The sequence below is a fragment of the Mesorhizobium sp. M0184 genome (genome assembly GCF_040322215.1).
In the GTDB taxonomy this organism is placed as follows: domain Bacteria; phylum Pseudomonadota; class Alphaproteobacteria; order Rhizobiales; family Rhizobiaceae; genus Mesorhizobium.
In genome coordinates this window covers 57,370-111,584 of record NZ_JAMYSZ010000012.1, presented here as the reverse complement: position 1 = coordinate 111,584, position 54,215 = coordinate 57,370, and the positions used below count along the sequence as shown (strand labels likewise).

Genomic DNA, 54,215 nt, shown 5'->3' with positions numbered 1-54,215 from the left:
TTGCCGAGGCGGCAAGCCAGACGCTCAAATATCCAGCGACAAGGATCAACGGATGGGCAACGGGTTCCCCCTTGATCCTGGCGGTATCTGCGATCTCGCAATAGGTGCGGATCATCGGCGCCGCGGAGGGCAGCATGGTCGCGATGGCCATCAACAGCCACATCGCGGTGAGTGCACCGCCTTGCGCGCCTACGCTTGCGCGAAGCGGCGCTGGCGCAAGGCAAAGGGCGAAGAAACGCGCAAGGAAATCCGGCAGCGGCAGTTGCGGCAGGTTCCCCAGCATCGTGTCGCCGGGTGCATCGGCGCCCGGGAGCCGGCTCACCGCCCCCCGAACTGCCATTGCGCCGAGAAGGAGCCAGGCAAGGGCGATGCCCATGCCGGCAACAACGCTCACGGTCAGTCGAGGGCTGCGCGCAACGCTCGCCATCGCGCGGCCGGTGCCGTCGAGGTGGCTGAAATCGTCTTGTTGGCCGGTCATGGCAACCGAATGGGCCGAATCGCCGCGTTGATCAAGCCGCATCACCTGACCTATATGGACCAGCAGGTCGGACGGGCCTCACCTCGCAATCCGGAAGCCGAATTTGAACCATCGGGAAACAGCACGGATACTGGTCGCCGGCAGCGGCCCTGCGGGGCTGATCGCGGCGCTTGGCTTTGCCGAGGCGGGCTTTCCCGTGACGCTCGTCGGACCCGATGCAGCCGGCCCCGACGGCCGGACGACAGCCTTGATGAACCCTGCCCTGAAGATGTTCGAACGGCTAGGGATCTTCGACGGAATCAGGCCGCACGCAGCGCCGCTCAAGGTGATGCGTATCGTTGACGCAACCAAACGGCTGATCCGCAGCCCGACAGTGACCTTTCGCGCCAGCGAGATCAGCGAAGAGCAATTCGGGCTGAACTTGCCCAACAGCGTTCTCAACCGCACGCTAGCCGAGGCTGTCGCGCATTCGGGCATCGAATGGCGAAAGTCGATGGTGGAGGCATGGCGCCTCGATGCCGACCATGCCCATGCCGTTCTCGCCGACGGCAGCGAGGTTGAGGCATCGTTGGCAGTTGCCGCCGATGGCCGTCAGTCGCCGGCCCGCGAGGCAGCCGGCATCCGCACCTCGATCCGATCCTATCCGCAGGCGGCGTTGGTGCTCAATTTCGGTCACCGCAGCGACCATGCCTTCACCTCGACCGAATTCCACACCGAGACCGGTCCGTTCACACAGGTTCCCCTGCCCGGCAACCGGTCCAGCCTTGTCTGGGTGCTCGAACCTGATATCGCCAAGGACCTTGCAGCACTCGACGACGCCCAGCTTTCGACGCGGGTCGAACAGCGAATGCAATCGATCTTGGGCCGCGTGTCGGTTGAGCCCGGCCGGCAGATCTACCCACTTTCAGCGGTGAGCCCGTGGCGGTTTGCGCAGCGCCGCGTAGCCCTAGTCGGCGAAGCCGCCCACGTGTTTCCCCCAATCGGCGCGCAAGGCCTCAATCTCGGCATCAGGGACATCGACGACCTGATTGGTGCCGCAAGCAGAAACCGCTCGGACCCGGGCGCCGCCAAGGCGCTTGCAGCCTATGATTTCAAGCGGCGGCCGGACATTCTGGCGCGCAGCAGCGCGGTCAACCTGCTGAACATGTCGTTGCTTTCCGACATGCTGCCGGCCCAGCTGGCGCGCAGCGCTGGCCTGGGCGCGCTTGAGGGGTTTGCGCCGTTGCGGGCGTTTTTCATGCGCGAGGGTCTTCGACCCGGCAGCGGTTTTGCGGCGTTTTTTGGCGGATTGCGAAAACCGGCTGAGCGATAGCGATCTTGGCCACCGCCCTTGATCCGCATCTCGCGATGCTCAACCCGGCATCAAGGGGATCGGGATTGAATTGACGCGGCGTCTGCGCCAAATAATGACGATGTCGACCTTAAGGTCTGGGCCAGTCTTTGCCGGACCGGTGCGTAAGAATCTAAAGTCCTGGAGCGTTCCTTGCGTGTTCCAGGATGCGTGGCGTTCAAGAAGTTCAAGTGGTGAGTGCGATGAAGACAGCCAAATTCTCGATCGGACAGGTGGTTCGGCACCGGCTGTTTCCGTTCCGCGGCGTCATTTTCGACGTCGATCCCCAATTCGCCAATACTGACGAATGGTACGAGGCGATCCCCGCTGACGTGCGGCCGCGCAAGGACCAGCCTTTCTATCATCTGCTCGCCGAGAATTCCGAAACGGAATACATCGCCTATGTGTCCGAGCAGAATTTACTCGAGGACCGGTCGGGCGAACCGGTCCGGCATCCGCAGATTGGTGAAATGTTCGACAAGAAGCCGGACGGGCGCTACGAGCCGAAGCACCAATTGAGACATTGACTTAGTCGGAATCTGGCTGGGCTGGGACTGGCTTGAGACAAGTCTGGACCCGACAATCAGCCGATTCAATAAAAAAGCGGGGTATGAACCCCGCTTTTTGTTTTGTTCGAAACCCGTCGATTAGTTGGCGGCCTTCGCCTTTTCCTGCTCTTCCTTGAGCTTCTTGGCAAAATCCTGATTGTTCTTGGCGACGAACTCCTGGAGCTTCTTCTGTCGGTCCTCGATGTCCGACTGCTGCAGCGGCGGGCCGTCGAAGGCGCCGCTGAAGCCGGTCAGCGCGATCTTGATCGGGTTCGGCTGGTTCTGGAAATTGACCGAGGTCAGCGTCAGGTTCGAACCTTTCTTGAAGGACGCGACGAGCTGATCGGTCAGCGGCACTTCCGCCACGCAGCGATCCGGAAAACAGATCACATAGTCGAGCTTCTGCGCCTTGCCGCCGTCGATCTGGAGGCCGATGCCGGGAGGAACGAGACGGCCGGTCGGAACCGTCACCTGGAACACCTTGCGGTTCACCTTGCCCTTCAATTCGATCAGGCTGACGCCAGTGATGAGCTGGCCGTTGCCGGCGGTGGTGATGTTCTGGACATTGCAGATGTCGACGTCTTCCTGCTTGGTGCAGGCCTTGAACCAGCCTTGCGGAATCTGCTGTTGCTGCTGCGCGGAAGCAGCGGGAATCCCGGCGCCCAGAATGCCGACCACGCCAGCGGCCATGACCGACAGGCGGTACGCGTTGCTGTTCAGGCTCGTCATGTCGTGCATTCCTCTCAAATGATCCCGGAACCGGCTTTTTTCATGCCGTGTGGTCCAGCTACCTGTTGCCGAAATGAGGCAACAGAATGACTTCGGACGGCGTGTTACACTGCAAGCGGTGCCGAATCCAGCCCGGGTCTCGCGAATCTTGGCCGAGGGATAGGCTCAACGGGTTGGCCGGTGCACGACCGGCTCATGTATGCTGCGCATCGAATCGGGAAGGAGACGGTCATGGGCCGCGTTGTCGTTTGGCTGATCGCCGCAATCTTGTTTGTCAGCCTTTCCCTGCAGCCGGCCCTGTCGGAACCGGTCCACGCACTTGCCATGCAGGGCGAGCCGGCGCTGCCGGCCGACTATGATCATTTCAATTACGTCAATCCCGACGCGCCGAAAGGCGGCAGCATTACCTATTGCGTCGTCGGCAGCTTCGACAATCTCAATCCGTTCATCCTGAGAAGCCTGCGCACCACCGCGCGCGGAATGATGGATCAAGCCTTTGGCAATCTTGTCTTCGAGCCGTTGATGCAGCGCAACTACGACGAGGCCTTCAGTCTCTACGGCCTGCTCGCCGATACCGCCGACATGGATCCCGAGCGCAAGAGCATCGAATTCCACCTCGATCCCAACGCCAAATGGTCGGACGGCGAGCCGGTGACGCCGGAAGACGTGTTGTTTACCTATGACGTCTTCACCGAGAAGGGCCGCCCACCTTACAGCCAGCGAATGAAAGCGATTGCCAAGCTCGAAAAGACCGGCGACCGCAGTGTGCGCTTCACCTTCAACGACAAGGCCGACCGCGAATTTCCTTTGATCATTGCGCTGACGCCGATCATCCCGAAACACGCCTTCAACAAGGACACCTTCGACAGGACGACGCTAAAGCCGGTGATCGGCAGCGGGCCTTACACGGTGGCGCAAGTCGTGCCCGGTCAGCGCATCGTGTTCAAGCGCAATCCGGACTATTGGGGCAAGGACGTGCCGTCCAAGCGCGGCTTCGACAATTACGACCAGATCACCATCGAATATTTCCTCAACGCCAACGCCAAGCAGGAAGCGTTCAAGAAAGGCATCTGCGCCATCGACGACGACAGCGACCCGGTCAAACGCGAGCGCGATCTCGATTTTCCGGCCTTCCACAGGGGCGAGGTCATCGCCGAAACTTTCGATACCGGCATTCCGCCGGTGGTCAACGGTTTCCTGTTCAACACGCGGCTGCCGAAATTTTCCAATCCGGTCGTGCGGCGCGCGCTCGGCATGCTCTACGATTTCGAATGGGCCAACAAGAATCTGTTCGGCGGCAAATACACGCGCACGATGAGCTTTTGGCAGAATTCCGAACTGTCCGCGCTCGGCCACCCGGCCAGCGAAAAGGAAAAGGCCCTGCTGGCCCCCTACCCCGGCCGCGTGCCCGCAGATGTCATGGACGGCACCTACAGGCCGCCCGTTACCGACGGCTCCGGCCAGGACCGCAAGGTGCTGAAGGCGGCATTCGAGCTGCTGAAGAGCGCGGGCTATACGGTGCAGGACGGCGCGATGCTCGATCCCGAGGGAAAGCCGTTCGGTTTCGAGATCCTGACCGCCTCGCAGGACGAAGAGCGACTTGCCGCTATCTATCAGCGCACCCTTGAGAAGCTCGGCATCGATGTCGGCATCCGCAGCCTCGACGGTGATCAGATCCAGTCGCGCAAGCAGCGTTTCGATTTCGAGGTGCTGGTCGGCTCGACCGGTTTCAACAACTCGCTGTCGCCCGGTATCGAGCAAACCGGGCGCTGGGGATCCGCTGCCGCCAAGGCCGAAGGATCGTTCAACCTCGCCGGCGTCGCCGATCCGGCGGTGGATGCGGCGATCGAGGCGATGCTGAGAGCTCGTTCGAAGGAGGACTCCGTCGCTGCCGTCCGCGTTCTCGACCGGCTGCTGATCTCCGGCAACTACATGGTGCCGACGCAGCACAACAACCAGCAATGGCTCGCTTATTGGAACTATCTGGAACATCCGCAAAAGACGCCCATATACGGTTATCAGTTGCCGACCTGGTGGCGCAAACCGAAGTGACCTCTTCACAACAGGAGATCAAGATGAACGACGAGAACTCGATTACCGTCGATGTGGTCTCCGACGTCGTGTGCCCCTGGTGCTTTATCGGCCAGAAACGGCTCGACAAGGCGATTGCCGCCGTCGATATCGACGTTCACATACGCTGGCGGCCCTTCCAACTCGACCCAACAATCCCGCCCGAAGGCAAGAACCGCCGTGACTATATGGTGGCGAAATTCGGCAGCGAGCAACGCATCCGCGAAATCCATGCCCGGATCGAGCCGCTGGGCGAGGCTGAAGGCATTTCCTTCGCCTTCGACGCTATCAAGGTCGCGCCCAATACGCTGGATGCGCACCGTCTCATTCGCTGGGCCGGGACGGCCGGCGAGGCCATTCAGAACCGGCTGGTGCGCCGGCTGTTCCAGCTGAATTTCGAGGAAGGCGCCAATCTCGGCGATCATGCCGTGCTGATCGAAGCCGCCCGCGAGGCCGGCATGGATGCGTCCGTGGTCGAAACGCTTCTGCCGACCGACGCCGATGTCGAGGCGGTGCGCAGCGAAATCGCCACAGCTTCGCGCATGGGCATATCGGGTGTGCCGTGCTTTCTGCTTGAAGGCAAATATGCGGTGATGGGCGCCCAGGACGCCGATACGCTCGCCGATGCACTCCGCCAGGTCGCCGCGGCCAAGGCACGCGGCGAACTGGAAACAGCGAACTGAGTCGGACTACTTCACCGTCACCTTGGCCTTGCTGATGAAAAAGCCATGGCCATGCTTGCCGGTGCAGGTCAATCCCTTGGTGGATGACTGGCAGGAAAACGGGCCCTTACTCCAGCTGGCGCCGTACGCCAGCCTGGTGACGCCGCCGCAGCAGCCTTGCTCGCCCGGATTCTTGATCAGCGTCGCCGGACCTTTCGGGCCGAGGATGACGGTGACGTAGCTGGGCTCGACGCGCGAACAGCTCAGTTCCGGTCCGCCATCCTGTGGCTCGTAGGTGCTGGTGCCGCCGTTCGGCGTGTAGATGCAGCCAATATTGCCGGACGGCGTGTTGAACTCGATCTGTCCCTCGGCGTTTGCGGGAACGGTCTGGCTGCCGGCATATGTTTGCGGCAGCCAGAAAAATGTTGCGAGCGTCGCGACAAAAAATGTCCGTGCAAGCATGGCGAACTTCCCCCCGGTTCAAACCTGGATGCGTCCGGCAGGTTCAATCCGAAGCGCATGTTTGTCAAACGCGGTTTGTGCGCGCTCTTAAAAAGGCACGGGCTAATTGATATTGATCTTCATCCTGGACTGTGTCGGCAAAGTCATTGCTTGGCCGACTACGGGTCCTGACAAGGCGGCTTCAACCACGAATCATACGGTCACGTTCTGGCCGCCGACGAGGCCGGACTGGCCGTGAAGGCGATTCAGGCTGTGAAGATCGACCGCTGGACGGCGCTTCTATGTTCACAAAGCTGTGTGAAGACCTTCCCCAGGGGAAGGTCTCTACTTGCTCCGGCGCAGGCAAGTAACTATTTGAAATTGCGTTGGTATTCCGCCTCTCGAAGCATGACGACATAGCGCCGTGATCATTCATTCTGTTGCTCCACTGCAACGGCCGGCGAGCTAAGCCACCTGCGACTGGTGAAAAGCTAATGGAAAATGATCAATTGGTGTTACTGTCCGTAACAAAAGAAAAATCGTTTGGGCGGGATAGTGATTCGGGTCGATAGACCAACGCGACATTCAATATCGGAAAAATGGCTCCGCGGTGCCGCAAGGCAGTCGCCCCTGACGCCCGTATCGTCGATGCGCAGCTTCTGGGGACTGATGCGGGCCTACTGGTTCTCGGACAAGTGGGTCGAAGCCTGGACGCTCACCTTGGTAATAGGCTTGCTGACAGGGCTCTCCAGCAAAGCCGACGTCTGGTTTACCGTGGCGGCGGCTGAACTATATACCTCAATCGCTTTTTTTCACGACGCCGCGAATACCACGCCGCTCAAAACGTTGCTGACCAATGCCGGCCTGCTCGTGCTGCTGGTCGTGCTCAAGGACATGGGCATTACCAGTACATGCAAGTTTGTATCGGCGACATTGCATCGCAAATGGCGCGGCTGGCTAGATAGCCGCTTCAATGCGGCGCTACTCGACCCCAACCATTCACACTACCACGCCCAGCATGGCTCGTCCGGCACGGCAGCGCCCGACAACATCGACCAGCGCGTGCAGGAATCGATCAAGGACATGACAGGCGGCGCTATTGGGCTTGCCATGGGCGTATTCAGTGTCTTTACCTCGCTCTACTTTGTCGGTGGAGCTTTGTTGGCAAATTCTGTGGAGGTAAAAGGACTCGAGTTCCTCGGCAGCTACGGGAGTGTCGTGCTTGCTCTGCTGGCGGTCGCTCTCTACGTGCCGTTCAACACCTGGATCGCAGTCAAAATCGGCGGAATGCTGGAGTGGCTCAACATCAGGATGCAGAAGGCTGAAGGCAGCTATCGGGGCGAACTGATCACGTTATTGCGCCGCAGCTTTCATGTGGCGGCCTCGCAAGGCGAAGTCGTGCAGAAGACGATACATAGCCGGCTCTATCTCGACATCGATAGGACTTGGTCGAAGTTCAACATCGTCAACACCATCTATTCGGGATTCGAATCGGTCTATAACTTTGTCGGTGCCAAAATTGTCGCCTTCGGGCCTGGCCTTGTGCCGTTCATCCATAACGGCCTCGACCTCAAGGGTTACATAACAGGTTCCGAACAGGTCAACGCGCTGATCAGCAAATGTTCGTGGTTCATCCATGTCATGCCAAGTCTTGCCACGTTGCGCGCCAACAGCTTGCGCGTCATTGAATTGGCGCAGGCGATCGAAAACGTCCAGCACCCGCAGGAATTTTATCAGCAGACCGGCCGCTCCGATTTTCGCTACGACCGCCAAAACCCGGTTTTCGGCCTGACCATCCAGAAGCTCGAACTGGCGCATCAGGGCGAGGACGCAACGCCCTTCCTGAGTGCTGCAAATTTGCGCTTCCGGCGTGGCGAGTGGACTTTCCTCAAGGGCGAATCCGGCTGCGGCAAGACCTCGCTGATCAAGGCGATCAACGGGCTGTGGCCTTATGGCCGCGGTACCATCGTCTTCCCGGAAGGGGTCAGGAGTTTCTACGCCGCCCAGGAGGTGAAGCTGCAGCAGGTCTCGTTGAAGCAACTGGTCTGCCTGCCCGGTTCCGAGCATGATTACGCCGACCTGCAGGTCGCATCCGCCCTGCACAAGGCCGGCCTCGGCGATTTCATCGAGCATCTGGCCGATGAGAGCCGTGAAGGAAAGATCTGGGATCAGGTTCTTTCAGGTGGGCAGAAACAGAAGCTCGTCGTCGCCCGCATCGTGCTGCAGCAGCCGGGATTGCTGTTCCTCGACGAAGCCACCGGCGCGCTCGACCCCGATGGACGGATCGCCTTCCACCAGGCGATCAAGGACAATTGCCCTGATGCAACTGTGATCTCGATCATGCATGAGGCGACGCCGCCGAGATCGCTCGCGGGCACCGAATTCTACCACAGCGTGGTTGCGATTGCCGACGGCGTCGCCACCAAGAAGCCGCTGGTTCCGAGCTTGCCGGTAGAGCTCACCACCATCCTCACGCAGCCGACGCGGCCGGCCGAGGACAAGTGGCTGCGCTTTCCCCGCCGGCTGAAGCAGAGATAGCTGCGGCACCATTGCCGGCGTCCAGCCAGCCTGCCACGTAGCCCGATCACAGTCTCGCGATCCAGTCGGTTTGCCGCCGTTTTCACCCGCTCTCGCGATTGACTCGGCAAGGCGCGCTCCTATGTTGCGCCGGCTTGCAGAATCTCAACTCGAACCCGCGAGCAGAAAGGTCACCGCGCCATGCCTGGCGACAGTCACAGTCGAACGCAACCGCCGTCCGCTTGACGTGACCTGACAGGCTCACGTCCTGCCGGACGGCAAGGAGTGAGCCATGAACGAGTTTTCCCCTGTCGCGGGCGGCGATGCCATTGCCATCGCTCGCGTACTTGCCAACGAACACGTCGCCGACATCGTCGAGGCCTTGAATCAGGAGCCCCGCGAGACGGCATCGGAGCTGCTTTGCGAAGTGCCGTTCGGGCGGCTGGTCGAGATCTTCGACCAGCCTGAACTCGACGGCGCATCCGAACTGGTCGAGGCGCTGCCCCGCATCAAGGCAGGCAGACTGCTTGCCGCCATGTCGGTCGACCGCGCCGCCGACACACTGCGCGATCTGAACGAGCCGGCTCGTTCCGAACTGCTTGGTGGCCTGGCGCCACCGCTGCGCGCGACGCTGCTTGCCATTCTCGGCTATCCCGAGGGCAGCGCCGCCTCGCTCATGACGACCGAATATGTCAGCGTGCCGCCGGACTGGAGCGTGGCCCGCACGCTGGATTATATCCGCAAGGTGGAGCGGACGCGCGAAACCGTCTACGCGATCTACATCGTCGATCCGCAAACGCATGTCCTGTTGCGCTCGACCAGCCTGCGTCGACTGATCGCTGGCGGGCCCGACGAGCTGATCATGGCAATCGCGCCGGATCGTGCGCCTATCACCGTTTCACCGCTGACCGATAGTGAAAAGGTTGCTCAGCTGATCTCGAAATATGATCTGCTCGCCGTTCCGGTCGTGGACAACGGCAAACTGCTCGGCATCGTTACCATCGACGATATTATCGACACGATGATCGAGGAAACGACGGAGGATGTGCATCGTTTCGGCGGCATGGAGGCTCTCGACGAGCCCTATATGAAGATGGGCTTTCTGGCGATGATCCAGAAACGCGCCGGCTGGCTGTGCGCGCTGTTTATCAGCGAGATGCTGACCGCCAACGCGATGCAAAGTTACGAGGGCGAGCTGGAAAAGGCGATCGTGCTGACGCTATTTATTCCATTGATCATGAGCTCCGGCGGCAATTCCGGCTCGCAGGCGACCTCGCTCGTCATCCGGGCGCTGGCGCTGCGCGAGATCGGCCTTGGCGACTGGTGGCGGGTGGCATTGCGCGAGCTGCCCACCGGCCTGGTGCTTGGCTCGATTCTTGGCGTGGTCGGCGTCTGCCGCATCGCGCTCTGGCAGTATCTCGGCTTCTACGACTACGGCCCGCACTGGCCGCTGATCGCAATGACGATCGGCGCCACGCTGGTTGGCATCGTCACCTTCGGCTCGCTGTCTGGATCGATGCTGCCGTTCGCCCTGAAGCGCATGGGCTTCGACCCGGCCAGCGCATCGGCCCCGTTCGTCGCCACGCTGGTCGACGTCACCGGGCTGGTGATCTATTTTTCTGTGGCGCTGGTGATCCTGCGCGGAACGTTGCTGTAAGAAAACTCACGCACTTCCATCGCGGCAATTTCGTTGCCGCGATGGGTTGTCGTCGCGTCAGACGCGCTCACCATCTCTCACCCGGTAAGTCGGCTTGTACATGGTGACGAGTTCTTCCGCGGCGGTCGGATGCACCGCCATGGTGCGATCGAAATCATCCTTGGTCAGGCCGGCCTTCAGCGGTATGCCGAGAAGCTGCGCCATTTCGCCGGCATCCGGCCCGAGGATGTGGGCGCCGAGGACCTTTTTCGAGGCGCCGTCGACGACCAGCTTCATCAGCATCTTTTCGTCGCGGCCGGACAGTGTGTGCCGCATCGGCCGGAAGGTGGCGCGGTAGATTTCAACATCCGAAAAGCGCTTTGCCGCCTCATCCTCCGACAGGCCGACCGCACCGATCTCGGGCTGCGAAAAGACTGCGGTAGCGATCGTGTCATGGTCGGGCGCCGTCGGCTTGTCCTTGAAGGCGGTCTCGACGAAGCACATCGCCTCGTGGATTGCCACCGGCGTCAATTGCACGCGATGGGTGACGTCACCGATTGCCCAGATGTTGTCGATGTTCGTGCGGGAGTATTCGTCGACGTGGATTGCCCCGGTTTTGGTCATCTCGATGCCGACGCCTTCCAGGCCCATGTTCTCGGTATTGGGAATGCGGCCGATGGCGAGCATGACCTGGTCGACCGTCAGCACCGTGCCGCCGGTGACAAGCGCGTCGAGCCGGCCGTCAGGCCGCTTCCTGACCCACTCGGACACGGCGTGGCAGAGGATTTTTATCCCTTTCTTTTCCATCGTGTCGTGCAGCATGCGTCTGAGGTCCATGTCGAAACGGCTGAGGATCTCCTTGCCGCGGTAGACCAGCGTCGTGTCGACTCCGAGACCGTGAAAGATGTTGGCGAATTCGACGGCGATATAGCCGCCGCCCTCGATCATGATTGCCTTCGGCAGTTCCTTGAGGTCGAAGGCCTCGTTGGAAAAGATGCAGTGCTCATGGCCGGGCAATGCCGGATGCGGCGCCGGTCGCCCGCCGGTAGCGATCAGGATCTGGTCGGCGGTAACGGTGCGATCCTCACCGAGAAGATGCACCACATGCCGATCGAGCAGGGTGGCGCGCGAATGAAAGACCTCGCCGCCGGCGCCCTGCACGTTCTTCTTGTAGATGGCCTCCAGCCGGCTGATTTCGCGGTCCTTGTTGGCGACCAGCGTCTGCCAGTCGAAACGCGCCTCAGGCACCGTCCAGCCATAACCGGCGGCGTCGGCGAAATGCTCGGGGAATTGCGAGGCGTAGACATAGAGCTTCTTCGGCACGCAGCCACGGATCACGCATGTGCCGCCATAGCGGTATTCCTCGGCAATGCCGACACGCTTGCCGAGTGCGGCCGCGACGCGCGCCGCCCTCACCCCGCCGGAGCCGCCGCCGATGACGAAAAGATCGTAGTCGTAACCGGCCATGGCTGAACTCCTTGCCCCTCAAACCCCGAGACAGGTAGGCTGCCGACTATCAAAAGAAAAGCCCGGACTTGCCGGGCTTTTGGTCCAGTGGCGGTCAGGCGGCTCGGAAGTCCGCAATCAATTCGGTGTAGCGTCCGCGGGAGCTGCGCCATCGGCCGGAGCGGTACCGTCGGCAGGTGCAGCCGGCGCCTTGGCATTCGCCGCTGCACCCAGGGTCTCGCCGACCTGCTGGGCGAGATCGCGAGCCAGGCCGTTCTGCCAGATCTCGGCAGCCTTCACCAGTTCGCGCGTCACGATCGGGCCGTTGTCGAGCAGCTTCTTGCCGGAATCGGAATTGTAGAAGGCGGCGATTTCATTGAGTTCCTTTTCCGAGAACACCTTCGCATAGGCGAGCGCCGCTTCCTTTTCCAGGTCGGCGCGGCGCGATGCCAAGGCCATCGCCTTCTCGTTGATCGTCTTGGCGATCAGTTCCTGCATGTCCGGGTTCTTCTGGATCAGCTGCTGCTCCAGTGCCGCGGCCGCTTGCGGCAGGATGCTGTCGAACGTATCCGTCGCATGGATCGCCGCGACGGCGGCGCGCGCCGCCTTCAAATGCGCATCGGTGACGTCCTGCGAAGACGCAGGCGACGAAAACGCGAAAACGGCCGAGGCCGCCAGAATGGCAAAAAAGCGGCCAACCCGGTTATGCAACATCATGATCGGTAAAACTCCCTGATTTTCGGGCGGTATGGACGGTTTGGATGCCGTCGCCGCCGGCTATGATGGCCGTTGATGCCAGCCCGATGAAAAGACCATGCTCGACCACGCCCGGAATGGCGTGGAGAGCATTCGAAAGCGCTCTTGTATCCGGAATGCGGCCAAAAGATGCATCGAGGATAAAATGGCCGCCGTCTGTAACAAATGGCTGGCTCCCCGTCATCCTCAATGTAACAGGGCCGGAAAGGCCAAGGTTTGCAGCCGCCGCGCCGACCGCAATTTCGGTGGCGCGCAGGCCAAACCGGTTGACTTCGATGGGCAGCGGAAAACGGCCGATCATCTCGACCATCTTGGAGCTGTCGGCGATGACGATCATGCGGGCGGAGGCCGCCGCGACGATCTTTTCGCGCAGCAGCGCGCCGCCGCCGCCCTTGATCAATGTCAGCGCCGGATCGATCTCGTCGGCGCCGTCGATGGTGAGATCGAGCTCGGGGGTTTCCTCGAGGGTGGACAGCGGCACACCAAGCTCGGTGCAAAGGACGGCGGTGCGCTCCGAGGTCGGCACGCCGATGACAGTCAGGCCGGTGGCGACCTTGTCGGCGAGCAGCCGCACGAACTCGTCCGCCGTCGTGCCGGTGCCGATGCCGAGCCGCATGCCATCCGTGACATGGGCAAGCGCTGCCCGCGCGGCCTCAACCTTCAATTGCCTCGCATCCATGCCGGGTCCCGAGATTTGTTTCGGCGCTCGTAGCATTTTTGCCGGGCTGGTCAAAGGACCTTGCCCGCGGTGGACAAGCCGGCTTGCCTGAACGGGCCGCAGCGGTTATCGCCTGCCGGCAATCAAAATCGTCACAGGACAGGCCATGACCCGACCGATCATCGTGTTCGACCTCGACGGGACGCTGATCGACACGGCGCCGGACCTGCTCGACAGTCTCAACCACAGCCTTGCCGCCAGCCAGCTCGCGGCCGTCGACGAAGCCGGCTTCAAGCGCTTCGTCGGCCATGGCGGCCGGGTGATGATCGAGCGCGCTCACGCAGCGCAGCACAGGTCGCTGGCAGTGGAGGAGCACGACCGCCTGCTCAAGCTGTTTCTGGACCATTACAGCGTCAACATCCCCGGCAAATCGCGCCCCTACCCCGGCGTCCCCGAGGCGATCGCACGGTTCGAGGCAGCCGGTTACCTGCTGGCCATCTGCACCAATAAATACGAGGCCAATTCGGTGGCGCTGATCGAGGCGCTCGGTATGACCAGGCATTTCGCGGCGATCTGCGGTCAGGATAGTTTTCCGTTCCGCAAGCCCGACCCGCGCCATCTCACGCAGACCATCGCGCGCGCCGGCGGCGACCCGCACCGTGCACTGATGGTCGGTGATTCGCAGACCGACATCGACACGGCGAAAGCCGCCGGGATTCCGGTGGTGGCAGTCGATTTCGGCTACACCGACCGTCATGTGCGAGAGTTCGAACCGTCGGCGGTGATCTCGCATTTCGATTCGCTGACGCTCGATCTGGCACAAGGGCTGATGGCCGCGGCAGAAGGCTGAAAGCTGCCCATCGGGCGGACCGCCGGATGCCGACCGACAAGTGGTTGACTTAGCAGGCCGGCCTCCCTTATATCGCGGCGCGCTTGGCCTTCGGGCAACGAGCGGGCGATTAGCTCAGCGGGAGAGCACACCCTTCACACGGGTGGGGTCGCAGGTTCAATCCCTGCATCGCCCACCATCCGCTTTCCTGAATCAATTCCAAGTCAGAGCGGCTAGTGGTCAAAATCTGACGCTTGGTGCCGAAGCAGTAGGCCCGCTCTGGGTAAACCTGCCTTTCGCTCCGGCTGCTGAAGCGGCTTTATCGCGCCTACTGCAAGCATATTGCCCATTCGGCAAACTCGCGCGTCGAGGCCGTTTTTTTCAGCGGCGCGAAGCAATCCCCGCCGCCTCGGAGCGGCTGGAGCGCCCGTCGCGGTCATCAAGCGGTCGCTCGCTACGCTCCCGCTACGGACTCGATGTCACCCATTGTGAGGCCGCAGCCCGATCACGGTCCGCGCTAAACCCAACCCGAACCAAAGTGTCCACAGGGACATCACCAGTGATGCCACGACCCAGACGAAGCTGCCCAGGGTGACTCCGAGCCACATGCCCAGGGGCCAACCGAGGAAGGCTCCAATTCCGGCCACCACTGCGATGTACGATGCCCAGACCGGCGTGGCTCGGTGAGTGGTCTGCGCCTCGTTGCCAGCGATCACGGCAACGGCCAACGCCAAAAACATGAAGCCGTTAGCCTTTCCTTCGGAAAATGCCCACCAGGCCTCGAAAGTTGCCGTGTCCCCGGCGGCAGCAGCGGCGGAGACCACGGTGGCCTCGGCCACCGCGGTCGTCATGGTCCAGAGGGCGCCGACAGTCAGCACACCCCAGGCAGACAACGTCCACCACGCCTGGGTGAGGCGCGATCTGGCCGCCAGCACGATCAGACCTGTCAGGACGAACAGTGATAGCGCTACCGCGGAAACCCAATGGATGATCGCCCATCGGACAGGGTCGTCGGTGATGACTCCCATCTGGCGACCCATATCGGGATCGATCGGACCATGGCCGACCAGCGCGCCTGCCAGCAGGATAGAGGCGATCGCAAGCCAAACTCCTGCTACGCGCGTTCCTTCTTCTGTGTTTGCCATAGAGACCTCGCGCAGTAATGGTCCCATGTCCCATCCAGCGCCAGATTTCAAACGGTTGCAAGATGGCCAATGATCGGAACGGGTCAACTGACGCCGTAGCATTGCCACGTCTGTACGGCCGGAAAGGGTCGGAACAGATAATCCGCATCGGGCACCAAGCGTCAGATTTTTACCACTAGCAGCTGCAGGTAGCCCCCTCGCCGCCAAAATTCTTTTGGGCGAAATTCAAAGCGCTGCTGTAGCTCGTATAGCTCTGGAACTGGAAAACGTTGGAGCCGGCCCGCACCTCATCTGCTCGATATCCCAGAACGAAACCTCGATGCGGTCGTCGGCGCAATAGACCGTATAGCGTTCAGGTTCTAGCGCCTCGGCTTTCTGGACAGGCATCGAAATGGCCGGAATGGAAAATGTGAAAAGTACAAATATGATGGCATGACGCATTTGCATGTAAAACCCCGAATGACCACCAGCACTATTACGGCCGCGATGTTGAGGCGACGCATCATGATTTTAAGCAGTCGCCGTGTTCTTTCGGCAGCCATAAATCAGGTACGGACGGCGCCTCCTTGTAGCGCAACGGTCCGCTATCCCGGAACAAACCTGCATAGAAACGAGTTTCTGCTCATCGAGATGTGAGGGAAAGCCATGTCCAGACTTGTTTTGGCGGCCGCCGTGCTGCTTGTCGGCGGATCGGCCTTTGCCGCGGACGAAAATCCGCTGCCGCCGCAGAATGCCAAGAAGCTGTCGGAAATCATTGCCAAGGTCGAGCAGCGCGACGACTTCCGCTACATCAAGGAGGTCGATTGGGACAGCGATGGCTACACCGTCACCTATTACACGAGCGACAAGGCGAAAGTCGAAATCACCTACGATCCGGTGACAGCCGCGCCGAAATAGTCGCTGCCTGCAATGGTCAGCATTCGAAACAGGCGCCGGAGGCACCCGGCCCTGGGCATACACTTGCGCAGATATGACTTTGATGGCTGACTGCGGTGCTATCATTGCGCGCGGGGGTGGGCATGGCAACGGTAAAGCACGTATTGAAACGCTTTCTGATGATGCTCGCGGGCTATTTCATAGCGGTACTGGTTGGGCTGATCGCGGTGGCGGCGATCTATGGCGGGCTGAGTTCGCTGCCAAATGCGCCAAGTTACTTCGACATCATGGGTGTCACCCCCGTTGCGGTGCTGCTGTTGCCACCGCTTGGTATGTTCATCTATTTTCTGACAATCGTGCTGACCGGCCTGCAGACGCTGATCTTCGCACTGATTGCCGAGTTTTTCTCGCTGCGCAGTTTTTGGCTGCACATGGTCTTCGGCGCGGCGGCCGCGGTTGGCGGCTTCGCCTTGATCTGGCCCAGTGTACCGGATGACACGAACCCGGAGCGCTGGGCCGATATCGGCATCATTGCCGCCGCAGGCGTTGTCGCGGGCTTGGTCTATTGGCTCATCGCCGGACGCGATGCCGGTTTCCGGCGTCCACTGTTTCAGCGCTAGAACCGCATTCGTCAGCTTGCCGGCGAACGCACCGCTTCCGTGCTGTCGAGCGCCTGCTGCAGCCTTGTATCGCGGCCGTAGACGTCGTTGAAGTATTCGACCTTGCCGGACAGGTCCGGCCATGCGGTGAAATAGGCGACATAGACCGGGATCTTGCGTGTCACGTCCTCGGTCGAATGTCCGTGTTTCAGTTTGTCCTCGATGTAGTCGACCGAGGTGCCGAGCACGGCAGCGGCCATGCCGCGCGGATCCTGCAAGCGAACGCAGCCATGGCTGAGCGCACGCATGTCGCGCTGGAAAAACGACTTCTGCGGCGTATCGTGCATGTAGATTGCATGCTTGTTGGGGAACAGTATCTTCAGCTCGCCCAGCGCATTGGCCTCGCTCGGCAGCTGGCGCACGCCGTAGGGTATCTTTGCGCCGTAGGCGCCCCAATTGACCGAGGACGAGGGAATGCGCTTGCCGCGGGCATTGACCACCTCGTAGCCGGCGCGGTCGAGATAGCCAGGATCCCGGCGCAGCCGCGGCAGCATCTCGTTGACCAGGATCGATTGCGGCACGCCCCAATAGGGATGGAAGTCGACCTGCTCTATCTGGTCATAGAAGAAAGCAGTCTGGTTGGTGGGCCTGCCAACCACGGCGCGGGTCTTCAGCTTCTCCTCGCCATCATCGATATAGCTCGCGGTGAAAGCCGGCTGGTTGATGAAGACGCGCGGGCTGCCAAGGTCGGAAGGCAACCAGCGCAACTCTTCCAGCGCAACCCGAACCTTCTGAATTTTGTCGGCCTTGGACGTTCCGGCCAACGATGCAACGGTACGCGGGCCGATGACGCCGTCGCCTTTCATGCCGGCCCGTTTCTGCACCGCCTTGATCACCGGCACCAGCTCCGGATCGTAGACCTCGCTGGTAGCGAGCCTCGCCAGGACCTCGCCATAGGCGCCGCCCATCTCGTCATCGAGATTGCGCGCGATCTTTGTCAAAAGCTTCGGCAGCTCGGGGCTGGTCTGCCCCGGCTTCAACAGCAGATTGGGATCGATGGTGATTTCGTCTTCGGCGCTGGCCTGGAGCGCTTCCAGTTCGACGCGCAGCGCCTGATACTCGGAATTCTGTGGATGCCGCGACTCGAGATAAGTGCGCACTTGCTGGGTATGGGCCAGCGTCTTCAGCACCCCTTCCATGTCGAGCGGCTTCGGCGGAAAATCGTAGTAGCCGGTCATGCGGTTGGGATCGACGCGGCCGCTTTGTGCGTCACGGGCGTAGCGCAGGACACGCGCCGACAGCGCCATCTCGAAGCGGACCAGCTCTTTCAGGCGTTCATCGACATTGCCCGCCGATGTGCCTGCTGCCGGAACTTCGACGGTGTAGTCGGCGGGCGTCAGGCCGTAGCTCGCGGCCTCGCCCAGCACCCGCACGGCATCCTGGGCACGGCTGCTGGGACTGGTTCCCGTCACCCAGATGAAATCCGGATTGGCCGAGTAATAGGCGATCAGCGCCTTGGCGATGTCCTTCTCGGCGTAGAGGTCATAGCCGTCGAGGCCGGCAATGGCTTCGCGGAATGCAGCCCCGGTGGCCGCCGGCTCGAAAGCAGCGTCCTGAGGCGTTGCTGGTTCAGGCGCTGCCGACAGTGCCGAAAAATCGACGCGCACCAGCGGATCGCTCTTGTAGGTATAATAGGACGGGCCGCTGATTTGCGCACCACCACCGGAAGCGGCCGGCGCCCTGGGCTTCGGCTTGTATTTTGACGGTGGCGGCGGAAAGTTACCTTTCGGCGGTCCGTGTTTGACGCCGCCGCCGAAAAGCATGTCGAAGAACCCTTGCGCTTCAGCCTTCGGCGCCCCGAAGGCCAGCATTGCCGCGGCCACCGCAAACGGCAGCACGGTTGCTTTGTTTCCAAGGAGTTTCATGGATCACCCGCTCCGGTTGAACCGGATCCCGTTCCGCACCGCTTTCACGGTCTCGCCCACCGCATGGCGGATGTAAGGCGTGACTACACTGATTCATACTGATTTCGTTAAGCTTCCATAAATTTCGGAACGTCTGTTGCAGAACGGTTTCACAAGATCGTGACGGGTCGAGTCAATCCGTCATCGCCCCCGATAATGATAGTGCCCGTGAGCCAAGCCTCAAGCGTTGGCGCCGCCGTCGATGGTCAATGCCGTGCCTGTCACGAAGCGCCCTTCGGGACCGGCAAGCCAGGCGACCATGCCGGCGATCTCGTCGGCCGTGCCGAAGCGAGGCATCGCCATCTTCTGGCGTTGATGCTCGGCGTGCGGGCCGGCTGCCGGATTCATGTCGGTATCGGTCGACCCCGGATGGACGACATTGGCGGTGATGCCGCGCGGACCGAGATCGCGTGCAAAGGCCTTGGTCAGGCCAACCAAGGCAGCCTTGCTGGCCGAGTAGGCGCTCAGGCCGGCGTCCGTGGCACGCTCGGCCAGATTGCTGCCGATCGAGATGATCCGGCCACCCTCGCCCATATGCGCTGCTGCCGCCTTGGCGGCGACGAACGGGGCTCTGAGGTTGACCTCCATCGTCTCGTCGAAATCGGCAAGCGACAGGGCATCGATCGGCGCAGCGCGCCAGATGCCGGCGCTGTTGACCAGGATGTCGAGCCGTCCGAAGGCTGTTGCTGCCTCATCGACTGCCGCCTCGATCGCCCCAGCATCGCGATTGTCGGCCTTGATGGCAAAGGCCCGGCCGCCGGCCGCCTCGATTTCCCTGACCACCGCACGCGCCCCTTCCTCGCCATTCACATAGGTGATCGCCACGCCTGCGCCGTCGGCCGCGAGCCTTCTTGCGATCGCCGCACCAATGCCGCGGCTGCCGCCGGTGACGAGGGCGGCCTTGCCGTTCAACCTTCTGGATGACATCTGCTTCTCCATTTTTGTAGTGATTGATACATAAATATCTGCCAGCCTTGCTGAACCACGTCAACGGAATTATGTATCGATCAATACAGAAAGAATGCCATGCCGGAACGAGGCCGCCCCCGCACCTTCGATCGAGCCGCCGCCTTGCGGCGCGCAATGGAAGTGTTTTGGGCCAAGGGTTATGAGGGCGCGTCGATAAGCGACCTGACCGCTGCAATGGGCATCAACTCACCCAGCCTCTATGCCGCCTTCGGCAGCAAGGAAGCGCTGTTTCTCGAGGCAACCGAGCTTTACACGCGGGTCGAGGGAACCGAGATCTGGTCCGCGCTGGAAAAGGCGCCGACCGCGCGCGAGGCCGTCGAACGGTTCCTGCGGCAGACTGCCAGGGCCTATTCACAGACCGGTCGTCCGCAAGGCTGCCTTATCGCGCTCGGCGCATTGCACCAGGATTCAAGCCGCGGCGCCATCTGCGATGATCTGCGCCGTCGCCGCGCCGAAAACCGCGAAGCCTTGCTGAGACGCCTCGAGCGTGGCGTCGCCGAGGGAGAGTTGCCGGCCGATTTCGACTGCGGTACGGCCGCGACCTTCTACGCGACCGTGCAGCACGGCATGTCGATCCAGGCGCGCGACGGCGCGTCGCGCTCGGCTCTTCTGGCGACGGTGGCCGGGGCAATGGCGGCTTGGATAGCGATGGCCAGCACCGGGGCGGCGTGACGGTCGAAACCGGCTGACAAGAACGATATTCAGGTCACTGCAGAGACGGCTCCAGCCTGCCGGCAACGAAGCCAACGGCACGCTCCACCACACCCCTGTCGGCGAGAATGCGGCGGTGGCCGAGCCCGTCGGCCCAGTAAAGCCGCACATGGTCTCCGGCGCGCGTGTAGAGCCTTGCATGCTCGGCGGACACTTCGCGGTCGTTCGGGGCGTGGATCACCAGCGTGGGCAGCGGCGTGCTTGCGAGCTGGCGGTCACCGGTGAACTCGTGCAACGGCCGGCCGGCGATGCGCTCGACCCGGTCGGCCATGGCGGCCTGCGAGCGCGAGCCGACATTCAGCATGCGGCTGAAATCAGCGAAGATCGCCGGCAGCGAGCTCGGCGCGGCGATAAGCACCAGCCGCCCGGCCGCCAATCGCGGGATGTTCCTGATCGAACCGGCGACGGCGTTGGCGGCAACGGCACCACCAAAGGAATGGCCGACAATGGCCGCGAACGGGCCGAACCATTCGCCGGCAACCCGTGCCGCATCGACCGCACTGACCAGGGTAAGCCGGCGGCCCTGCGACTGGCCGTGGCCCGGCAGATCGAGCGAGACCACCTTGTAGCCGGCATCGCGATAGGCTTCGATCAGCGCGCGCATGTATTCGGTGCGCGAACGCCAACCATGGATGACGAGCACGGTGCCGGCAGTCGCCCTGCCCGGCTCGGGCCGGAATTCATGCACCATGACGCAGCCGGTTCTGGTCTTTAGCCGGTGATGACGTGCCTGGGTCATGAAATCGGCGGCGCGATCAATTGCGCGGCGCTCGCCTTTGCTCAAGCTCTTCTCGTGCGGCGTGCGGCAGAACAGCTCGAATGCAGCACGCCCGGTGAGTCGCGGTGCCACATGCTCAGCCACGCCGAACGTGCCGCGGATGACCTTCAGTCCAAATGATGCCATAGTGCCGATCCATTCATTGGTTCAAGCATGAACATAATAGTTCAAACATGAACATTAAGCAAGACCTGCCCTGGGACAACCCGCGTTTTCGCAACTGGGTCGCGGTGGCGCGCGCCTGCCATGTGGTGGAACGCACCCTGGCGGTGAAGCTTGCGCCGCTCGACCTGAAGCCGGCGCAGCTCGACGTGCTGATGAACCTCTACCGTCATCCCGGCATGTCGCAGCACGACCTTGCTCGTCGGCTGCTGGTCGGCCGCTCCAACATCACCATGCTTTTGCCTCAGCTGGAGACCCGTGGCCTGCTGCGCCGCGAGGGCGACGAGAAGGACAAGCGCGTGCTGAGGCTGACGTTGACAGAGGCCGGCGAGGCACTGCTGATGCAGGCGCTGAAGGTCCATATGGCGCTGATCGAGAAGGCGATGAGCCAGTCGACGCCGGAACAATGTGACATGATCGGCGAACAGATGCGTAGGATTGCCGAGGTTTTGAAGACCGCCTGACAGCCCAGTGCTCCACCACCAAATGCTTCACCACATCGATTTTTTCGCGCGCTCGGGCCATTCCTTGTCGTAGACCTCGCCGTCAATGTTCTTGCGGCTGGTGATTTCCAGGATTTGGCCGGGAGTCGGCAGCGATCTCGGGTCGACATGCCTTGCCGGATTCCACAGTTCCGATCGGTGGATGGCGCGGGCGCACTGGAAATAAACCGCATCGATCTCGATGATCGTCACCGAGCGCGCCGGCTTGCCCTCGACGGCGAACGAGGCGCAAAGGCCGGTATCGGTGGTGATGTGGGCGCGGCCATTGACGCGCAGCGTCGTGCCGGAACCCGGCACCAGGAACAGGAGCGCGACGCGCGGATCGCGAAGGATGTTCCTTAGCGAATCGGCACGGTTGTTGCCGCGCCGGTCCGGCATCATCAGCGTTTTCGGATCGTGGATGCGGACGAAGCCGGCGAGATCGCCGCGCGGCGAGCAGTCCAGCCCTTCTGGCCCGCAGGTTGCGAGCGCGGCAAACGGCGAAGCCTCGATGATAGCTGCGTATTCGCGAATCAGCTGGTCGAGTTCCTTGACCACCGACGCCTCGCCGGGCAGGCCATAGAGCGCTTCAAGCTGTTCGATGCTGGTGATCATGGACATGTTTTCGTCTCCAAAGCTTTGCCGGCGCTACTCCAGATGGATGACGTTTTCACGACAAGTGCCCGTTTGCCGGTCATCAGGAAACGGGTGTCGAGGCAACGCAAACAAGGGCAAACCGCTTTACCTGCATGATCGTGCCAACGGATACGGAGGTCAAAAATGGATAAACCGCTCGACCGGCGACGCACCGCCATGGAACTTATTGAAAACATGTTCAATGTTGAAATGCGTTTCCTGCAATCAGGGTCGGAGAGCCTCGATGTGCTTGCCGGCGCATTTCATGCCGAGATTGTCGTGCATGAGCCGCGCTCCCTGCCCTATGCCGGTGACTGGAGCGGCCTCGACGGCGTTGGCGCCCTTTTCCGCAAAATGCGGGAAATCTGGAGCGACGTGGCGGTGGAGGACCTTCAGGTCGCCCAAAACGATGACACGGTGTTCATGAGCTGCTCGCTTTCGCTGACATCGCGGGCCAATGGTGCAACCATCAAACAGCCGTTTGCCGAAGTCTTGCGCTTCAAGGATGACCGGCTGATCGAAGGCACGCCGTTTTATTACGACACCAGCGAGATACTGGCGATCCTGCGTTGACCTGAGAGTCCTGCGGGATCCATTCAACGGTCGCGGCTCAGCCCCTTCTCTTCCAGTTCGGCGAGATAGGCGGCCCAGCGTGCATCCTTCTCATGACCCAGCGTATGCAGGTAATTCCAGGTGAAGATGCCGGTATCATGGAAATCGTCGAAGGTGATGCGCACGGCATAATTGCCGACCGGCTCGATCTTCAGAATCGCTACATTGCGCTTGCCGGGAACGGTGACGCGCTGTTCGGGCGAATGGCCCTGCACCTCGGCCGATGGCGAGGCGACGCGCAGCAGCTCGGCCGGCAATTCGAACGGCTGATGGCCCGGAAAGGTGACGGAAAGCAGCTTGCGGTCCTTCGAGACCCTAAGTTCTTTTGGCGCTGTCATGGTGGTGGATCCTGCGGAGAACTGCCCTTCCCTACGCCGCTTCGCGTCAAGGGAAAAGGCCGCATGGAAAGTTCCGACATGACCTGTCGGCGTCGGAATGTTACCGAAGATCACGAGCTTCTATCTTGAATGGCAAGTTGGTTCGTATCACATAGCCATATATAACGAAGCCGTTCACGGCCACGGGAAGCGCATAAGCATGGATATGATCGATCCTTTCGGTCGCACGATCACCTACCTGCGCGTATCGGTCACCGACCGCTGCGATTTCCGCTGCACCTATTGCATGGCCGAGGACATGACGTTCCTGCCCAAGAAGGACCTGCTGTCGCTGGAAGAGCTCGACCGGCTCTGCACGGTCTTCATCGAAAAGGGCGTGCGCAAGCTCCGCCTCACCGGCGGTGAGCCGCTTGTGCGCAAGAACATCATGCACCTGGTACGCCAGCTTTCGCGGCATCTCGAGAGTGGTGCACTGGAAGAGCTGACGCTGACCACCAACGGATCGCAGCTTTCCCGCTTTGCCGCCGAGCTCGCCGACTGCGGCGTCAAGCGCATTAACATCTCGCTCGATACGCTCGATGCCGACAAATTCCGCCAAATCACCCGCTGGGGCAATCTGGACAAGGTCATGGACGGCATCGACGCCGCGCAGGCGGCCGGGCTGAAGGTAAAGCTCAACGCCGTGGCGTTGAAGGACTTCAATGACGCCGAATTGCCGGAAATGCTGCGCTGGGCGCATGGCCGCGGCATGGATCTGACGGTCATCGAAACCATGCCGATGGGCGAGATCGACGCCGACCGCACCGACCAGTATTTGCCGCTGTCGCTGCTGCGCGCGGCTCTCGAACGCCAGTTCACGCTAAGCGACATTCCCTACAAGACCGGTGGCCCGGCCCGCTATGTCCAAGTCGCCGAGACCGGCGGACGGCTGGGCTTCATCACGCCGATGACGCATAATTTCTGCGAAAGCTGCAACCGGGTCCGGCTGACCTGCACCGGCACCCTTTACATGTGCCTCGGCCAGGAAGATGCCGCCGACCTGCGCGCGCCGCTGCGTGCGTCGGAAGGCAACGAGCTGGTCGCCGATGCCATCGACGAAGCAATCGGCCGCAAGCCCAAAGGCCACGACTTCATCATCGATCGCCGCACCAACCGTCCGTCGGTGTCGCGGCATATGAGCGTCACCGGCGGCTGATTTTTCGCCGATTTCGTGCAAGAATAATCGCCTTGGTATCGGCGCGAGGCAAGGCGTGCAGCGGTTTCTTGCAGTCCTGACGTTTTTCGGAGTGATGGCGGGGACCACGGCAGTTGCCGCGCCATTTACCTACACGAACGAGCGCTTCGGTACCATCTGCACCTTTCCGGATGAAATCTTCACTCTTCGCCAGCCTGAGCCGGACAATGGCGATGGACAACAATGGCTCACTGCCGATGGCGCCAGCCTGATCTGTTCGGGTATCCTCAACATCGATGATGACACCCCGACAGCCTTCGTCTCCGCCGAGAGGGCCAGCAAGGAACCTGGCTACAGGATCACCTACAGCAAGACCGGCAAGGACTGGGCGGTGCTGTCGGGCATCAAAGGCGGGAACATCTTCTATCAACGCCGCCTGTTCGGAAAAGACGGTGTCATCCGCACGGTCTGGATCGACTACCCGCCAGCCCTGAAATCGAAATACGACCCGCTCGTCGATGCGATCGCCGGCAGCCTCAGGGGACCGTGAGCATCCGGCGACGTCAGAACTTATTGGCAGCCTATTGTTTTTGCTAGCGAGTCACGGTTGTTGGCGCGTGTAGTCATATCGTACGGCAAGCCATTTTTTGCCGCTGCCATTGGCCTGGAGGAAATGTTGCTCGGCCACTTCGTGATTGTCGCCGTCCCTGGAAATGACGAAATCGGAGGCCGTGAACCGCCCTTCGACCTCGGGGCCGAAGCCGACGAAACCAAGCGGCTGGAACAGCAGTGAAATCTTGCCGTCCTCCTCACCACCAAAACTCCAGGCGGGCATGATCCCTGCCGGGAAACGGGTGTCCATGGAGACATACTTCCAGCGGCCCTCCACCCGGTCATAGCTCAAATAGGCTATCCGCTGGAAGTCCGGCATTTTCGATCCGGGCGCCGGGCGCATTACCTCCTGCATGAAGGGACCGATCATCGTGCGCTCGGCCACCAGCCCCGTCATCATGATCGGCTGGGCGCCGGGCGTTGGCCAGATCGTGTTGACGACGGACCATTTCCCGACGCGGCGAGCGAGCTCATCCGCTTCGTGACCCGGCGTGGACATCCGTTCGACTGCCGACGCCGAAGCGCCGTTCTCGGCGAACGCAGGCGCTATCGCCATGAGGATAACCGCCAGGGCAGAAGAGAACCGAAAAGCCGACGAAACATGCCCCCTGCTGCCTGTGCCAAGCCAGTCCGCATTGCCTCGTGCATTCATCATGGACCATCGACCAATTTGGTGAATCTTGCCGAGCAAATTTGATCTCGTCGAAAAATTTTCCTCGAGCCGCAGTGTGACAAATTTGCCCTCCGAACCTATCCTTTAGAACGGCACCTTTTTTGGGGTCACACCCAGAAAAGGTCTTGTCCGCAAACGGTCACCGGATTTACCGCAAGCCCATTCGGGCCTAGCCTCTGCTCTGGAGCGGTTCTTCGCCCAGTGGGGGAATACGATATGCGCAAACTCATTCTTTCTCTTGCATTGCTCAGCCTCGCGGCCCTGCCCGCGGCGGCTCAGTCGATCGGCGGCACCTATGCCGTGGCCGGCACCAATTTCGATGGGTCGTCCTATGGTGGCGACGCCACGATCACGCTGACCAGCGAGACGACCTGCACGATCCATTGGGAGACAGGCGGCTCGTCCTCGGACGGTATCTGCATGCGCAACGACGATGCCTTCTCCGCCGGCTATGTCATGGGCAAGGCGTTCGGTCTAGTCGTCTACAAGGTGCAGGACGACGGCTCGCTGCGTGGCCTGTGGACGATTGCCGGCAAGGAAGGCAACGGCACCGAGGTACTGACGCCCAAATAAGCCCTGCCGCTCTTGCGCGGCAGATGTCACGGGCCACAGAAAGGCTGTGGCCCAGCCCTTTGACGTTGCTGTCTTGTGGGTGCCTGCTAGACGCTTGCTGCAGGACTCACCCGGTAATCGCCTTGCCTCTTTCGCCAAACCTCCGCGGCGCGTTGTTCATGATGGTGGCCATGGCTGGTTTCACTCTCAACGACGCGATCACCAAATTCTCATCGGAATCGATGAACATGGCGCAGGTCATGCTGATCCGCGGCGCCTTCGCTTCGCTTTTCGTTGGCCTGCTTGCGTGGCAACGGGGCGCGCTTGCCCGGCCAGGTTCGATGCTGCAGCCGACCGTTGCGCTGCGCGTCGCCGGCGAGGCCGGCGCCACCGTGTCGTTCCTGGTTGCTCTGGCACATCTTCCGATCGCCAATGTCTCCGCCGTGCTGCAGGCGCTGCCGCTGGCGGTGACGATGGGCGCCGCGCTTGTGTTCAACGAGGGCGTCGGCTGGCGGCGCTGGCTGGCTATTGCCGTCGGTTTTGCCGGCGTGCTGATCATCGTGCGGCCGGGCTTCGAAGGGTTCAGCGTCTTTTCTCTGCTGGCGCTGGCCAGCGTCGCATGCTGCGCGGTGCGCGATCTCGCTACCAAGCGGATACCGCAGGCAATTCCGACATTGCTGGTGTCGAGCGCCACCGCGCTTGCCATGACGGTTCTGGGCGCGGCATTGCTTTCACCGATGGGCGGTTGGACACCGATGACAGGACAAAGCACGGCGTTCCTGGCGCTGGCGGCGGTGCTCGTGCTCATCGGCTACCACTTCATCATCACGGCGATGCGGGTGGGCGATATCTCCTTCATCGCGCCGTTTCGCTACACCGCCCTGCTCTGGTCGATCTTGCTTGGCTTCACGATCTTCGGCGATGTCCCCGATCTGCCGATGATCCTCGGTGCCACGATCATCATCGCGTCAGGCCTCTATGCACTCTACCGCGAACGGATCGTCGGACGGCGAAAAACAGCCGCCGAAAGCACTGGACCGGACATGGCGCCGGACGGCATATAGAGTGACTGTCGACGACTGTCTGATTTGAAAACTGGATTTTGGGCCTAGGCAGCAAACGATGGGCCGACATATCGCAGGGATCATTCTGGCCGGCGGCCGATCGAGCCGGATGGGTGGCGGCGACAAGACGCTGCTTGCGCTTGGCGACGGTACCCTGCTCGACCGTGTCGTTTCGCGCCTTGGCCCGCAGGTCGGACCGCTTGCGCTAAACGCCAATGGCGATCCGACACGGTTTGCCGCGACGGGGCTTCCGGTGCTTGCCGACACAGTCAAAGGTTATGCCGGGCCGCTTGCCGGGATCCTGACCGGCCTCGAATGGGCTTCCGACACGACCTGCCAGGCGCTGGTCACGGCTGCCGGCGATACGCCTTTCCTGCCCAGGGATATGGTCGAGCGGCTGCTCGCGGCAGCCGACGAACGCCCCGGCTCGATTGCGGTCGCCTGTTCCGGCGGCAAACGGCATCCGACCTTTGCACTCTGGCCGCTAGGGTTAGATCAGGCCTTGCGACAATTTCTCGTCGAGGAAGACAACCGGCGCGTTGCGGCGTTCATCGACCGGCACGGTTTTGTCGAGGTGGAATTTCCCATCCTGAAATCCGGCGGGGCCGAGATCGATCCGTTCTTCAACATCAACACTCCCGACGACCTTGCCCAGGCCGCGCATCTGTTGCAGAGCATCGAGCCATGAAAAGACGTATCTTCGGCATCACCGGCTGGAAGAACTCCGGCAAGACGACATTGACCGAAAAGCTGGTGGCGGAACTCGTCCGGCGCGGCTGGAAAGTGTCGACGGTAAAACACGCCCATCATGATTTCGACATCGACAAACCCGGAGCGGACAGCTTTCGCCACCGGCAGGCGGGAGCGATGGAGGTCGCGGTCGTGTCGGGCAGGCGCTGGGCGCTGATGCACGAATTGCGCGGCGAGGACGAGCCGACACTAGACGCGATCCTGTCACGGCTGGCACCGTGCGACATCGTGTTGGTCGAGGGGTACAAGCGCGAAGCGCACAAGAAAATCGAGACGAGACGGCTCGAGGCCAAGGACCGGACACCGCTCTCGGCAGGCGATCCACACATTGTCGCCATCGCCTCCGACTTCCCCATTGTCGGCGAAGACCTGCCGGCCTTCGATCTCGACGACACGAATTCGATAGCTGACTTCATCGAGCGCGCCACAAGCCTGTCGCGCTGAAAATGCGGCAGAAGACAGTTTCCGCCCACTTGCTTCCCAATTTAGGCGTCTGACCCAGCGTCATCGCTTTCTGAACATGACCTTCCCTCAAGCGACGGTTTTGCAGTTGCTTTTTCTTGGGAAAGAATGGGAATATCGCATCAGCGGGCGGTCAAAAGCACCGCCCACAGAGCCGTTCGGGAACGACGGCCGGGACCAACAGAGAGGACCATTATGCGTATTGCACTGCGTATCGCGCTTGCCGCTTCGGCTGCGCTGCTGACGCTTGGCGTTGCCCAGGCCCAGGAAAAGACCTTGAGGATCGGCACCGAGGGAGCCTATCCCCCATTCAACAATCTGACAGCCGACGGCCAACTCGTAGGCTTCGATATCGACATTGCCAAGGCGCTCTGCGACGAGATGAAGGTGAAGTGCACCTTTGTCGCGCAGGACTGGGACGGCATCATTCCCGCCCTTCAGGCAGGCAAGTTCGACGCCATCGTCGCGTCGATGTCGATCACGCCGGAACGCGCCGAGAAGGTCGACTTCACCCACAAATATTACAATACGCCGCCGGCGATTGCCGCGCCCAAGGACACCGACATCAAGGGTGTCACCAAGGAAGATTTGGCCGGCAAGACGATCGGCGTGCAGGCGTCCACCACGCATTTCAACTATTCGACCAAGACTTATACCGACAGCACCGTCAAGCCGTACCCGACCGCACAGGAATACCAGCTCGATCTGGCCAATGGCCGGCTCGATGCCGCCAATGACGACATCGTCGTGCTGCAGCAATGGCTGGATTCGCCGGACGGCGCCTGCTGCAAGCTGGTCGGCACAATCAAGCCGGTCATCGAAATCCACGGTCCGGGTGCCGGCATTGCCGTGCGCAAGGGCGAGACCGATCTGGTCAACCAGTTCAATGCGGCGATCGACGCCATCCGAGCAAACGGAAAGTACAAGGAAATCAACGACAAATACTTCAAATATGACGTTTATGGCGGCGAGTCCTGATCGACCGACATACGAGGACTTGAACGGCGGGAGATTCCCGCCGTTCTTATAAGGATGCCGCGCACGAGGGGTGACGCGGCACGGGTCTCAAAGAGCCTCAAGGAGAACAGGCAGGCGGATGCAGAGCGCACTGACGCTTCTCAGTTGGGGACCCGAAGGCTGGCTCGACGACATCGCCGCGGGTGTGTTTGTCACGGTATGTCTTGCGCTGGCCACTCTGCCCTTCGGGCTGACGCTCGGCTTTTTCGTGGCGCTGGCCAAACAATCGGAAGAGCCGTCGCTGAGACTGGCCGGGAACATCTACACCACGATTTTTCGCGGAATACCCGAGCTGCTCACGCTGTTTCTGATCTTCTTCGGCGTCCCATTGATCCTGCAGTACATTGTCCGGCTGGTGAGCCCCGGAACGTCCGCCGACGTCAACAGCTTCGTCGCCGGCATGATCGCGCTGTGCTTCATTTTCTCCTCTTATTCCAGCGAGGTGTTTTTATCCGCCTTCCGCGCGATTCCAAAAGGGCAATATGAGGGAGGCTATTCGGTTGGCCTGTCCAGCGGCCAGACGATGCGGCTGATCGTGCTGCCGCAGTTGATCCGCATCGCGTTGCCCGGACTTGCCAATCTCTGGCTTATCCTGCTCAAGGACACCGCGCTCGTCTCGGCCGTCGGCCTCAACGAGATCCTCCGGCAGAGCGGGGTTGCCGCTCGCGTCACCAAGCACGCGTTCCTGTTTTACGGTTTCGCCGGCCTCATCTATCTCCTGCTGGCGATCGTCTCCTCCTTCGGCATCAACGCGATCGAACGAGCGGTCGGCGGCAGCGAGGTCAAGAGATGAGCCTTGCCACCGACACGCTGAAAGTCGACCGGCCGCCGCCGCCCGCACGCGGCTGGTCGCGCCAACGCATCCTCGGCCATGTCCTAGTCGGCCTGTGGATCGCTCTCGGCATTGGCATGGTCGTCTACCTGGTCGCTGCGTGGAACCCGGAGTTCTTCCAGAAATATGCACCCGGCTACATATCCGGCCTCGGCATCACCCTGTTGCTGGTTGCCATCTCGATTGTGCTTGGCGCGATCCTGTCCGTGCCGATCGCCTATGCACGCATGTCGAAGAACCCGATCCTTTCGGGGTTCGCCTATGCCTATGTCTATTTCTTTCGCGGCACGCCGCTGTTGGCGCAGACCTTCCTGGTCTACTATGGGGTCGGCTCCTTCCGGCCGGAGCTCGAGATGGTCGGACTGTGGGGCTTCTTCCGCGAAGCGTTCAACTGCGCGATCTTCGCCTTTTCGCTGAATACGGCCGCGTACCAGGCCGAGATTTTGCGTGGCGCGATCGAGAGCGTGCCAAGGGGCCAGTGGGAAGGTGCCGCCTCGCTCGGCCTGCACAAACTGCAGACGATGTGGAAGATCATCCTGCCGCAGGCGCTGATCGTCGCGTTGCGCCCGTATGGCAACGAGATCATCCTGATGATCAAGGGCTCGGCAATCGTCGCCATCATCACGGTCTACGATTTGATGGGCATCACCCGGCTCACCTATGCGCGCACCTTCGACTTCCAGTCGTATATCTGGGCGGCGATCATCTATCTGATCATCGTGGAAACATTGCGCCACGGCGTCGAGTGGATCGAACGGCGCATCACCATCCATCTGCACCGCTGACTCCCATCGCCTTGCCTGATCCGGTAAGAAGACCGCAAAGCAGGCTTCTAAGGGATTCGAAAACATGGCTTCGGTGGCATTTCTTGGTCTTGGCGTCATGGGCTATTCGATGGCCGGACATCTCAAGAACAAGGGCGGTCACGACGTCACCGTCTACAACCGCACCAGGGCCAAGGCCGAGCAGTGGGTTGCCCAGCATGGCGGCAGCTTCGCCGCGACACCAGCAGAGGCGGCCGCGGGCAAGGACTTCGTCTTTTCCTGCGTCGGCAATGACGACGATCTGCGCTCGGTGACGACCGGTCCCGGAGGCGCCTTCAATTCCATGAAGAAAGGCGCCATCTTCATCGACAACACCACGGCATCGGCGGAGGTCGCGCGCGAACTGGCGCAGCAGTCGCAAGCGCTCGGGTTTGCGTTCCTCGACGCCCCGGTCTCCGGCGGTCAGGCAGGCGCCGAGAACGGCATGCTGACCGTGATGGTCGGCGGCGAGCCCGACGCCTTCGACAGGGCCAGGCCAGTCATAGATGCTTATGCCCGCATGGTCGGATTGATGGGATCGGCCGGGGCTGGCCAACTCACCAAGATGATCAACCAGATCTGCATCGCCGGCCTCGTTCAGGGCCTGGCGGAGGGCATCCATTTCGGCAAGAAGGCTGGGCTCGACATCGAAAAGGTAATCGAGGTTATCTCCAAGGGCGCCGCCGGTTCCTGGCAGATGGAGAACCGCCACAAGACGATGAATGCCGGCAAATATGATTTCGGCTTCGCCGTCGACTGGATGCGCAAGGATCTTGGCATCTGCCTCGCCGAGGCCGACCGCAACGGCGCCAAACTGCCGGTGACGGCACTTGTCGACCAGTTCTACAAGGACGTGCAGGCGATGGGCGGCAAGCGCTGGGACACGTCCTCGCTGCTGGCGCGGCTGGAGAAATAGGATTTCACTGTGGCCGAGCTTTCGCCTCAATCCAGCGCCGATGAAATCGTCGCTCATCTGCGCTCGATCGCCTCAGAGGAAAATCGACTTGGCATGCTGCGCTACGGTATCAAGATCGAACGTGCGCTCGGTATCTCGCATGGCGTGCAGCGGCAGATTGCCAAGAAAATCAAGCGCAACCATGAGCGTGCCTTCGAGCTTTGGCAGACAGGCATCATGGAGGCGCAGTTCATCGCTTCCGTGACAGCCGATCCGGAGCGGTTCTCCGCCGCGGATGCAAGACGATGGGCGGCGACTTTCGACTCGTGGGATATCGTCGACGGGGTCTCCGATCTCTTTGTCGATACGGATTGCTGGAAGGAATTGATCGCCGAATTCGCGGTCGACGAACGGGAATTCGTTCGACGCACGGCTTTTGCGATGATGGCCTGGTCGGTGGTCCACCGGAAGAAGGAACCCGAGACGACCTTCCTCGAATTCCTGCCGATCATCGAAGCGCATGCGACCGACGGCCGCAATTTTGTGAAGAAGGCCGTGAACTGGGCGCTTCGTTCGATCGGCAAGCGATCGATGAATTTGCACGGCCCTGCCCTTGCCGTGGCGCTAAAACTGGCGGCCTCGACAGACAGGACCGCACGCTGGATCGGCAAGGACGCCGTGAAGGAACTTTCCGATGCCAAGACGCTCGAGCGGCTCGCCGCCAGAAAAGCTTGACCTGAGCGAAGTGCGCTTCACGGAGGTGACGCAATCGACGCGCGCCGATTTCGAAAACCTGTTCGAGCAACCCGGCGGGCCGAAATACTGCTGGTGTATGGCTTGGCGCAATCTCGACCGCCGCGAGCATGTCGAGAACGACGAGAAGAAACGCGCGATGATGACGCTGATCGACGCCGGCACGCCGGTCGGCATTGTCGCCCAGATCGATGGCCGGACCGTCGGCTGGTGCTCGATTGCGCCGCGCGAGACCTACCGCAAGCTGTCACGGCAGCAGGACGATAGCGAGATGGGCATCTGGTCGATCGTCTGCTTCTATGTACCGAAAGCGCTGCGCGGCGGCGGGCTGGCAAGCGCATTGCTCGACGCGGCCATCGATCACGCCTTTGCCAAAGGCGCCAGGACGATCGAAGCCTATCCCGTCGACCAGGCTTCGCCGAGCTACAGCTTCATGGGTTTTCGCGACATGTTCGTCGCCCGCGGCTTTCGCGAGATCGGCATGACCGGCTCGCGCCGGCATGTGATGCGGCTTGAGCGTTGACCTGTGGGGCAGCGGCAGCTTTACTTGCTGGCATAGGCCGCAGATCAAGGCTCAACAATGGAGCAGCAATGAGCAACCGTCTCAAATCAGGAGCGATCCTGGCGGCCGCGGTGTTCGTGTCCATTGTGGCAGACAGTGCTTGCGCCGGGACGATGCATATTTTCTGGAAGGATCTGCGCCCGGCGACCCAGGCAGCCGCCGAAAGCGTCGGACTGCCGATGATCGCGGCCAAAATGCCCGATCATGGCGAGACGCTGTCTCTCAATCTGCAGGACAAGATCGTGCAGCTCGCGGGCTATGCGCTGCCAGTCGATCGCGACGGCGATCTCGTCTACCAGTTCCTGCTGGTGCCGTGGACGGGAGCCTGCAGCCACATGCCGACGCCGCCGCCCAACCAGATCGTCCTCGTTACGCCTGCACACCCTTACAGGATGTCCGAGGCCTACCAGCCGGTTTCGGTGACCGGCGCCTTGCAACCGGGTATGGAGAAGAGCCAGCTTTTCATTCTTGACGGCGTCAGCGTCATCCAGTCGGGTTACACCGTGCACAAGGCCGAGGTGGTCAACGTCGATACGGTGCCGGACACGATCACGCTGCCGGTCAACTCGCCATGGACTTTCCTGAACAAAAAGAAGAACTAAACAGACGAATCTCAGGCGGCGTTAGCGCCGGATTCCTTGTCGAGCATCATGTAATCCAGCGGCATCTCGGTCGTGTATTTGATCTGCTCCATGGCGAAGGAAGACGACACGTCGCGGATCTCGATCTTGGCGATCAGCCGCTTGTAGAAGGCGTCGTAGGCGGCGATATCGGGCACCACGACGCGCAAGAGATAGTCGACGTCGCCGCTCATGCGATAGAATTCGACCACTTCCGGGAATTCCTGGATGACCTCCGAAAAGCGCCGCAGCCATTCATGGCTGTGCGAATTGGTGCGGATCGAGACGAACACCGTGACCCGCACATTGACCTTTTCATGATCGAGGATGGCGACGCGCCGCTTGATGACGCCCTCTTCCTCGAGCTTCTGGATGCGCCGCCAGCACGGCGTCGTCGACAGGCCGACCTTCTTGGCGACGTCGGCGACTGCAAGCGTCGCATCCTCCTGCAGGAGGCGGAGAATTTTTCTATCAAGGCGGTCCATTGGGTGCTCCCCTGATGCAAGTCGTCCAAGTGCGCAGCGGCCTTGGCACAACGACATGCATAAAAACAAGAATTTAACGCGCGTCCCCTCATGCGCGACGCGCTTCGAGGAATGGATTACCATAATCCCTCTTGCTCGAGCCTATTACAAGAAAGAAATTCTGCCGCATAGTGCGAAAGCGAGTGATTTCTTGCTGAATGCCTAGCCGAGGCGATAGCGGATTTCCGATCTCAGGAAGGGCAGCAAATCCATTTCAAACCATGGATTGCGCTTCAGCCAACCGGTGTTGCGCCAGGACGGGTGCGGCAGCGGCAGGACTTTCGGGTCGATTGCCGCCGCCCAGATGGCACGCCAATCCATGACCGTTTCCGTCAGCGAGGGACGGCGCGCCGCGCCCATATGCCAGCTTTGCGCGTAGATGCCGATCGTCAGCACCATATCGACTTGCGGCATCAGCGCCATCAGCGATGTGCGCCAGGCCGGCGCACATTCGCGGCGCGGCGGCAGGTCGGCGCCCTTGGCGTCCTGGCCGGGAAAGCAAAAGCCCATCGGCACGATGGCGAATTTGTCCGTGTCGTAAAATTCCTCGCTGCCGACGCCCAGCCAGCTTCGCAGCCGGTCGCCGGAGGCGTCGGTGAACGGCATCCCTGTAATGTGAACCTTGGTACCCGGCGCCTGGCTGGCGATCAGGATACGCGCACTCGACGATGGCCTGAGCACCGGACGCGGCTGGTGCGGCAACGGCCTGCCGGCCGGGTTATCGACGCAGATGCGGCAAGCGCGTACTCGCGCCGTCAAGGCTTCCAACTCTTCGCTCATTCGGAATTCATTGTCAGGCGGCGGCACTCGGCCGGCTGGAGATTTCTCGATACCAGCGCAGCACGTTGGTGCACTCTTCAGGTACCTTGATGCGAGCCGGCTTCATGAAGTCGATGGCGACCAGCCCGGTGATGTCGGCGATCGAATAGGCATCGCCGGCGACGAATTCCCTGCCGGTGAGCTCAGTGTCCAGAAACCTCAGGAATTCGATCGCCTTCGGCTTGTTGGCCTCGCCCCATTCGGGGATTTGCGGGATCTCCCATTCCCTCATTGCGGGGTGGATATGCCGGAACGCCGCGGCGACGCAGCCGAACAGATTGAACTCCACACGTCTTTGCCACATCTCGACGATTGCCTTGCCGAGCGCCCCATCCCCGAACAAAGCCGGCTTGGGGTGCAGTTCCTCGAAGTAACGACAGATTGCGACGGATTCGGTGATGATGGTGCCGTCATCGAGCTCGAGCACCGGCAGACGCTTCAGCGGATTGCGCGAGCTGACCGGCTGCTCTTTGTGCTCCAGCGCGCCCATGTCGACGGGCACCAGCGGAACCTGAAGTCCCTTTTCGGCCAGAAAAATCCGAACCCGGCGTGGATTGGGCGCGCGCCCGCCGTCGAACAGCTTCATCTCTATCCTCCTCGTCCGTCCCGACGAACTATAGGCACAACTCACCAGAAGCGAATAATTTCACGCAAGGCATCGCCGATCGACGCCAAGGTGCCGTGCTTTCTTTCGACCAGCTCGTGGCCGTGGCTCTCGCGCCAGTTCTTCGGCTCGTCGAAAGTTCCGCCCCAGATGCCGGCTTTGCCCGCGCGCGCAGCAGCTTCCTCGGTCTCGAAATCGCCAAAGGCGACCGCCCAGCCGGCCTCGACCTGAGCGCGGTTGAGATCCTTGCCGCCGGCCTTGCAGTCGCCGAGCAGCCTGCCGTAGCGGTCGCGCTGCCAGCCGCTGCAGGAAACGGCTTTGCCGGCGATCAACCACACCAGGGACTGCCGCGCGAGCTTGCCGCATGGATAGTCGGCACCGTTCTTGCGGCAGATCTGCGAATATTCCGGCGCATCGATGCCGCGCATGCGGATACGCTCGCCGCCGAGCGTGATGCTATCGCCGTCATTGACGGTGGCCGCGCCCTCCGTCTTGCGCGTCTCGATCCGGTCGAGGCGCGCCGCCAGGAGGATCGCCAGGCCGAGCACGATGAGTGTCAGCCCATAGTCCATTAGTCGGCGCCACAGGCTTCGCGGACGTGGCGCATAGTATCGCTGGCGCGGCCATCGCGACCACGAACGGCTCATATGGCAAACCGTTGGTTAATCATTCGAACGTAGCTTAACGATTTGAAATTGCTGCCCGCGTAAATTGAAGACTTCATGCCCCTGCAACGCTCGACCTCGGCGGACAAGTTTATTGTGGACCGCAGGAAACGCCATCGCAACAGCGATGTCGCGCGCGCGGTGCGCAAGACGCGCGACCGTCTTTCGCAGCAAGCCGGAAATCCCGACTTCGACCGCGAGCTGTTGAAGCTCCACGCGGTTTCGATGACCGGCGGCGTGATCGTCATTCCGCTGCTCGTTCTGGCAACGGCCGCGGCAGGCTTGCTCGCGGGCATCGGCAAGGAGATCGGCGTCTGGGCGCTGTTCACATTCATCTGCTATACCATCGTTGCATTCATGGCCAGACGCGTCACTCAAGCGTCCGAACTCAACCCGCTGGAAACGCATAGGGATTTCCTGATCGGCCATTTTCTGTGCGGGCTTGGCTGGGCTTGGTTCGCATGGCTCGGCTGCGAAGCTTGCCAAATGGATCAGTTCCAGGTCGCTAAGGCGGTGGTGCTGCTGCTCGCCATGTCGGCAACCGCGATCCTGGCCTCGTCCCTGCGCGGTGCGCTGTTGGCGACCTTCGCCCTCCCGGTCGCCATCTATGCTTATGCCAGTGCGAAATTATGGATGCCGGTCGAAGTGATCATGGCAGGCTTGCTGATCTCCTCGTTGCCTTTCTTCGCCTATGTAGCGCGCCAGCTCAACCGTTCCTCGCTGATGCTGCTGTCGTTCCGCTCCGAAAAGGATGCGCTGATCGCCGAACTGGAGACGGCAAAATCGATGTCGGACGAGGCACGGCGGCGGGCGGAAGACGCCAATCTGGCGAAATCGCGTTTCCTGGCCTCGATGAGCCACGAACTGCGCACACCGCTCAACGCCATTCTCGGCTTTTCCGAAGTGATGGCCAACGAGGTGCTCGGCCCGATGAGCAACCCGACCTATCGCGACTATGCCCGTGACGTGCACGACTCCGGACAGCATCTGCTCGACCTGATCAACGAAATCCTCGATTTGTCGCGCATCGAAGCGGGCCGCTACCAGCTCAACGAGGAGCCGATGATGCTGCTCTCCGTCGTCGAGGATTGCTGCCACATGATGGAGCTGAAGGCGCGCAACAAGGACATCCGCATCGTCCAGGATTTCGAAAACGCCTTGCCGCGCTTGTTCGCCGACGAACGCGCGGTGCGGCAGATTGCGCTCAACCTGTTGTCCAATGCCATCAAGTTCACCGCCACCGGCGGCGAAATCCGCGTGCGCGTCGGCTGGACGGCGGGCGGCGGGCAATATCTCTCCGTCAAGGACAATGGGCCGGGCATACCGGAAGACGAGATTCCGATCGTGCTTTCGGCCTTCGGCCAGGGCTCGATCGCCATCAAGAGCGCCGAACAGGGCACCGGGCTTGGCCTGCCGATCGTGCAAGGCTTGCTGGCCATGCATGGCGGCGAATTCCAGCTCCATTCCAGGCTGCGCGAAGGCACCGAGGCGATCGCCATCTTCCCGCTGAGCCGGGTGATGGAGGAACTGCCGGCGCTGCCGACCAAGGCGGTTGCCTCGCGCCGGCGCTGAATGCTTAACCGCGGACCGCGGCTGCCATGCCGGAGCTGGTCAGCGCGGCCGCCTTGACCAGGCCGGCGGCAAGAGCCGCCCCTACCCCGTCGCCTTGACTGACGCCCAGATCGAGCAGCGGGCGAAGGCCGAGGCGCTCGGCGGCCTTGGCATGACCAGGCTCCGGCGACAGGCTTGCGAGGAGACAATGATCGAGCGCGGCGGGGTTGGCGGCATGTAGGACACCAGCGGCGGCAGTCACCGCAAACCCATCGAGCAGCACCGGGATCTTCTGCATCCGCGCCGCCAGAATGGCGCCGCAGATCGCGGCGAATTCCCGCCCGCCGACCCGGCGCAGCGCTTCCAGCGGGTCCTTGAGGCTCGCGCCGTGAAACGCGACCGCGGCATCGACCACCTCCGCCTTGCGCCTCTGCATCGCCGCGCCCGCCCCTGATCCAGGACCGACCCAGTCGGCGCCGGTGCCGCCGAACAGTGCCGTGCAAAGGGCCGCAGCGACAGTCGAATTGCCGACGCCGAGGTCACCAAGGCAAAGCAGGTCGGTGCCGCCGGCAATCGCTTCCATGCCGAAGGCCATGGTAGCGGCACAACCGCGCTCGTCCAGTGCCGCATCCTCGGTAATGTCGGCTGTCGGGATGTGCAGAGCCAGATCGAACACCTTCAAGCCGAGATCGTTGGCGATGCAGATCTGGTTGATTGCTGCACCGCCGGCGGCGCAGAGCTCGACTGCATTTGCCGTGGCGGCGGCGGGGCGCGGCGAAATGCTGTGGCGGGTGACGCCATGATTGCCGGCAAAGATCGCCACCAATGGCCGCGTCACCGCCGGCGGCGCGCGGCCGCTCCACCCGGCAAGCCAGGCGGCGATGTCCTCGATGCGGCCAAGCGAGCCTTTGGGCTTGTCTGCCTTGGCAAACAACTGGCGCACGCGGGCCTTGGCCGCCATATCTCCCGGCGGCAGGCTCACCAGGAGGTCGCGAAAATCGTCGAAAGGCAACGCGCTGGTCATGTCGATGGCGATCATCCGTGTGAATTGGTGAGCGGCATAGCCGCCTTGGCCAGCCGGCACAACCTCAAGCCGGCACAAGCTCCAGGCCTGGTACAACTTCGAGGTATTGACGCGAAAGCACCCGTTGGCGGCGCTTCTCGGAGGGCTTGCATTGACTTTGTCGTTGCACCATGTGGAGGCTAGCCAAGGAAATCCTTATGACGGCCATTGAATCCCCGTGCATCCTGGTCTGCTCGATCGATATGAAAACCGGCTTCTGTTTCGGTTGCGGGCGCACGCGCGCGGAAATCGCCGCCTGGATCGACATGACCCCGCAAACCCGCCGCAGCGTCATGGCCGAGCTGCCGGCAAGGCTGGAAACGGTCGAGCGACGCCCCCGCCGGGAAACCCGTCGCAGCCGCATGGCACGCGAACGCGACGCCCTCTCGTGAACCGGCCGCAGAGATGAACCGACTATTGTGGATTCTGATCGTCGCGATCGGGGCGGGTGTGCTCCTGCTCATGCTCAACGATTCCGCCGGCAGTACGTTCGGCATTGAGAATTACGATTTCAGCCAGCTGATCTGGCTTGGCGCCTTAGCGGCGCTCGTCGGCGCCGGCCTAGTCAGATCGGGCAGGCCGTTGGGCACCATGGCCCGCAGCCTCGGCGCCTGGGGCGCAATCGTGCTGGCGCTGATCGCCGGCTATCAGTACCGCTATGAGTTGCAGGATTTCGCCAGCCGCGTCACCGCCGGCCTTGTTCCCGGCAGTCCGCTGGCGCTGGGCGTGGAAGAAGGCCATGCCACCGTCACCCTGGACAAGGCCGGCAGCGGCCATTTCGAAGCGCGCGTCACGATCAATGGCACGCCGATCCTGACGGTTGTCGATACCGGCGCGACCAGCACCGTGCTGACCGCCGAGGACGCTCTGGCGGTCGGGTTCAATTCGGCGGCTCTCCGCTTCACCATACCGATCTCTACCGCCAACGGCATGACACGCGCGGCGGCGGTGCGAACCGACGAACTGTCGATCGGCGGCATCGTGCGCAAGGACATGCCCATCATGATCGCCGCACCAGGCACGCTCGGCCAGAGCCTTCTCGGCATGAATTTCATCGGCTCGCTATCGGGCTTCGACGTCCGTGGCAATCGCATGATTCTGCGGGATTAAGTTTTTCCTCAGGCCGCCTCTGCGGTCCGGTCGAAATCGACCTCTGCGAAGGCTGACTTCAGCACCTCCGGTCCGGCACCCGGCCGTGTCGCCTCGGTGGAGAGGATCTGCCGGTAGCGGCGTGCACCGGGCAGGCCGTGAAACAGCCCGACCATGTGCCGGGTGACATGCCCGAGGCGTCCGCCCTGCTCGATATGGTGTGACGCGTAATCCGCCATGGCATCGATCAGTGCGGCAAAATCGAACGACTCAGCTGTGCTGCCGTAAAACGCGGCATCGATGCCGGTCAGTATCCCTGGCGTGTGATAGGCGGCGCGGCCGAGCATGGCGCCATCGACATGGTCGAGATGCGTCAGCGCCTCTGCGAGAGATTGAATGCCACCGTTGATGCCGATGAATTTGTTTTGTTTTCTGGCTTTCAGCCGATAGACGCGGTCATAGTCGAGCGGTGGGATGTCACGATTTTCCTTTGGGCTCAGTCCTTCCAGCCAGGCCTTGCGGGCGTGCACCCACAGCGCGTCGGCGCCGGCCGCGAAAACACCATCGGCCAATGCATCGAGTGCCGGTTCCGGATCCTGCTCATCGACGCCGATGCGGCACTTGACGGTAACCGGTATTTTCACCGCCGCCTTCATTGCCGCGACGCAATCCGCGACGAGCACGGGCGTCTTCATCAGGCAGGCGCCGAAGGTGCCCGACTGGACGCGGTCGGACGGGCAGCCGACATTGAGGTTGATTTCATCATAGCCGAAGGTTTCGCCGATGCGCGCCGCCTCGGCCAGCTTTCCCGGATCGGCGCCGCCGAGTTGCAGCGCAACCGGATGTTCGCTGTCGTCGAAGCCGAGCAGCCGCTCGCGTGCGCCGTGGATGACCGCATCGGCCACCACCATCTCGGTATAGAGCAGCGCCTCGCGCGTCAGCTGGCGATGGAAGAACCGGCAGTGCCGGTCCGTCCAATCCATCATCGGCGCCACGGCAACTTTGTGGCGTAACATATTCATTTTAGTATTTTTTCTGTCTCAGTCCGTCCGATACTCCGTTCTAATGACAGAGCAATTTGGCAAGAGATGCACACCTAACTGACCCGATATACGATTTTGCCGCCGCAACTGAAAGCAAATTGGCATGTCACACATGTCACTGTACGCAGCAGTTAGATGCCTGCCGTGGAACGATGGACCGCCGGCGGCATACCAGTCAGCCAAGGCGAAGCGTGTTGCGGGCGATCCGCCACGCGGATTCGACATGCCGCCGCGCCGCCGCCTCCGCCTCGTCCGGCTTGCGCGACCGGATTGCATCCATGATTTCGGTCATTTCGGCGATCGCCGGCTCGCGGCGGTTCTCCGACGCGATCGTCATTGAGCGGAGCTGGTTGATGCGGACATTCAGCCCCGTCACGATTTCCCAGGCAATGCGCTTGTCCGCCGCCTCGAAGAGCGTTTCGTAGAACTTGGTCGTTGCCCGCATCACCTCGACAGGCGCACCGGACGCCCACGCCTCAAGCAGGTTCGTCAAGGCGGCATCGAGCAAAGCGATCTGCGCGTCCGTGGCCGTCAGGGCGCAAGCCCGCGCCGCGATGCCCTCGAGCAGCGCCCGCAATTCATAGATTTCGTCGGTGCGGCCGAGATCCGGCTTGGCCACGGCGGGTCCGTGGCCCGGTATCATCTGCACCAGGCCTTCCGCCTCCAGCTGCCGCAGCACCTCGCGCACGACGGAACGGCTCACCCCGAGCTGATCGCACAGCGGCCGCTCGACCAGCCTTTCACCAGGCTGGAAATGGAAGCCCATGATCGCTTCACGCATGCGCTCCAGCGCCAGCGTCCTCAGCGTCTTGGCAGAGCGGTCGATCCGCAGCGTATCGCCTGACATTTTCTCTCCCTACCCGATCCGGCCACAAAACAGATTCCATAGCCGATTGACAAGGCTTCTGGTGCTCCATAGTATGGTATACCATAAGATGATGTAAAGATTTCGGCGTTGCACAGCGCCGTGGCGACCGAGGACTTTCATGAAACCAGCCATTCGAAAGATCGTCACGTACATCGAGAACACGTTAATCGAGGGCGGCAAGGAAGCCCCAAAACCGCTGCGTCTGATCGGTGTCGCGGCTGTGCTGACAAATCCCTGGGCCGGCCGCGGTTTCACCGACGACCTGTCGCCGGAGATCCGCGCTATTGCTCCCGTCCTCGGTGAACTGCTGACCCGCGAAATCATCGCCGTCGCCGGTTCCGGCGAGGCGATAGAGGGTTATGGCAAGGCCGCGGTCTGCGGCACGGCGGGCGAGATCGAGCATGCATCGGCGCTGATCCATACGCTGCATTTCGGCAACTATTACCGTCGCGCGGTCGGCGCCAAGACCTATCTCGCCTTCACCAATCTGCGCGGAGGGCCGAACACCCCGATCATGATCCCGCTGATGGACAAGAACGACGAAGGCCGCCGCTCCCACTATCTGACCGTACATTTCCAAATCGGCGACGCGCCCGCGCCCGACGAGCTGGTGGTGGCGCTTGGCGCTTCGATTGGCGGCCGCCCGCACCATCGTATCGGCGACCGCTATCAGGACCTCAAGGAGGTCGGAGACCTGCATGGCTGACGTCGCTGCCACCGCATGGGTCCGGGACACGGCTCCGGACGGCACCGGCTTCATCCGCGCCGGCTCCGGCGCGCCGGTTCTGCTCATTCACGGTGTCGGCATGAACGCCGCGATCTGGCACGATCAGATCGCGGCGATGAAAGACCATCATGACCTGATCGCCATCGACATGCTCGGCCACGGCGTTTCACCGCTGCCGCCGGAAGAAGCCAGCCTGTCGGATTTCGCCGATCAGGCGGTCCGCCTGCTCGACCATCTTGGCGTGGCGTCGGTGTCGATCGTCGGCCATTCGATGGGCGCGCTGGTCGCTCTGGAGATCGCCCTTCGCGCCCCTTTGCGCGTTCGCGCCATCGTGTGCCTCAACGCGGTGTTCCGCCGCCCCGCGGCCTTGACGCAGGCCGTGCGCGAGCGGGCGGCCGCGCTTGGCCCCCGTGGCAACCCTTCCGCCATTGCGGCTACGCTTGCCCGCTGGTTCGGCGACCCGCTGCCGGCGAACCTTATCGGGGCGGCCACCACAGCGCGCGCCGCCCTTGAAAGGGTCGACCCCGAAGGCTACGCGCGCACCTATCGCCTCTTTGCCCATGCCGATGCCGAGCACGCCGGTGCTCTCCCCGGTCTTGCCGCGCCGGCCCTGTTCATAACCGGGTCGCAAGACAGCAATTCGACCCCGGCCATGTCGGCGGCGATGGCGAGGCTTGCGCCGCACGGCCAATGCCTCGTGCTCAATGGAGAAAGGCACATGATGGCAATGGCTTCTCCTGAAAAAGTGACCAAACACATCATGGAGTTTCTCGACACGGAAGGAGACGCTGGCGTGAAGCCGGAGACGGATGCAGTCTTTGATAGAGGCGAATTCCGGCGCGCACTCGGCTCGTTCCTGACCGGCGTCACCATCGTCACCACGATCAGCGCGGAAGGCGAACCGCGCGGCTTCACCGCCAACTCCTTCACCTCGGTCTCGCTCGAGCCGCCGCTGGTGCTTGTCTGCATCGCCAAGAGGGCGCTGGGGCACAGTGCTTTTTCGACGTCGAGAGGTTTCGCCATCAACATCCTGTCAGAGGACCAGAAGGCCCATTCCGGCATCTTCGCTTCCAAAGCAGCGGACAAGTTCGCGGCCGTGAGCTGGCAACCGGGCCGGACCGGCAATCCGCTGATCGACGGCTCCGTTGCGGTGTTCGATTGCGGCATGGAGCAGCTGGTCGATGCTGGCGATCACTCGATCCTCATCGGCCGCGTCCGCGACTTCAGCCACAACGGAGCCCAGCCCCTTGGTTATTGCAGAGGCACCTACGTCACGCCTGGCCTCAGCCAGGAGGCGCTGGCGGCGGCGCCCCCCGATACGGAGGTCGGCGCCATTCTCGAGAACGAGGGCCGTGTGCTGTTCGTCGCAACGGCCGACGGGATTTATGAATTGCCTGCGGGGCGCGGACTGGGCACGCCCAACGATGCGCGCAGCCTCAAGGGGCGCCTTGCCGCCAGGGCCATAGACGCCCAGCTCGGCTTCCTGTTCGCGGTGTGGGACGATGCCGCCGAACCCTGGCGCACGCATGTTTATTATCGCGGAACGGTCGAGGGATCCTATTCCGACGATCGCCAGATGCGGCTTGTCGACATCGAGAAGATCGCGGATCTGAAGATCGCCGATCCCGCAGTGCGTTCGATGCTTGCCCGCTATGCGCGCGAACGTACGGAAGATGCATTCGGCGTCTATGTCGGCAACGAGGTCGAAGGCGAAGTCCGGCCGCTCGCCAAGCCCTCGCCTTCTCAAATTCCTCTTTCCGGCCGCGGGTGAAACCGATGAAGTTTTCGCTTTTCGTGCACATGGAGCGATCGGATCTGGCAAAGCCGCATTCCGAGCTTGTCGGCGAGCTGGAGGAGCTGGTTCTGCAGGCGGAAGAGGCAGGATTCGAGACTGCCTGGATCGGCGAGCATCACGGGATGGAATTCACCATCTCGCCGAACCCATTCATCAACATCGCCTGGCTCGCCGCCAAAACCAGGCGCATCCGGCTCGGAACAGGAACCATCGTCGCGCCGTTCTGGCACCCGATCAAGCTTGCCGGCGAAGCAGCGATGGCCGACGTCGTCACCGGCGGCCGTCTCGACATCGGCATTGCGCGCGGCGCCTACGCTTACGAATACCAGCGACTTTTCCCAGGCCTCGAGGCCTGGGGTGCCGGCCAGCGTATGCGCGAGATGGTGCCGGCGATCCGGGGCCTTTGGGATGGTGATTTCGAACTCGCCGGCGAGTTCTGGTCGTTTCCTTCAACCACCTCGTCGCCCAAGCCGCTGCAAAAGCCTTATCCGCCGATCTGGGTGGCCGCACGCGATCCGAACTCGCACGACTTTGCGATTTCCAGCAAATGCAACGTCCAGGTTACGCCGCTCGCCTCGGGCGATGACGAAGTGGCCAGCCTGATGGAGCGTTTCAATGCGGCGTGTAATGCCCACCCCGACGTACCAAGGCCGGCGATCATGCTGCTGATGCATACTTTCGTCGCCGAGGATGCCGCGGAGGCTGACCGGCTCGCGCAGGATCTGTCGCAGTTCTACTGCCAGTTCGGCGCCTGGTTCCAGAATAAGAAGCCGGTGCACCAGGGCATAATGGAAGCGCTGACCGAAGACGAGATCGCGGCCATGCCGCAATATGCGCCTGACAAGATCAAGCAGAACCTGGTCATTGGCGAAGCCGACGAGGTGATCGCCAGGCTGAAGGCCTACGAAGCGCTCGGCTACGATCAGTATTCGATCTGGATCGACAGCGGCCTTTCCCATCGGCGCAAGAAGAAATCGCTGCAGCTCTTCATCGACAGGGTGATGCCGGCCTTTTCCGAGCCGAAAGCTGGATTGCGATGAGCACTACTCAATTCAGGAACTATATTGACGGCAGCTTCGTCGAAGTGGCGGCGACCTTCGACAGCATCGATCCCTCGACGGGCGCGCCATGGGCGAAGATGCCCGCTGCATCGTCTGATGACGTCGACCGCGCCGTCGAAGCTGCTCACCGGGCGCTTGGCTCCGGCACGTGGCCGGCAATGACGGCAACGGCACGCGGCAAGCTTCTGGTGCGGCTCGGCGATCTGGTGGTCGCCAATGCCGACCGGCTGGCGGAACTCGAGACGCGCGATACCGGCAAGATCATCCGCGAGACCCGCGCCCAGATCGCCTATGTCGGCGACTATTACCGCTATTATGGCGGGCTGGCCGACAAGCACGAGGGCTCGTTTGTCCCCATCGACAAGGCCGACATGGAAGTGACCATCCGGCCAGAGCCAATTGGCGTCGTCGCCGCCATTGTGCCGTGGAATTCGCAGCTCTTCCTGTCCGCCGTCAAGCTCGGGCCGGCGCTGGCGGCCGGCTGCACCATCGTTCTGAAAGCATCGGAAGACGGCCCTGCCCCGTTGCTGGCCTTCGCCGAACTCGTCCATGAGGCGGGATTTCCCGCCGGGACCGTCAACATCCTGACCGGCTTCGGCCACGATTGCGGTCACCGGCTGACTAGTCATCCACTCGTCGCCCGCGTCGCCTTCACCGGCGGTCCCTCGACCGCTCGGCAGATCGTCAGGAATACGGCGGAAAACCTTGCCTTCACGACGCTCGAGCTCGGCGGCAAAAGCCCGGTCGTGGTGTTTGCCGATGCCGATCTGGACAGCGCCGCCAACGCGGTCGTTGCCGGCATCTTCGCTGCCACCGGCCAGAGCTGCGTCGCCGGCTCGCGGCTGCTGGTCCAGCGCTCCGTGAAGGACGAATTCCTCGCCCGGCTCAAGCGCAAGGCCGAGGCGATCAGGATTGGCGATCCGCAGGATCCCGCGATCGAAATGGGGCCGCTCGCCACCTCGCGCCAGCGCGAATGGATAGAGAAGATCATTGCTGAAAGCCTGGCCGCGGGCGGGCAACTGGTCACCGGCGGCATCCGCCCCGCGGGCATGGCGGACGGCTTCTATTACGCGCCGACGATTATCGACGCGCCTGATCAGACCCTTGCCTGCGTGCGCGAAGAGCTCTTCGGCCCGGTGCTCTGTGTGCTAGCCTTCGACAGCGAAGCTGAAGCGCTTTCGCTCGCCAACGACACGAAGTTCGGCCTGGCGTCCGGCGTGTTCACCACCAATCTGGCAAAAGCCCACCGCATGGCGCGCGGCATCCATGCCGGCGTGGTCTGGATCAACACCTATCGGGCGGTCTCGCCGCTGGTTCCGTTTGGCGGCTACGGCCAATCCGGGCTCGGCCGCGAGGGCGGCCTCGATGCGATCCGCGACTACACGCGTTCGAAATCGGTGTGGATACGCACCTCCGACGACCCGATTCCCGATCCTTTTGTCATGCGGTAGCCGCCGCTGGCCGGAGATGCGCGATCAAGGCGAAAACGACCGATCGCGAACAGACAACAACGAAAACAACAGAGGAGAACGACATGAAACTGATCATCACCGGCTTCCTTGCCGGCTTTATTGCAACGACAGTTCTGGCAACGACGGCCGCAAAGGCCGAGGACATGGTGTTCACCAGCTGGGGCGGGACGACCCAGGAAGCGCAGACCAAATCCTGGGCCGAGCCGTTCACCGCTGCATCCGGCATCAAGGTCATGCAGGACGGCCCGACGGACTACGGCAAGCTGAAGGCGATGGTCGACAGCGGCAGTGTCAACTGGGACGTCGTCGACGTCGAGATGGATTTCGCCATCAAGGCGGCCAAGGACGGTCTGCTCGAGCCGATCGACTTCAAGACCGTGCCGAAGGCCGACCTCGATCCGCGCTTCACCACCGATCACGCCGTCGGCAGTTTCTACTATTCCTTCGTGCTCGCCTGGAACAAGGGCGCGATTTCGGGTGAACCGGCCGGCTGGGCCGACATGTTCGACCTGACGAAGTTCCCGGGCAAGCGGACCTTCTACAAATGGTCGGCGCCCGGTGTCATCGAGATCGCGCTGCTGGCCGATGGTGTTCCGGCGGACAAGCTCTATCCGCTGGATCTCGATCGCGCCTTCAAGAAACTCGATACCATCAAGTCGGACATCGTCTGGTGGGGCGGCGGGGCGGAGTCGCAGCAATTGATCGCATCCGGCGAAGCAACGTTCGGCCAGCTGTGGAACGGCCGCGTCTTCGCACTGGACAAGGATGGCGCCGATGTCGGCGTCTCCTGGAACCAGAACCTGACCGCAGCCGACGTTTTGGTGGTACCGAAGGGTGCCAAGAACAAGGATACGGCGATGAAATTCCTCGCCGCGGCGAGCAGCCCCGCCGGCCAGGCCAAATTTGCCGAAGCCAGCGGCTATGCGCCGATCAACACCAAGGCCAAGGCAGAGATGCCGGCCGATGCCGTGAAATCGCTGCCGGACGCTCATGTCGACGGACAGATCAATCTCGACATGAACTACTGGGCCGCCAATCGCGACACCATCGCCGCGCGTTGGTATGCCTGGCAGGCGAAATAAGCCCGCCCTTGAACCGCAATGGACGAGACGGTTCGCGCCGTCTCGTCCCGTAGCCGGGTCGCTGTCATGTCGGTCGAAACACGCCGGAACTTTGGAACGGTGCGGGTGCCGGCAGGTCTCAATGGCCTGCTGCCGGCCCTGATTCTGATTATGCTGTTCTTCGTCGTCCCCGTGCTGGCGCTGCTTTTGCGCAGTGTCACGGAGCCCGAGCCAGGCTTGCAGAACTATGCTGCCCTGCTTGGTGACGGCACCTATGCGCGGGTGTTCTTCAACACATTCCTGGTCGCGGCGTTGGTCACCATCGTCACGGTCCTTGTCGCCTTTCCGGTCGCCTGGATGCTGGCGATCATGCCTTCGGGACTGGCCTCGATCATCTTCGGCATCATCATTCTGTCGATGTGGACGAACCTGCTCACCCGCACCTATGCTTGGATGGTGCTCCTGCAGCGTACCGGCGTGATCAACCAGACGCTGATGACCATTGGCGTCATCGACCACCCGCTGCCGCTCATCAACAATCTCACCGGCGTCACTATCGGCATGGTCTATATCATGCTGCCCTTCATGATCCTGCCGCTGGTCGGCACGTTACGGGCGATCGATCCGATGACGCTGCGTGCGGCATCGCTGTGCGGCGCAAGCCCTTTCCAGGCGTTCCGCCGCATCCTCGTGCCGCTGTCGCTGCCCGGCGTCGCGGCCGGCGGCCTGATGGTCTTCGTCATGTCGCTCGGCTACTTCGTAACGCCGGCACTGCTCGGCGGCACGTCGAACATGATGCTTGCCGAAATGATCGCGCAGATGGTCCAGTCGCTGCTCAACTGGGGGCTCGGCAGCGCCGCTGCCTTCATCCTGCTTGTCGTCACCATGGTTCTCTACGCACTGCAGCTGCGCCTTGTCGGTGCCAGGCGCATGAGCGGAGGCATCTGAGATGCTGCTCGACTATGACCGCATGGGTGGACTGCGGGTTGCCCTGCTCGGCTTCACCGCGCTGGTCGCTGGCTTTCTTCTGTTGCCGGTGGTTTTCATCGTCCTGCTCTCCTTCGGCTCGTCGCGCTGGCTGGCTTTTCCGCCGCCCGGCTGGACGCTCAAATGGTACCAGGAGCTTTTTGCCGATCCGGCCTGGCTCAACGCGGCGCTGACCAGCGCCCGAATCGCCACCATGACGGCGATCCTGGCAGTAGCGATCGGCCTGCTCGCCTCCTTTGCCCTGGTTCGCGGAAGGTTTGCCGGACGTGAGATCCTGCGCGGCCTGCTGCTGACGCCGATGGTTCTGCCCGTCGTTGTCTTCGCCATCGCCATCTACGCCTTCTTCCTTCGCCTTGGCCTCGGCGGCACCACCATCGGCTTCGTCATCGCCCACACCGTGCTGGCGCTGCCCTTCGCCATCATTCCGATCGCCACCGCGCTCGAAGGGTTCGACAAGTCGATCGAGGACGCGGCAATCGTCTGCGGGGCAAGCCCGCTCGAGGCCAGGCTCAGGATCACCTTGCCGTCGATCCGGATCGGCATCTTCTCCGCCGCGATCTTTTCCTTCCTCGCCTCGTGGGACGAAGTCGTGGTGGCGATCTTCATGGCCAGCCCCAGCTTGCAAACCTTGCCCGTCAAGATCTGGGGCAGTCTGCGGTCGGACCTCAGTCCGGTGATCGCCGCTGCCTCCAGCCTGCTGGTCGGGCTGACGCTTGCCCTGATGGTGATGACGGCGCTGCTGCAGCGAAAGTTCCGGACATGACCCACCCTTTCCTCTCCATCCGCAATCTGCGCAAGGCGTTCGGGGCGATCGTCGCCGTGCACGACGTCACGCTGGACATTCCCAGGGGCGAGTTCCTGACCTTCCTCGGGCCCTCCGGTTCGGGAAAATCGACGACGCTCTACGCGATCGCCGGCTTTCAGGACCCGACTTCCGGCGATGTCTTGCTGGAAGGAAAGTCGCTGCTTGCAGTGCCTTCGCACAAGCGCAACATCGGCATGGTCTTCCAGCGCTATACGCTGTTTCCGCATCTGACGGTGGCCGAAAACGTCGCTTTTCCGCTGCGGGTTCGCCGCCGGCCGGACGCCGAGGTGAAGAAAAAGGTCGCCGACATGCTGGCCCTGGTGCGGCTCGAAAGCTTTGCCGGACGCTTACCCGGTGCGCTGTCGGGCGGCCAGCAGCAGCGCGTCGCGCTGGCCCGGGCGCTGGCGTACGATCCTCCGATCCTTTTGATGGACGAGCCATTGTCGGCGCTCGACAAGAAGCTGCGCGAGGAAATCCAGGGCGAAATCCGCCGCATCCATCGCCAGACCGGCGTCACCATTCTCTACGTCACCCACGATCAGGAAGAGGCGCTGCATCTGTCGGACCGCATCGCCCTGTTCAAGGATGGCCGCATCGAGCAGACCGGCACCGGCGAGGATCTCTATCTCAGGCCGGCGACCGATTTCGTCGCCGGCTTCATCGGCAATTCGAATTTCCTCGCCGCCGAACATCTCGGCACCACCAACGGCACGACAACGATCCGCATGACAGACGGTTCGGTCATATCCGGAGTCAGGGCCAACGGCACGTTCGGCAAAGGCCAGAAGACCAGGCTGATGATCCGGCCCGAAGCCTTTAGCATGGAGCGGAGCCCGGCGAGCGCGGAACTGAATGTCGAGATCGTCGACATCGCATTTTACGGCGAGCGCCGGCGGATCGTCGCGCGCATCGCCGCTGGACAGGAGGTTGACATCAGGCCGACCTCTGCCGCCATGCAATCGCAGGATGTGTGGCCCTGCAGCCGGCAGGTCTTTTTCGATCCCGCTGCTGCATTCCTATTTCCGGCCTGACTAAGCCGCGGTGGATCGCCGCCCTTCAACGCTTCGCAGCGATGGAAGCGTGCTTGGGAACAAGCTGTGGTTAGGTCCATCATCAGCTTCGGTCAGCAAGCGCGCAACGTGATCGACGCTGCAGTCGGCTGATTGGATGGCGGGCGCAACTCCCGTATCCATTGACAGTCGTCATGCTCGGTTGGAAGATGAAGAAGGTCAGCGGCGATAGCCATACGGGAAGGCAATGGTCCAACCGCCAGATACCGGACACCATCCTGGCAGCGTCGTCGCGGTCATCGTCATTTGTTTGATCATCGTTGCTTTGTTCTTCATAGGCTTCAGATACTCAAGGCCAGGCCAGGGTACCCTCGTTATTCCTGGCGGTACGCTGCAGCAACCGTGAATCCGACCCCTTGGCGCTGACGCGGAGCCGTTCTCAGGCTGCCAAAAGTGCCCCGGCGGGACTGGGCGACGCCGCAGAATGGGCCGGCGGTTCGCAGCCGGTCTTTTGCTTCCCGCCGCGGCATTCCTTTCCCACCTAAACAACCAAGCCTGACCGGTGTGAGGTCGACCATACTAGGAGACGACGAGCGCTCAGCCACTAGGCACTAGACAGCCCTGATCAGCCGGAGCAGAGAAAGCGCTTCGAAAAAGGTCCCCTTGCGAAAGGCAAGATAGGTCGGCTCTTCGACACCATGGAACCGGCGCTTGAAGGCCGCCTGCCCCTGCAGATTGAAGCGGGTGCGATTGACCCAGGGGGAGTCATAGGCACGCTGGAAGGCGTGCCGCCAGAAATCGCTTTCGGCAAACCCGCTAGGTCCGATTTCGACAAGCGGCGACAGGCCTAGGGTGACGACGGAAACACCTTCATCGCGAAAGCGGTCGACCGCGAATTTGGTCAGGCCGATCTCGGCATGCGCCGAGGCATCGATGTGCTTGCGCTTGAACGAGGTGGTGTAGCCGATGACCTTGCCGTCGCTGAACAGCGGATCGAAATCCAGCAGGGCCACGAGCTCTCCATCCGGACCGTGCAGGACGAAACGGCGCATATCGACGCCAAGGTGATCGGCAAAGGGCCTGTTGAGAAATTTCATCTCCCAGCGCTTGACGATGCGGTCGGCCCGCCAATTCTGGGAAAGTCTGGCAATCTCGTCGAGGAAGACAGTCCCGTTGTCCTCTGCGAAGGAAAAACCCTTCTTCAAGAGCCAGCGTTCGGAATAGCGCACTGTCTCATTGCGCTTTCCGGAAAAGTCGTGTCTGGGCAGGACAAGCCTGGTGTCGACGCCGAGGCGGTTGACCTGATAGCCAAACCCGGCAAGCACGCGCGCCGTCTGGTCGCCGATCTGCACGAACCACGGGCTGCCGGCAACCTCGATGAAACGTCTGATATAGTCGCGCCGATCGGCCGGGGCAGCCACTGGATCACCGAGCGCGAAATGATGTCGCGTTTTGCTGCCGTAAGCGATGTAGCCCTGGGCATCGCCGAAGTAGTGAAGCCCCTTCTGCACGGCGGTCGAATAGGCAAGGGAAAAATCACCATGGCGACGGACCAGCGCCAGGCGCTCGACATGGTTCAGCTGCAGCCGCGGTATTTTAGGCCCGCGGTTCTCCAGGAAACGATCGAGGCGTCTTCGCAGTGACGGCATGGTCGACTTTCGCGTGCCGGCTAAGCCGATGAAAGAGCTGACGGACCCCAAACCGATCATATTGCCGCGAGCTGATCCTTATCTCAGCGCGGCATGTTTACCCGGCCGGAGCCGCCAGATTCGTAGGCGCAATCTGCCCCGGTCCCGCCCCCAGACGGCAACACGCATTGTTATCGACGCCCAGCGCCTGACGGCTGGTTGCTGCGCCCTTGGCGACACGAAAATCAATGCCACTTTCGGAAGCACCCAGGTCACCTGCCAAACACGATGTTCTTATCGAACGGCGCTCTGAGAAGATTCCGCTTGATCGGAAGCCAGGAACTCGTCGCGTTCTGCTATCCACAAATCGGCGTAGTCGACATTCTGCCATTCGGCAAACCACGGGCCGCCGCTGGTATAGTGGACCGCCTTAGGTGTGCCGACCGCAGGCTTTTCATTCCAACCTTCGAGCCAATTCCACTCTACCGGCAATGAGCCCAAATCTTTGTCGGCAACCCACTGCATTCGGTGAAGATAGGCGCCACTTTCCTGATTCACGACCTCTGGCGTGAGCGATCTGACCGAAGGATGCGCGCAATTGAACAGCATCAGCGACGACCAGTTTTTCCGAGGATAGGACGTCTGGACCACACCATCCATCTTGGTTGTGGCCTTCGGCGTATAGTCATGCTGGACGCAATAGACCGCCTTGTCCGAGTCCGTATATTTCAGCAGGCCTGCGACGTCACCAAGCCACAGGAAATCACAATCGCAAAACAGGGCCCAACCCGTGTAGTCGGCGAGAAAGGGCGTGAGGAAGCGCGTGTAGGTGAACTCCGTTGAGGCGAGCGGATCTTTTTCCCGCCAATATAGCCCGCGGGCACGCATCTCGTCCTGTTTGATCGGAATGACGGAGACAGGCGCCGACGCATGTTTGAGCAGCGAGTGTCGCGCGACGTCGTACGCGATCGGCTCACGGCTGTCCCATCCGATAAATACCCTAAACGCATCAGTCATATTCACTACCCTGGCTTTCGATTTTTACGGTCGTACACTAACTAGTTGGCGATGGCTCGGCAACAATTGCGGTCAACCAAGCCGGTTTCTCACAGATTTGTCCTGGCCTCAGCGTTGCTTTTTTGGGTGGACCGGGCCTCGCATTCCCAATGCGACACGGGCCCATTTCTGATAGGTGTAGCTGGCCGAATACGCGGCCACCATCGCACCAATGGAACCGTCCAGAAATCCCAACCGGAAAATATAGCTGCGCACATAGGCCCAGACCGAGCGCAAAACCGCCTT

The 54,215-nt window shown here is 61.8% G+C and carries 58 protein-coding genes, 1 tRNA gene and 1 pseudogene (2 of these 60 only partly in view); 37 read left to right on the top strand and 23 right to left on the bottom strand.

Going from position 1 to position 54,215, the window contains the following annotated elements:
* Positions 1 to 478 carry the 5' portion of a DUF2182 domain-containing protein gene (locus NKJ23_RS16965; protein ID WP_352681247.1) on the bottom strand. Its footprint begins 419 nt before the window's first position, so only the first 478 of its 897 coding nucleotides appear in the window; the start codon lies at positions 476 to 478; its stop codon lies off the left edge, out of view.
* A gap of 103 nt (positions 479 to 581) precedes the next feature.
* On the opposite strand from NKJ23_RS16965, the gene NKJ23_RS16960 reads away from it, so the two are divergent.
* A complete protein-coding gene (locus NKJ23_RS16960; protein ID WP_352681245.1) occupies positions 582 to 1,790 on the top strand; it encodes a UbiH/UbiF family hydroxylase in 1,209 nt (402 codons plus the stop codon).
* Between the two features lie 221 nt (positions 1,791 to 2,011).
* Positions 2,012 to 2,335 (top strand): heat shock protein HspQ, encoded by a 324-nt coding sequence (gene hspQ / locus NKJ23_RS16955; RefSeq protein ID WP_023675043.1) that lies wholly within the window; start codon positions 2,012 to 2,014, stop codon positions 2,333 to 2,335.
* Between the two features lie 120 nt (positions 2,336 to 2,455).
* Here hspQ and NKJ23_RS16950 read toward each other — a convergent pair whose 3' ends face one another.
* Positions 2,456 to 3,085 carry an invasion associated locus B family protein gene (locus tag NKJ23_RS16950; RefSeq protein ID WP_023675042.1) on the bottom strand — a complete coding sequence of 210 codons (630 nt, stop codon included), beginning with the start codon at positions 3,083 to 3,085 and terminating at the stop codon, positions 2,456 to 2,458.
* A 231-nt stretch (positions 3,086 to 3,316) separates the two neighbouring features.
* Between NKJ23_RS16950 and NKJ23_RS16945 the strand changes: the two genes are divergently transcribed.
* The gene (locus tag NKJ23_RS16945; RefSeq protein WP_352681243.1) at positions 3,317 to 5,137 is read left to right on the top strand and encodes an extracellular solute-binding protein; all 1,821 of its coding nucleotides are present in this window, start codon (positions 3,317 to 3,319) and stop codon (positions 5,135 to 5,137) included.
* Positions 5,138 to 5,160: 23 nt separating this feature from the next.
* On the top strand, positions 5,161 to 5,838 hold the full coding sequence (locus NKJ23_RS16940) for a DsbA family oxidoreductase (RefSeq protein ID WP_352681241.1): 678 nt from the start codon (positions 5,161 to 5,163) through the stop codon (positions 5,836 to 5,838).
* A 6-nt stretch (positions 5,839 to 5,844) separates the two neighbouring features.
* Here the strand turns inward: NKJ23_RS16940 and NKJ23_RS16935 are convergent, their stop codons facing one another.
* Positions 5,845 to 6,279, bottom strand: coding sequence for a hypothetical protein (locus tag NKJ23_RS16935; RefSeq protein WP_023675039.1), 435 nt, complete (start codon positions 6,277 to 6,279; stop codon positions 5,845 to 5,847).
* Positions 6,280 to 6,906: 627 nt separating this feature from the next.
* Here NKJ23_RS16935 and NKJ23_RS16930 point away from each other — a divergent pair.
* A complete protein-coding gene (locus tag NKJ23_RS16930) occupies positions 6,907 to 8,796 on the top strand; it encodes an ABC transporter ATP-binding protein/permease (protein WP_352456759.1) in 1,890 nt (629 codons plus the stop codon).
* A 271-nt stretch (positions 8,797 to 9,067) separates the two neighbouring features.
* A complete protein-coding gene (gene mgtE, locus NKJ23_RS16925) occupies positions 9,068 to 10,432 on the top strand; it encodes a magnesium transporter (RefSeq protein ID WP_352681239.1) in 1,365 nt (454 codons plus the stop codon).
* 57 nt (positions 10,433 to 10,489) lie between these two features.
* On the opposite strand, the gene gor is transcribed toward mgtE, so the two are convergent.
* From gor to rpiA, 3 genes are all read right to left on the bottom strand, one after another.
* Positions 10,490 to 11,878, bottom strand: a complete 1,389-nt coding sequence (gene gor / locus NKJ23_RS16920; RefSeq protein WP_352681237.1) for a glutathione-disulfide reductase — start codon at positions 11,876 to 11,878, stop codon at positions 10,490 to 10,492.
* A gap of 117 nt (positions 11,879 to 11,995) precedes the next feature.
* On the bottom strand, positions 11,996 to 12,574 hold the full coding sequence (locus NKJ23_RS16915) for a DUF2059 domain-containing protein (protein WP_352568635.1): 579 nt from the start codon (positions 12,572 to 12,574) through the stop codon (positions 11,996 to 11,998).
* A complete protein-coding gene (gene rpiA, locus NKJ23_RS16910) occupies positions 12,561 to 13,292 on the bottom strand; it encodes a ribose-5-phosphate isomerase RpiA (protein WP_352681235.1) in 732 nt (243 codons plus the stop codon). Before rpiA ends, NKJ23_RS16915 begins: the two co-directional genes overlap by 14 nt.
* A gap of 145 nt (positions 13,293 to 13,437) precedes the next feature.
* On the opposite strand from rpiA, the gene NKJ23_RS16905 reads away from it, so the two are divergent.
* Together NKJ23_RS16905 and NKJ23_RS16900 are read left to right on the top strand one after the other, a co-directional pair.
* Positions 13,438 to 14,121, top strand: coding sequence for a phosphoglycolate phosphatase (locus tag NKJ23_RS16905; RefSeq protein WP_352681233.1), 684 nt, complete (start codon positions 13,438 to 13,440; stop codon positions 14,119 to 14,121).
* Between the two features lie 103 nt (positions 14,122 to 14,224).
* Positions 14,225 to 14,299: transfer RNA gene (locus tag NKJ23_RS16900), tRNA-Val, on the top strand.
* A 280-nt stretch (positions 14,300 to 14,579) separates the two neighbouring features.
* Here the strand turns inward: NKJ23_RS16900 and NKJ23_RS16895 are convergent.
* Positions 14,580 to 15,245 (bottom strand): hypothetical protein, encoded by a 666-nt coding sequence (locus NKJ23_RS16895; protein ID WP_352681231.1) that lies wholly within the window; start codon positions 15,243 to 15,245, stop codon positions 14,580 to 14,582.
* A gap of 645 nt (positions 15,246 to 15,890) precedes the next feature.
* Here NKJ23_RS16895 and NKJ23_RS16890 point away from each other — a divergent pair.
* Positions 15,891 to 16,142 (top strand): PepSY domain-containing protein, encoded by a 252-nt coding sequence (locus NKJ23_RS16890; RefSeq protein ID WP_352681229.1) that lies wholly within the window; start codon positions 15,891 to 15,893, stop codon positions 16,140 to 16,142.
* A gap of 122 nt (positions 16,143 to 16,264) precedes the next feature.
* The gene (locus tag NKJ23_RS16885; protein ID WP_352681334.1) at positions 16,265 to 16,741 is read left to right on the top strand and encodes a hypothetical protein; all 477 of its coding nucleotides are present in this window, start codon (positions 16,265 to 16,267) and stop codon (positions 16,739 to 16,741) included.
* An 11-nt stretch (positions 16,742 to 16,752) separates the two neighbouring features.
* Here the strand turns inward: NKJ23_RS16885 and NKJ23_RS16880 are convergent, their stop codons facing one another.
* Together NKJ23_RS16880 and NKJ23_RS16875 are read right to left on the bottom strand one after the other, a co-directional pair.
* On the bottom strand, positions 16,753 to 18,645 hold the full coding sequence (locus tag NKJ23_RS16880; protein ID WP_352681228.1) for a L,D-transpeptidase family protein: 1,893 nt from the start codon (positions 18,643 to 18,645) through the stop codon (positions 16,753 to 16,755).
* A 219-nt stretch (positions 18,646 to 18,864) separates the two neighbouring features.
* Positions 18,865 to 19,611 (bottom strand): SDR family NAD(P)-dependent oxidoreductase, encoded by a 747-nt coding sequence (locus tag NKJ23_RS16875; protein WP_352448894.1) that lies wholly within the window; start codon positions 19,609 to 19,611, stop codon positions 18,865 to 18,867.
* Between the two features lie 99 nt (positions 19,612 to 19,710).
* On the opposite strand from NKJ23_RS16875, the gene NKJ23_RS16870 reads away from it, so the two are divergent.
* Positions 19,711 to 20,325, top strand: a complete 615-nt coding sequence (locus NKJ23_RS16870) for a TetR/AcrR family transcriptional regulator (protein WP_352540513.1) — start codon at positions 19,711 to 19,713, stop codon at positions 20,323 to 20,325.
* 34 nt (positions 20,326 to 20,359) lie between these two features.
* Here the strand turns inward: NKJ23_RS16870 and NKJ23_RS16865 are convergent, their stop codons facing one another.
* The gene (locus tag NKJ23_RS16865; RefSeq protein WP_352681226.1) at positions 20,360 to 21,268 is read right to left on the bottom strand and encodes an alpha/beta hydrolase; all 909 of its coding nucleotides are present in this window, start codon (positions 21,266 to 21,268) and stop codon (positions 20,360 to 20,362) included.
* Positions 21,269 to 21,315: 47 nt separating this feature from the next.
* Here NKJ23_RS16865 and NKJ23_RS16860 point away from each other — a divergent pair, with 47 nt between their 5' ends.
* Positions 21,316 to 21,768 carry a MarR family winged helix-turn-helix transcriptional regulator gene (locus tag NKJ23_RS16860; RefSeq protein WP_352448891.1) on the top strand — a complete coding sequence of 151 codons (453 nt, stop codon included), beginning with the start codon at positions 21,316 to 21,318 and terminating at the stop codon, positions 21,766 to 21,768.
* Positions 21,769 to 21,795: 27 nt separating this feature from the next.
* Here the strand turns inward: NKJ23_RS16860 and NKJ23_RS16855 are convergent, their stop codons facing one another.
* Positions 21,796 to 22,407, bottom strand: coding sequence for a pyridoxamine 5'-phosphate oxidase family protein (locus tag NKJ23_RS16855; protein ID WP_023675024.1), 612 nt, complete (start codon positions 22,405 to 22,407; stop codon positions 21,796 to 21,798).
* 159 nt (positions 22,408 to 22,566) lie between these two features.
* Between NKJ23_RS16855 and NKJ23_RS16850 the strand changes: the two genes are divergently transcribed.
* A complete protein-coding gene (locus tag NKJ23_RS16850) occupies positions 22,567 to 22,995 on the top strand; it encodes a nuclear transport factor 2 family protein (RefSeq protein WP_352681225.1) in 429 nt (142 codons plus the stop codon).
* 23 nt (positions 22,996 to 23,018) lie between these two features.
* Here the strand turns inward: NKJ23_RS16850 and NKJ23_RS16845 are convergent, their stop codons facing one another.
* Entirely contained in the window at positions 23,019 to 23,372 is a 354-nt protein-coding gene (locus tag NKJ23_RS16845) for a gamma-butyrobetaine hydroxylase family protein (RefSeq protein ID WP_023717628.1), read from the bottom strand.
* Between the two features lie 199 nt (positions 23,373 to 23,571).
* Between NKJ23_RS16845 and moaA the strand changes: the two genes are divergently transcribed.
* Positions 23,572 to 24,567 (top strand): GTP 3',8-cyclase MoaA, encoded by a 996-nt coding sequence (moaA, locus tag NKJ23_RS16840; protein WP_352681223.1) that lies wholly within the window; start codon positions 23,572 to 23,574, stop codon positions 24,565 to 24,567.
* A gap of 55 nt (positions 24,568 to 24,622) precedes the next feature.
* Positions 24,623 to 25,096: a hypothetical protein gene (locus NKJ23_RS16835; RefSeq protein WP_352681221.1), complete on the top strand. Its 474-nt coding sequence runs from the start codon at positions 24,623 to 24,625 to the stop codon at positions 25,094 to 25,096.
* Between the two features lie 51 nt (positions 25,097 to 25,147).
* Here NKJ23_RS16835 and NKJ23_RS16830 read toward each other — a convergent pair whose 3' ends face one another.
* Positions 25,148 to 25,849, bottom strand: a complete 702-nt coding sequence (locus NKJ23_RS16830) for a DUF1579 family protein (protein ID WP_352681220.1) — start codon at positions 25,847 to 25,849, stop codon at positions 25,148 to 25,150.
* A gap of 198 nt (positions 25,850 to 26,047) precedes the next feature.
* On the opposite strand from NKJ23_RS16830, the gene NKJ23_RS16825 reads away from it, so the two are divergent.
* The 11 genes and pseudogenes from NKJ23_RS16825 to NKJ23_RS16775 all read left to right on the top strand — a co-directional run bounded on the left by NKJ23_RS16825 (position 26,048) and on the right by NKJ23_RS16775 (position 34,123).
* Entirely contained in the window at positions 26,048 to 26,404 is a 357-nt protein-coding gene (locus tag NKJ23_RS16825) for a hypothetical protein (RefSeq protein ID WP_352681218.1), read from the top strand.
* Positions 26,405 to 26,526: 122 nt separating this feature from the next.
* On the top strand, positions 26,527 to 27,447 hold the full coding sequence (locus NKJ23_RS16820; protein ID WP_352681216.1) for a DMT family transporter: 921 nt from the start codon (positions 26,527 to 26,529) through the stop codon (positions 27,445 to 27,447).
* 58 nt (positions 27,448 to 27,505) lie between these two features.
* Complete coding sequence (gene mobA / locus NKJ23_RS16815; RefSeq protein ID WP_352681214.1) at positions 27,506 to 28,135, top strand: molybdenum cofactor guanylyltransferase MobA; 630 nt, start codon at positions 27,506 to 27,508, stop codon at positions 28,133 to 28,135.
* On the top strand, positions 28,132 to 28,641 hold the full coding sequence (mobB, locus tag NKJ23_RS16810; RefSeq protein ID WP_023675015.1) for a molybdopterin-guanine dinucleotide biosynthesis protein B: 510 nt from the start codon (positions 28,132 to 28,134) through the stop codon (positions 28,639 to 28,641). Before mobA ends, mobB begins: the two co-directional genes overlap by 4 nt.
* A 213-nt stretch (positions 28,642 to 28,854) precedes the next feature.
* A complete protein-coding gene (locus tag NKJ23_RS16805; RefSeq protein WP_023717637.1) occupies positions 28,855 to 29,637 on the top strand; it encodes an ABC transporter substrate-binding protein in 783 nt (260 codons plus the stop codon).
* A 118-nt stretch (positions 29,638 to 29,755) separates the two neighbouring features.
* Positions 29,756 to 30,469: an ABC transporter permease gene (locus NKJ23_RS16800; RefSeq protein ID WP_352568649.1), complete on the top strand. Its 714-nt coding sequence runs from the start codon at positions 29,756 to 29,758 to the stop codon at positions 30,467 to 30,469.
* Complete coding sequence (locus NKJ23_RS16795; protein ID WP_023675012.1) at positions 30,466 to 31,293, top strand: ABC transporter permease; 828 nt, start codon at positions 30,466 to 30,468, stop codon at positions 31,291 to 31,293. The genes NKJ23_RS16800 and NKJ23_RS16795 overlap by 4 nt, the downstream gene beginning before the upstream one ends.
* 58 nt (positions 31,294 to 31,351) lie before the next feature.
* A pseudogene (locus NKJ23_RS16790) lies at positions 31,352 to 32,227 on the top strand (NAD(P)-dependent oxidoreductase); the annotation flags it as partial.
* A 9-nt stretch (positions 32,228 to 32,236) separates the two neighbouring features.
* Complete coding sequence (locus NKJ23_RS16785; protein ID WP_254817259.1) at positions 32,237 to 32,941, top strand: DNA alkylation repair protein; 705 nt, start codon at positions 32,237 to 32,239, stop codon at positions 32,939 to 32,941.
* The gene (locus NKJ23_RS16780) at positions 32,901 to 33,482 is read left to right on the top strand and encodes a GNAT family N-acetyltransferase (protein WP_352568650.1); all 582 of its coding nucleotides are present in this window, start codon (positions 32,901 to 32,903) and stop codon (positions 33,480 to 33,482) included. The genes NKJ23_RS16785 and NKJ23_RS16780 overlap by 41 nt, the downstream gene beginning before the upstream one ends.
* Positions 33,483 to 33,550: 68 nt before the next feature.
* The gene (locus tag NKJ23_RS16775) at positions 33,551 to 34,123 is read left to right on the top strand and encodes a DUF3299 domain-containing protein (protein ID WP_352568651.1); all 573 of its coding nucleotides are present in this window, start codon (positions 33,551 to 33,553) and stop codon (positions 34,121 to 34,123) included.
* A gap of 11 nt (positions 34,124 to 34,134) precedes the next feature.
* On the opposite strand, the gene NKJ23_RS16770 is transcribed toward NKJ23_RS16775, so the two are convergent.
* From NKJ23_RS16770 to NKJ23_RS16755, 4 genes are all read right to left on the bottom strand, one after another.
* Positions 34,135 to 34,626, bottom strand: a complete 492-nt coding sequence (locus NKJ23_RS16770) for an Lrp/AsnC family transcriptional regulator (RefSeq protein WP_023675006.1) — start codon at positions 34,624 to 34,626, stop codon at positions 34,135 to 34,137.
* 201 nt (positions 34,627 to 34,827) lie between these two features.
* Positions 34,828 to 35,445 carry a uracil-DNA glycosylase family protein gene (locus NKJ23_RS16765; RefSeq protein ID WP_502894617.1) on the bottom strand — a complete coding sequence of 206 codons (618 nt, stop codon included), beginning with the start codon at positions 35,443 to 35,445 and terminating at the stop codon, positions 34,828 to 34,830.
* Positions 35,446 to 35,458: 13 nt separating this feature from the next.
* Entirely contained in the window at positions 35,459 to 36,070 is a 612-nt protein-coding gene (locus tag NKJ23_RS16760) for a glutathione S-transferase (protein WP_352681211.1), read from the bottom strand.
* Positions 36,071 to 36,111: 41 nt separating this feature from the next.
* A complete protein-coding gene (locus NKJ23_RS16755; RefSeq protein WP_352681210.1) occupies positions 36,112 to 36,735 on the bottom strand; it encodes a thermonuclease family protein in 624 nt (207 codons plus the stop codon).
* Between the two features lie 75 nt (positions 36,736 to 36,810).
* Between NKJ23_RS16755 and NKJ23_RS16750 the strand changes: the two genes are divergently transcribed.
* Complete coding sequence (locus tag NKJ23_RS16750; RefSeq protein ID WP_352681209.1) at positions 36,811 to 38,325, top strand: sensor histidine kinase; 1,515 nt, start codon at positions 36,811 to 36,813, stop codon at positions 38,323 to 38,325.
* Positions 38,326 to 38,329: 4 nt separating this feature from the next.
* Here NKJ23_RS16750 and NKJ23_RS16745 read toward each other — a convergent pair whose 3' ends face one another.
* A complete protein-coding gene (locus tag NKJ23_RS16745) occupies positions 38,330 to 39,328 on the bottom strand; it encodes a nicotinate-nucleotide--dimethylbenzimidazole phosphoribosyltransferase (RefSeq protein ID WP_352681332.1) in 999 nt (332 codons plus the stop codon).
* A gap of 197 nt (positions 39,329 to 39,525) precedes the next feature.
* On the opposite strand from NKJ23_RS16745, the gene NKJ23_RS16740 reads away from it, so the two are divergent.
* Positions 39,526 to 39,759 (top strand): DUF1289 domain-containing protein, encoded by a 234-nt coding sequence (locus NKJ23_RS16740; protein ID WP_352471906.1) that lies wholly within the window; start codon positions 39,526 to 39,528, stop codon positions 39,757 to 39,759.
* A 13-nt stretch (positions 39,760 to 39,772) separates the two neighbouring features.
* Positions 39,773 to 40,477 carry a TIGR02281 family clan AA aspartic protease gene (locus NKJ23_RS16735; protein WP_352681208.1) on the top strand — a complete coding sequence of 235 codons (705 nt, stop codon included), beginning with the start codon at positions 39,773 to 39,775 and terminating at the stop codon, positions 40,475 to 40,477.
* Positions 40,478 to 40,485: 8 nt separating this feature from the next.
* Here NKJ23_RS16735 and dusA read toward each other — a convergent pair whose 3' ends face one another.
* Both dusA and NKJ23_RS16725 read right to left on the bottom strand, forming a co-directional pair.
* Positions 40,486 to 41,478: a tRNA dihydrouridine(20/20a) synthase DusA gene (dusA, locus tag NKJ23_RS16730; protein WP_352681206.1), complete on the bottom strand. Its 993-nt coding sequence runs from the start codon at positions 41,476 to 41,478 to the stop codon at positions 40,486 to 40,488.
* Positions 41,479 to 41,674: 196 nt separating this feature from the next.
* Positions 41,675 to 42,346: a GntR family transcriptional regulator gene (locus NKJ23_RS16725; RefSeq protein ID WP_352681205.1), complete on the bottom strand. Its 672-nt coding sequence runs from the start codon at positions 42,344 to 42,346 to the stop codon at positions 41,675 to 41,677.
* A gap of 139 nt (positions 42,347 to 42,485) precedes the next feature.
* On the opposite strand from NKJ23_RS16725, the gene NKJ23_RS16720 reads away from it, so the two are divergent.
* From NKJ23_RS16720 to NKJ23_RS16685, 8 genes are all read left to right on the top strand, one after another.
* The gene (locus tag NKJ23_RS16720; RefSeq protein WP_352681203.1) at positions 42,486 to 43,073 is read left to right on the top strand and encodes an amino acid synthesis family protein; all 588 of its coding nucleotides are present in this window, start codon (positions 42,486 to 42,488) and stop codon (positions 43,071 to 43,073) included.
* Positions 43,066 to 44,865, top strand: coding sequence for an alpha/beta fold hydrolase (locus NKJ23_RS16715; protein WP_352681201.1), 1,800 nt, complete (start codon positions 43,066 to 43,068; stop codon positions 44,863 to 44,865). Before NKJ23_RS16720 ends, NKJ23_RS16715 begins: the two co-directional genes overlap by 8 nt.
* A gap of 5 nt (positions 44,866 to 44,870) precedes the next feature.
* The gene (locus tag NKJ23_RS16710; protein WP_352681199.1) at positions 44,871 to 45,929 is read left to right on the top strand and encodes an LLM class flavin-dependent oxidoreductase; all 1,059 of its coding nucleotides are present in this window, start codon (positions 44,871 to 44,873) and stop codon (positions 45,927 to 45,929) included.
* Positions 45,926 to 47,401, top strand: a complete 1,476-nt coding sequence (locus tag NKJ23_RS16705) for an aldehyde dehydrogenase (RefSeq protein ID WP_352681197.1) — start codon at positions 45,926 to 45,928, stop codon at positions 47,399 to 47,401. The genes NKJ23_RS16710 and NKJ23_RS16705 overlap by 4 nt, the downstream gene beginning before the upstream one ends.
* 83 nt (positions 47,402 to 47,484) lie before the next feature.
* Positions 47,485 to 48,504, top strand: a complete 1,020-nt coding sequence (locus NKJ23_RS16700; RefSeq protein WP_352448866.1) for an ABC transporter substrate-binding protein — start codon at positions 47,485 to 47,487, stop codon at positions 48,502 to 48,504.
* Between the two features lie 66 nt (positions 48,505 to 48,570).
* Positions 48,571 to 49,431 carry an ABC transporter permease gene (locus NKJ23_RS16695; protein WP_502902544.1) on the top strand — a complete coding sequence of 287 codons (861 nt, stop codon included), beginning with the start codon at positions 48,571 to 48,573 and terminating at the stop codon, positions 49,429 to 49,431.
* A 1-nt stretch (position 49,432) separates the two neighbouring features.
* Positions 49,433 to 50,233: an ABC transporter permease gene (locus NKJ23_RS16690; protein WP_352681195.1), complete on the top strand. Its 801-nt coding sequence runs from the start codon at positions 49,433 to 49,435 to the stop codon at positions 50,231 to 50,233.
* On the top strand, positions 50,230 to 51,306 hold the full coding sequence (locus NKJ23_RS16685; RefSeq protein WP_352575042.1) for an ABC transporter ATP-binding protein: 1,077 nt from the start codon (positions 50,230 to 50,232) through the stop codon (positions 51,304 to 51,306). Before NKJ23_RS16690 ends, NKJ23_RS16685 begins: the two co-directional genes overlap by 4 nt.
* A 590-nt stretch (positions 51,307 to 51,896) precedes the next feature.
* Here the strand turns inward: NKJ23_RS16685 and NKJ23_RS16680 are convergent.
* From NKJ23_RS16680 to NKJ23_RS16670, 3 genes are all read right to left on the bottom strand, one after another.
* Positions 51,897 to 52,934: a phosphatidylglycerol lysyltransferase domain-containing protein gene (locus NKJ23_RS16680; protein WP_352681193.1), complete on the bottom strand. Its 1,038-nt coding sequence runs from the start codon at positions 52,932 to 52,934 to the stop codon at positions 51,897 to 51,899.
* Positions 52,935 to 53,207: 273 nt separating this feature from the next.
* Complete coding sequence (locus NKJ23_RS16675) at positions 53,208 to 53,930, bottom strand: glycosyltransferase (protein ID WP_352448862.1); 723 nt, start codon at positions 53,928 to 53,930, stop codon at positions 53,208 to 53,210.
* Between the two features lie 108 nt (positions 53,931 to 54,038).
* On the bottom strand, positions 54,039 to 54,215 hold the end of the coding sequence (locus NKJ23_RS16670) for a glycosyltransferase family 2 protein (protein WP_352471919.1). The gene runs 597 nt beyond the window's last position; only the last 177 of its 774 coding nucleotides appear in the window; its start codon lies off the right edge, out of view; it ends in the stop codon at positions 54,039 to 54,041.

What these genes read in the sequence shown, in the direction of transcription:
- hspQ (WP_023675043.1), top strand. Translation starts at nt 2,012, where the DNA reads ATGAAGACAGCCAAATTCTCGATCGGACAGGTGGTTCGGCACCGGCTG.
- NKJ23_RS16950 (WP_023675042.1), bottom strand. Translation starts at nt 3,085, where the DNA reads ATGACGAGCCTGAACAGCAACGCGTACCGCCTGTCGGTCATGGCCGCT.
- NKJ23_RS16945 (WP_352681243.1), top strand. Translation starts at nt 3,317, where the DNA reads ATGGGCCGCGTTGTCGTTTGGCTGATCGCCGCAATCTTGTTTGTCAGC.
- NKJ23_RS16940 (WP_352681241.1), top strand. Translation starts at nt 5,161, where the DNA reads ATGAACGACGAGAACTCGATTACCGTCGATGTGGTCTCCGACGTCGTG.
- NKJ23_RS16935 (WP_023675039.1), bottom strand. Translation starts at nt 6,279, where the DNA reads ATGCTTGCACGGACATTTTTTGTCGCGACGCTCGCAACATTTTTCTGG.
- NKJ23_RS16930 (WP_352456759.1), top strand. Translation starts at nt 6,907, where the DNA reads ATGCGCAGCTTCTGGGGACTGATGCGGGCCTACTGGTTCTCGGACAAG.
- mgtE (WP_352681239.1), top strand. Translation starts at nt 9,068, where the DNA reads ATGAACGAGTTTTCCCCTGTCGCGGGCGGCGATGCCATTGCCATCGCT.
- gor (WP_352681237.1), bottom strand. Translation starts at nt 11,878, where the DNA reads ATGGCCGGTTACGACTACGATCTTTTCGTCATCGGCGGCGGCTCCGGC.
- NKJ23_RS16915 (WP_352568635.1), bottom strand. Translation starts at nt 12,574, where the DNA reads ATGATGTTGCATAACCGGGTTGGCCGCTTTTTTGCCATTCTGGCGGCC.
- rpiA (WP_352681235.1), bottom strand. Translation starts at nt 13,292, where the DNA reads ATGGATGCGAGGCAATTGAAGGTTGAGGCCGCGCGGGCAGCGCTTGCC.
- NKJ23_RS16905 (WP_352681233.1), top strand. Translation starts at nt 13,438, where the DNA reads ATGACCCGACCGATCATCGTGTTCGACCTCGACGGGACGCTGATCGAC.
- NKJ23_RS16895 (WP_352681231.1), bottom strand. Translation starts at nt 15,245, where the DNA reads ATGGCAAACACAGAAGAAGGAACGCGCGTAGCAGGAGTTTGGCTTGCG.
- NKJ23_RS16890 (WP_352681229.1), top strand. Translation starts at nt 15,891, where the DNA reads ATGTCCAGACTTGTTTTGGCGGCCGCCGTGCTGCTTGTCGGCGGATCG.
- NKJ23_RS16885 (WP_352681334.1), top strand. Translation starts at nt 16,265, where the DNA reads ATGGCAACGGTAAAGCACGTATTGAAACGCTTTCTGATGATGCTCGCG.
- NKJ23_RS16880 (WP_352681228.1), bottom strand. Translation starts at nt 18,645, where the DNA reads ATGAAACTCCTTGGAAACAAAGCAACCGTGCTGCCGTTTGCGGTGGCC.
- NKJ23_RS16875 (WP_352448894.1), bottom strand. Translation starts at nt 19,611, where the DNA reads ATGTCATCCAGAAGGTTGAACGGCAAGGCCGCCCTCGTCACCGGCGGC.
- NKJ23_RS16870 (WP_352540513.1), top strand. Translation starts at nt 19,711, where the DNA reads ATGCCGGAACGAGGCCGCCCCCGCACCTTCGATCGAGCCGCCGCCTTG.
- NKJ23_RS16865 (WP_352681226.1), bottom strand. Translation starts at nt 21,268, where the DNA reads ATGGCATCATTTGGACTGAAGGTCATCCGCGGCACGTTCGGCGTGGCT.
- NKJ23_RS16860 (WP_352448891.1), top strand. Translation starts at nt 21,316, where the DNA reads ATGAACATTAAGCAAGACCTGCCCTGGGACAACCCGCGTTTTCGCAAC.
- NKJ23_RS16855 (WP_023675024.1), bottom strand. Translation starts at nt 22,407, where the DNA reads ATGTCCATGATCACCAGCATCGAACAGCTTGAAGCGCTCTATGGCCTG.
- NKJ23_RS16850 (WP_352681225.1), top strand. Translation starts at nt 22,567, where the DNA reads ATGGATAAACCGCTCGACCGGCGACGCACCGCCATGGAACTTATTGAA.
- NKJ23_RS16845 (WP_023717628.1), bottom strand. Translation starts at nt 23,372, where the DNA reads ATGACAGCGCCAAAAGAACTTAGGGTCTCGAAGGACCGCAAGCTGCTT.
- moaA (WP_352681223.1), top strand. Translation starts at nt 23,572, where the DNA reads ATGGATATGATCGATCCTTTCGGTCGCACGATCACCTACCTGCGCGTA.
- NKJ23_RS16825 (WP_352681218.1), top strand. Translation starts at nt 26,048, where the DNA reads ATGCGCAAACTCATTCTTTCTCTTGCATTGCTCAGCCTCGCGGCCCTG.
- mobA (WP_352681214.1), top strand. Translation starts at nt 27,506, where the DNA reads ATGGGCCGACATATCGCAGGGATCATTCTGGCCGGCGGCCGATCGAGC.
- mobB (WP_023675015.1), top strand. Translation starts at nt 28,132, where the DNA reads ATGAAAAGACGTATCTTCGGCATCACCGGCTGGAAGAACTCCGGCAAG.
- NKJ23_RS16805 (WP_023717637.1), top strand. Translation starts at nt 28,855, where the DNA reads ATGCGTATTGCACTGCGTATCGCGCTTGCCGCTTCGGCTGCGCTGCTG.
- NKJ23_RS16800 (WP_352568649.1), top strand. Translation starts at nt 29,756, where the DNA reads ATGCAGAGCGCACTGACGCTTCTCAGTTGGGGACCCGAAGGCTGGCTC.
- NKJ23_RS16795 (WP_023675012.1), top strand. Translation starts at nt 30,466, where the DNA reads ATGAGCCTTGCCACCGACACGCTGAAAGTCGACCGGCCGCCGCCGCCC.
- NKJ23_RS16780 (WP_352568650.1), top strand. Translation starts at nt 32,901, where the DNA reads ATGCCAAGACGCTCGAGCGGCTCGCCGCCAGAAAAGCTTGACCTGAGC.
- NKJ23_RS16775 (WP_352568651.1), top strand. Translation starts at nt 33,551, where the DNA reads ATGAGCAACCGTCTCAAATCAGGAGCGATCCTGGCGGCCGCGGTGTTC.
- NKJ23_RS16770 (WP_023675006.1), bottom strand. Translation starts at nt 34,626, where the DNA reads ATGGACCGCCTTGATAGAAAAATTCTCCGCCTCCTGCAGGAGGATGCG.
- NKJ23_RS16765 (WP_502894617.1), bottom strand. Translation starts at nt 35,445, where the DNA reads ATGAGCGAAGAGTTGGAAGCCTTGACGGCGCGAGTACGCGCTTGCCGC.
- NKJ23_RS16760 (WP_352681211.1), bottom strand. Translation starts at nt 36,070, where the DNA reads ATGAAGCTGTTCGACGGCGGGCGCGCGCCCAATCCACGCCGGGTTCGG.
- NKJ23_RS16755 (WP_352681210.1), bottom strand. Translation starts at nt 36,735, where the DNA reads ATGAGCCGTTCGTGGTCGCGATGGCCGCGCCAGCGATACTATGCGCCA.
- NKJ23_RS16750 (WP_352681209.1), top strand. Translation starts at nt 36,811, where the DNA reads ATGCCCCTGCAACGCTCGACCTCGGCGGACAAGTTTATTGTGGACCGC.
- NKJ23_RS16745 (WP_352681332.1), bottom strand. Translation starts at nt 39,328, where the DNA reads ATGACCAGCGCGTTGCCTTTCGACGATTTTCGCGACCTCCTGGTGAGC.
- NKJ23_RS16740 (WP_352471906.1), top strand. Translation starts at nt 39,526, where the DNA reads ATGACGGCCATTGAATCCCCGTGCATCCTGGTCTGCTCGATCGATATG.
- NKJ23_RS16735 (WP_352681208.1), top strand. Translation starts at nt 39,773, where the DNA reads ATGAACCGACTATTGTGGATTCTGATCGTCGCGATCGGGGCGGGTGTG.
- dusA (WP_352681206.1), bottom strand. Translation starts at nt 41,478, where the DNA reads ATGAATATGTTACGCCACAAAGTTGCCGTGGCGCCGATGATGGATTGG.
- NKJ23_RS16725 (WP_352681205.1), bottom strand. Translation starts at nt 42,346, where the DNA reads ATGTCAGGCGATACGCTGCGGATCGACCGCTCTGCCAAGACGCTGAGG.
- NKJ23_RS16720 (WP_352681203.1), top strand. Translation starts at nt 42,486, where the DNA reads ATGAAACCAGCCATTCGAAAGATCGTCACGTACATCGAGAACACGTTA.
- NKJ23_RS16715 (WP_352681201.1), top strand. Translation starts at nt 43,066, where the DNA reads ATGGCTGACGTCGCTGCCACCGCATGGGTCCGGGACACGGCTCCGGAC.
- NKJ23_RS16710 (WP_352681199.1), top strand. Translation starts at nt 44,871, where the DNA reads ATGAAGTTTTCGCTTTTCGTGCACATGGAGCGATCGGATCTGGCAAAG.
- NKJ23_RS16705 (WP_352681197.1), top strand. Translation starts at nt 45,926, where the DNA reads ATGAGCACTACTCAATTCAGGAACTATATTGACGGCAGCTTCGTCGAA.
- NKJ23_RS16700 (WP_352448866.1), top strand. Translation starts at nt 47,485, where the DNA reads ATGAAACTGATCATCACCGGCTTCCTTGCCGGCTTTATTGCAACGACA.
- NKJ23_RS16695 (WP_502902544.1), top strand. Translation starts at nt 48,571, where the DNA reads ATGTCGGTCGAAACACGCCGGAACTTTGGAACGGTGCGGGTGCCGGCA.
- NKJ23_RS16690 (WP_352681195.1), top strand. Translation starts at nt 49,433, where the DNA reads ATGCTGCTCGACTATGACCGCATGGGTGGACTGCGGGTTGCCCTGCTC.
- NKJ23_RS16685 (WP_352575042.1), top strand. Translation starts at nt 50,230, where the DNA reads ATGACCCACCCTTTCCTCTCCATCCGCAATCTGCGCAAGGCGTTCGGG.
- NKJ23_RS16680 (WP_352681193.1), bottom strand. Translation starts at nt 52,934, where the DNA reads ATGCCGTCACTGCGAAGACGCCTCGATCGTTTCCTGGAGAACCGCGGG.
- NKJ23_RS16675 (WP_352448862.1), bottom strand. Translation starts at nt 53,930, where the DNA reads ATGACTGATGCGTTTAGGGTATTTATCGGATGGGACAGCCGTGAGCCG.